Origin of the sequence: Bradyrhizobium sp. 141, from assembly GCF_023074055.1 — a bacterium.
In the GTDB taxonomy this organism is placed as follows: Bacteria; Pseudomonadota; Alphaproteobacteria; order Rhizobiales; family Xanthobacteraceae; genus Bradyrhizobium.
Genome location: NZ_JADPKR010000026.1, coordinates 1 through 54,835 on the forward strand (window position 1 = coordinate 1; position 54,835 = coordinate 54,835).

The window sequence follows — 54,835 nt, forward strand, 5'->3', positions numbered from 1 at the left end:
ACATCCCTGCCTCCATCGACCTTTGAAAGCAGAGAATCATTCGGCTCACCGTTCGGCAAACGGAAACGCGCCAAATCACATAGATTCACAGCCTCTGAGGTGCGCGCCCTCGCGCGCCTCGAAGGATGGGCCGCAAGCGCCCGTAGCCCGTCCTTCGAGGCTCCCCTCGCAATGCTGACGCATTGCAAGGCTCGCACCTCAGGATGACGGCGGATTGTGTGGCAAGGCTCTGTAGCCCGGATGAACGCAGCGATATCCGGGACCGCGCTCCCGCATATCGCCGCGCTCATGCGGGCTACGAGACTGCCCGCTTGGCACGCGCGCGCATCTCACATACGTTTCGCCTTACGCCCGCACCATCGATCATAACAGACGGGCACTGGGGAAACAGCCATGCAACAGATCCGCGTCTGCACCCACGCAGGGCCGGGCTCGGAGCCCGTCATCCGCACCGTGCCGTGGCCGAAGGTCGGCCGCAAGGCCGCGTTGATCAAGGTCGGCGCCTGCGGCGTCTGCGGCACCGATTTGCATATCCTGAAGGGTCATTGGCCGAAGCCGCTGCCCTGGCCGTTCACGCTCGGCCACGAGCTCGGCGGCGTCATCGTCGAATGCGGCGAGGAGTTCACCGAGGACTTCATGAGCAAACCGCTGAAGGTCGGCTCGAAGGTGATGATCCCGCCGCTGATGCCGTGCGGGCGCTGCTATTACTGCATCCATTATCCTCAGACCGCCAACAAGTGCCTGACGCCGGTCTATTACGGCCGCTATCTCGGCTTCGACAAGGCGCCGCACATGTGGGGCGGCTGGGCTGAATATGTCTATGTCGATCTCGACATGCTGCCGGGCACCAAGATCTACAAGCTGCCCGACGACATGTCGCTGCGGCTGGGCGCGCTGTCCGAGCCGCTGACCTCCTGCATCCGCGCCTTCAACCGCGCCAGCCGCGCCGGTGGTTTCAGTTGGGGCGATACGGTGGTGATCCAGGGCTCGGGTCCGATCGGCATTTTGGCGGTCGCCGCCGCAAGGGAGATGGGGGCAGGGCGCGTGATCTGCGTCGGTGCGCCGGAGAAACCGCGGCTCAAGCTCGCCCGTGAGTTCGGCGCGGAGGCGACCGTCAACATCGAGCAGATCAAGTTGCCGCAGGAGCGCATCGCCCGCGTGCGCGAGATCGTGGGCGGTTTCGGCGCCGATCTCGTGATGGACTGCTCGGGCCATCCCACGGCAGGCCCCGAGGGCATCGAGATGCTGCGCGACGGCGGCACTTATGTCGAGATGGGCCAGTTCACCGACGCCGGCTCGATCGACACCTCCTGGCACCGCATCTGCACCAAGGACCTCAACGTACTGGGATCCTGGGGCTTCACCGGCAACGACCTGCCGCTCGGCGTCGACATGCTGTATCGCACCGCGGGCAAATATCCCTGGCTGAAGATGCAGACGATCTATCCTTTCACGGAAGAAGGCGTCGCGCAGGCGGTGAGGGATGCGATGGCGATGAAGACGGTGAAGTCGACCATCGTGCCGTGGCCGGAGCTGGTGGAGTAGCCGATGCCATCGATCCCGCACGATCTCGCGGCGTGATTGCGCGCCGCTTTATGAGCTGAGCTATGGTGGTGGGCTGCTGCGTTAGTCTCCAGTCTTGTAGCCCGGATGAGCGAAGCGAAATCCGGGGTGCTTGTGGGGAAAGCAATTCCGCATGTCGCTCCGCTCATGCGGGCTACGTCCGGGCTTTTGAATAAAGGACACGATGACGAACGAACAGACAACCGAACCAACCCCGCGCGCCCGCTGGCCCTTCCACGCCATCCGCGCGATCGACTACACCGTCATCTTCGTGCGTGACATGGCGGCAATGCGCCGCTTCTACGAGGATGTCCTCGCCTTGTCCCTGCTGCGTGAGCTTTCGCCGAACTGGATCGAGTACGGCATCGGCCCCAACACGCTCGCGCTCGCACGACCGAGCCGGACCGCGGCCGACGCACCGATGCCGGCGGGCAGTGCCTCGTTGCAACTGGCGTTCAAGGTGTCGGCCGCCCAGGTCGACCAATGCGCCGACGAACTCGTTCGGCAGGGCGTTGCGCTGCTATCCCCGCCGACGAACCAGTCCTTCGGCCACCGCACCCTGTTCTTCCGCGACCCCGACGGCAATCTGCTGGAGGTCTATGCGGAGATCTGACCGGCGATGCCCAAAAAGTTCCATCTGATTTCCCCGAACTATTCACGCGGAGGTGAAACTTAGGCCCAAGTTCCGGCTTTCACTTCGCGGGAGAAGTGCCGTGAAGCGAATCCTGAAACCACTCACTTACATCCTGGCTGCGATCTACTTCCTGGTGGATGCGGTTTTCATGGCCGTAGCGAAGCCGATCTCGCGCTGGATCGAGCGGCATTTCGTATTCGAGCGACTACGAACCTGGATCAGATCGCTGCCGCCTTATGGGTCGCTCGCGCTGTTTTCCGTGCCCGTGATCATTCTGGAGCCGGTCAAGCCGGTGGCGGCCTATCTCGCCGCGACCGGTCAGGTCCTGAGCGGTGCCATGACTTTCATCGTCGGCGAACTGCTCAAGCTGGTGCTGGTCGAGCGCCTGTTCCATCTCACGCGTGACAAGCTGATGAGGATTCCGGCTTTCGCCTGGGCGTACGGGAAGTTCGCCGAGGTGAGGGCGTGGATACAAGCAACCGAAGCCTGGCGGGTCGTCCGCGCCTTGAGCCGCGCTGCGCGAGACCGTGTGGCGCAGGTACGAGCAACGCTGATCGAGGCCTTTAGCAAGCCGGCGACCTCCAGGGACTAGACTTGAGGCACTAGACTTGGCGAATTGACCGCTACACGAGCTTGCGCGCCGCAGCAGTCGCCTTGTCGCCCGTGTTCGGCGTGCCGGTCGGTTCGATCAGCATGAGGTGAACTTCCTCGCGTGCCACCGGGCGATGCTCGACCCCTTTGGGCACGACGTAGAGCTCGCCCGGACCGAGCGTCACGGTGCGGTCTCGCAACTCGATGTCCAGATGGCCTTTCAGGACGAGAAAGAAATCGTCGGTGTCGTCGTGTTTGTGCCAGGTGAATTCGCCCATCACCTTCACCACCATCACGTCGCAATCATTGAAGGTCGTGACCGTGCGCGGGGACCAATGGTCGTGAAAAGTCGCGAGCTTGTCGGCGAGCGATATGCTGTCGGCCATGTGTCCCCCTTTGCTATCTCGTGAGGCACAATCTGGGAAGGGATGGTCGAGGCGACAAGTCCGTATCCGTTAACCTGTCGAAGTGGTCCAAAAACCCGCTGCAACCTTCAGGCGCGGCTCTTTTTGCGAAGCCATGCATCATAGGCATGGTGATTTCCGAGCGCTTGGCGTAAAGAGCGCCCAGATCAAATCAGCGTGCGGCCGGGCCGTTTGCCCCCCACGCCAGCTCAGGCCCACCGGTTCACCGTTTGCGCGCCTGAATTAACCAAGGTTTCCATCCCGTGTCTTTTCCGGCCCTGACCCCGCCGCTCGCCCAAGCTTTGGCCGAGCGGAACTATGATTCACCGACCCCCGTTCAGCTCGCCGTACTCGCGGACGATGCCAGCGATCGCGACCTCCTGGTTTCGGCGCAGACCGGCTCTGGCAAGACCCTCGCTTATGGCCTTGCCATGGCCAGGGATCTGCTCGGCGATGCCGAGCGGTTCGAGCAGGCAGCCGCACCGCTCGCCCTCATCGTGGCACCGACCCGTGAGCTCGCGATGCAGGTCCACCGCGAACTCGCATGGCTCTATGGGCATGCGGGCGGGCGCGTGGTCTCCTGCGTCGGCGGCATGGATCCGCGCCGCGAGCAGCGCGAGCTGACGGTCGGCGCCCACATCGTGGTCGGCACGCCCGGCCGGCTCTGCGACCATTTGCGGCGCGGCCGTCTCGACGTCTCGGAATTGAAAGCGGTCGTCCTCGACGAGGCCGACGAGATGCTCAATCTCGGCTTTCGCGAGGACATGGAATTCATCCTCGAGACCACGCCGGAGACGCGCCGCACGTTGATGTTCTCGGCGACGTTCCCGCGCGGCATCGTCGCGCTGGCCAAGCAATATCAGCAGCAGGCGTTCCGGATCGAGGTTGCCGGCGACGAGGGCGGTCACGCTGATATCGAGTATCGCGCCATCCGGATTGCGCCCGCCGATGCCGAGCACGCGGTCGTCAACGTGCTGCGCTTCTACGAGGCGCCGAGCGCTCTCGTGTTCTGCAGCACACGCGATCACGTCAGGCATTTGCAGGCGGCGCTGCTGGAGCGCGGCTTCTCCGTGGTCGCGCTCTCAGGCGAATTAACGCAGAACGAGCGCACCATGGCGCTGCAGTCGCTCCGCGACGGACGCGCCCGCGTCTGCGTCGCGACCGACGTTGCCGCCCGCGGCATCGACCTGCCGAGCCTCGACCTCGTCATTCATGCGGACCTGCCCAACGACGCCGAGGTGATGCAGCATCGCTCGGGCCGCACCGGGCGCGCGGGGCGAAAGGGGACCAGCGTCCTCCTGGTGCCGCCCGCCCGCCGGCGGCGCGCGGAGCTGCTGCTCAATCTCTCAGGCATCGATGCGGTCTGGGGAACGGTGCCGCAGGCGGACGAAATCCGCAAGCTCGATCACGATCGCATGAAGGACGTGTTGTTCACCGAGGAGACGACGGCCGACGATCTGGCGCTGGCCCAGGCGCTCCTGGCCGAGCGATCGGCTCAGGATATCGCCGCGGCACTGGCGCGGCTTTACCGTGCGCGGCTGCCGTCGCCCGAAGACATCATCGATCCCGGCGAGCGCAGCGGCAAGCCGCGCGAGGATCGCGGTCGCGACAGATTTCAAGGCGAAGGCGGCGATGATCGCGCCGCGAGGCCTCGATCGAAATCCGGCAAGGCGTCCTCGAAGCACGGCATGTCGGAGACCAGCGTCTGGTTCCGCGCCGCGATCGGACGACGCAAGAATGCGGAGGCACGCTGGCTGCTGCCGATGATCTGCCGCCGCGGCGGCATCGACAAGGGCGACATCGGCGCCATCAAGATCATGGATACCACGACCGAGTTCGAGATTTCCGAGCGGGTCGCGGAGTCGTTCGCCGCAAAGGTCAAGCGTCCGGACAAGGAGGACAGCATCCGGATCGAGCTGATGGCGGACGCGCCGCAGCGACAGGAACGTTCGGAAGAGCGGTCCCATGCGCCCCGGCGCGAGGCCGGCGAGCATCGTGAACGGCGCGACGAACGTCCGCGCGAGGCACGTGAATTCAAACCACGCGGCAAGCCACCCGGCGAGCGCGGACCAAGATTCGACGAGGCTCCTTCCTTTGGAACAAAAAAGAAGCATCGCGACAAGCAGGCCCGCGCGGAGCCCTCGGTCACCCCGTGGCCGGTGAAGGGCGCGCCGGGAAAGAAGACGAAGAAGAAAAAGCATCGCGGCTGAGCGACCGCCGTTCAGGACGGCAATGATGCCGCCGGATTGCACCGGCGGCATCATCTGAAAGGTCAGGTGTGAGTTCAGCGGCCGCCACCGCCGCCGCCTCCACCACCTCCTCCTCCGCCGCCACCACCGCCGGCATCGCGCATGGACGAGCTGTAGCGGGGATCGGTCTGCTTCATGTAGGTCGGCGAGGTATCGTTGGCGAGGCGAGCGACGGGGCGGCGTGCGCGGCCCGGGGTCGACGACTCGGCGACGATGCCACAGCTTTCGAAGAAGGCGAATTGGCAGCCATCGGTTCGGTGTTGCGCCGCATTGGCGCTGGTCGCGACGAACGCGCTTGTCGCGACGCATGCAATCAAAGCAACTTTCGACAATGTGAGCTTCATGGATATTCTCCAGCCTCAGTTGGCGAGACCGGAACGGCTCGCACACACCTTCGACGGAGCCTGACCTGACCCGGTTCGAGAGCGCCGCTTCACGCCCGCGTGAGCCGGCCGGGGAGGAACGTTACGCCGCGGTAAGGTCGCGCAGCATGTATGTCGCGCCTTCGCCATAGGAGGCGAGCTTCGCGCGCAGGTCCGCCTCCGTCGTGACGGGCCGAAAGCCGAGGCGCTGCCACAGCGGCCGCGTCGCGTAGACCGAGACCAGCGCGAGCGTTGCGATGCCTGACGCACGCGCCAGCTGCTCGATATCTGCGATATAGGCGCGCAGAACGCCGCCGCGAAAATCCGGCAAGACGGCGACGTCGTGGACGTAGAGGCAATCCGCATCGTCAGGCAATTGTGCGATGAAAGCGTCGAGCGGCGGAATCCGGTGCTGCTTCCAGGGATGCGAAAACCCGTAGCCGGCGATCGCATCGTCGGTGACAAGCACGCGGCAGCCATCGGGATAGAGCCGCATCTTCTCGGCGAACACCTCGGGCCTTTCAGGAAGACCAGGATGTATCCGCGCCGCGATGGCGCTGATCGCGGGCAGGTCGAATGCGTGCGCGGGACGCCAATGCGGCTTGCTCATGTCTTTCCGTCGTTCCGTCTCGGTCGGTGCAGTTTATTCCGCTGCGCCAGCGCGCGCAGCGAAAAATATCTTGCCGCCGTCTCAGGAATACCAGGCCGCGCGCGGCGTCCTACCCATGCAAGCCAATTGCATGACAGGAGATATCATGACGTCCTCGATCCGCCTCGCGCTCACGCTCGCAATGTCGCTCGCGATCGTTCCCGCCGCCTTCGCCGCGCCGCCGACCAAGACGGGCAAGACCGACAAGGGCAACGTGCTCACCGATGCCAAGGGCATGACGCTCTACACCTTCGACAAGGATACGGACGGCAAGTCGGCCTGCAACGGTCCATGTGCGACCAACTGGCCGGTGCTGAAGGCCGAGGCGAGCGATGCCGGCAGCGACGGCTACACCATCATCGCGCGCGACGACGGCTCGAAGCAGTGGGCCTACAAGGGCAAGCCGCTCTATACCTTCGCCAAGGACCAGAAGCCCGGCGACGTCACCGGCGACGGCTTCTTGAACGGCGCCTGGCATCTGGCGATGCCGTAACGGCGCTCTGTCTTTATCTCGGATATTCGAGCTGCATCGCGACGAAGTCGGCGGTGCGCGATCCGTAGCGCGCATCGATGGCATGCAGCGTCTGGTCCAGCGCACGCGCCGGCGGCAGGTCGACGGCGGCCGGTGGCGTCTGCTTTGCCGGCCAATCGGCCGCGACCTTGTCCGGCAGGATGCGAAGACCGCTGCGGCTTGTCTGCGCCTCTGCCGTGGCTGCGAAGGTGATGGCACGCGAGCGATAGGTGCGCGACCACGCATCGGCGACAAGCGCAAGCGACACCTCGTCGATGCCGGGCGTCAGCGCGATTCCGAGTTGCTCGCGGTTCCAGAATGCGAGCGTGTTGGCGATCGCCGTCAGTGCGAAGGGGCGTGTGAACTGGAACGCCTCACTGCGATGGCGCGCATCCCACTCCGCAAGACCGATCTCGCGGGCAACCGCCTCCGCCTTGGCGCGGCCGGCGATGGCCTCGACCAGGGTCAGGGCCATCGGCATGGATGCGGTGATGCCGGTCGTTGTCGCAACGCCGCGGTCGACCACCAGCCTGCGGTCCGCGACGTAGCGGATCGCGGAATGCTTTTGCAGATCGCGTACGGAATACCAGTGCGTGGTGGCCTGCCGGCCGTCGAGCAGCCCGGTGTTGGCAACGACCTTGGCGCCGACGCAGACGCCGATGACGATCGCGCCCTTGCCGGCCTGGCTTCTGATCCACTGCAAGGCCAGTTCATCGTCCTCGCGGCTCATCGCGGGCACGATGACGTAATCGGCGCCTTGAGGATGTAAAGCATCGAACTCGGCGATGGTCGCGTGCGGCTGCACTTTTAGCGCGGGATAGAGAGCGACAGGTCCAGGCTGCGTCGCCAATGTGAGGACGTCGGCGACATCGGCGCGCGCGAGGATGCCGTATGGCATCAGATAGTCGGTCGTCTCGCTCATGTCGTTGATGCCGACGATGGCGATCAGGGGACGTTTGCGTTTTGGCGGCTTCAGCGCCGCAAGGCTCGCCTCGGTCTCGTCTTTGGCTATCGCAGGCGCGGTTCCCCGAGCCGGCGATCCCGGCAGCAGGAACAGCCAGGTTCCGCCGATCGCCGCTAGCAATGCCACGCAGCCGACGCCGCATAACGCCAGAATGCGCCATACCATGATGATGTCACCCGATCCTCGTTGCTTCACGCGAGGCGGAAGCTAACCGCTGACAACGACATCAGGAATGACGCAGATCCGGCAAAAACGGCCATCCGCATGCGCGTTGATGTCTCGCGCGGCGGGTCCTCTCGCGCACGATGCCGCGCGTCGGGCGGCGGAGATTATCTCAGCCCCTCATACACCATCAGCCCGCGTGCGATCTGCAATTTGCGGATCGCGCGCGGCAAGAGCTTCTCCGGCTGGTGCAGATAGCGCCAGGAGGTGAGGGTGAAGGCTGACAGCGCGCCGCATTCGTCGTCGAACGGTGCGAGCACGCCCGTCACGCTCACCGGCGTATGCGGGCGCGCGTTGAACGGCAGCAGCAACAGCTCGAGATAGGCCTTGCTGCCGTCCTCGCGCGCGGCCGTGACGCCGGCGATCGCACCTAACGCTTCGTCGGCGACGATGGTCGTGATCTCCTCGATCTCGCTGCGGCTCGCATCATCGAACAGCGCCGCAAAGCTCTGGTCCTTGAGGTCACACCCCGCCAGCGCGCAGACCCGCGTGCCGGCGACGCGGAACGGGAAGCCGAGGTTCGGCTCGCAGGACAGCACGAAGATGTCGCCGAGCAGGCCGCGGACCGCGGCCGGATCGATGTCGGCCCTGTCAGGGGCCCGTGCAGCGCCGCGCTTCTTGTCCCAATACGCGAAGAACGCGCGGCTCGACGGATGTTTCATGTCTGAACGCTTACCCCGGGGTGCAACCTTCGAAGGGACAGACCTGTCCCGCTTCAGTGCACCCGCGATCCCTTGTGTTGTTGTGCAGGAGGGGATTTGCAGCGTCCATGCCGCAGGCGCGTTTTTACCTCCCTTAAGGCCGCCTTTGCGTTGTTAACGTTAAATTAACTATGCGCTTTGCACCTCGCGCCCCGCTGCTATGGTGGCCGCAGTCGCAAGCCTCGCCGCTTTCATCCAGGTTCTCGGCGGGGCCTGTACACAGGGCGTCAAACAGTTTGGCCACGGGCCGGGGAGGGGTGGGGATACACCTTCATTCCTCCGGCACCGGAAGGTCGACACGGACAGGCAGGGCTTTCCCAGGGCCCTGCCTTTTCCTTTTGTGCACTTGCGCAAGGCCGGCAAAGGCGACTATCTGCAAGCGTGTTGCCCTGGTCGCGGTGAAAGCGAAGCTGCCTTGGATTCCTCTCAAGATTCTCCGCCGCAAGGCCCTCAGCAAAATCCCCAAGCGGAGGTGCCGGCGGTCATCGAGGAGGCTCCGCGCGAGCCGGTCCTGACGCTGCCCGCGGCGCTGACCGCCTATATCATCCTGCTGGCGGTGATCCATTTGCGGGTGCTGCTGCCGCCGGAGATCGAGAACTGGACCATCGACGTCTTCGGCTTCATCCCGAAGCGCTACGATTCCTCCCTGCTCAATCTGGAGATTCCCGGCGGCACCGGCGCCAAGGTCTGGACCTTCGTCACCTATTCGCTGCTGCACGCCAATCTGACCCATCTCGGCTTCAACGTGCTGTGGCTGCTGCCGTTCGGCAGCGCATTGGCGCGGCGGTTTGGCGCGGTCAGGTTCTACCTGTTTCTCGCGGTGACGGCGGCCGCCGGCGCGCTCGCCCATCTCGTCACCCATGAGCACGCGGTGGCGCCGATGATCGGCGCCTCGGCCTCGGTGTCCGGCGCGATGGCGGCCGCAATCCGCTTCGCTTTCGTCCGCGGCAGCTTCCTGTCGTTCAACCGGTCGGATGCCGATACCGCTGCGAGGGTTCCGGCATTGCCGCTGTCGCGCGCGCTGCGCGACGGGCGGGTGGTCGGCTTCCTGGCGGTGTGGTTCGGCGTCAACATCATCTTCGGCGTCGGTGCGATCGGCGTCGATTCCGAAACCACGAGCGTCGCCTGGCAGGCGCATATCGGCGGCTTCTTCGCCGGCCTGTTGCTGTTCACCCTGTTCGATCCCGTGCCGCGCGTGCGAAGCGATGCTGCGGATGCGTCATCACAGGACGTTTCAGACCGTATTTGAAGCGGCGCTTGCGGCACGGCCCGAATTCATCCATCATTCCCGTGAAGAATGTTCCGAAGCTGCAAGCTGCTAGCGGCGATGCTTCGCAAAGCGCACGAGCGTGAAACCGGCGCTGAAACTGTTAGTTGAAGACTCGAAGAACAAGTCCGGACCGCCCACAGGCGGACGGGTCCGATTCAGGGAGGCAACAATGACGGTACGTTCCATTCTCAACACCAAGGGCCACCAGATCATGAGCGTCGAGCCCGACGCGAAGCTGGCTGCCGCGATCAAGCTGCTCGCCGACAAGAAGATCGGCGCGGTGCTGGTGATGAACCAGAGCCGGCTCGAAGGCATCCTGTCGGAGCGCGACATCGTCCGCGTGCTCGGCGAGCGCGGCGCCGGCGTGCTGGAGGAGCCGGTCGCTCAGGTCATGACCCGCAAGGTCGTGACCTGCAAGGAGACCGACACGGTCGCCGAGCTCATGGAGATGATGACATCAGGCAAGTTCCGCCATCTGCCCGTGATCGACAACGGCAAGGTGGTCGGCCTCATCTCGATCGGCGACATCGTCAAGCGCCGGGTCCAGGAATACGAGTCCGAGCAGGAAGCCCTGCGCGACTACATCAAGACGGCCTGACGGGCCATCCGCCTCACTCGCCCGCTTTCGGCGCGTGACCCGCGGGCGCCGGCGCGAGCACCTCGATCGCCTCCTGGATCGACTCCAGCGCGCGCTCGGTGGCGCGTGTGCCGTGGGCGATCAGGTCCTCGTAACGGTGGAAGTCGAACCAGCCGAACTGGCCGACCCGCGGCGTGATCAGGAGGTCCGGCGGGTCGCCGGCGAGCCGAGCGCGCGTGATGCGGTCCTGCATGATGTTGAAGGCGTCGACCATCACCGAGGAGATGCCGGGCCGGCCGGCGCCGCCGAAGAATTCGCGCTTCATGGTCTTTTCGGGCGAGAACAGGCGCGGGAAACGCCGCTTGGCCGTCGGCTCCGCTGCGTCCGGCGCGACCGCGGCGGGCACGGCGCCATGCGCATGGATGGTCGTGGAATGGGTGAAGATGTCGCTGGAAAGATTTGCGGCGATGACGATTTCGGCGCCGAGCGCGCGGGCGGCGGAGACCGGCACGGGATTCACCAGCGCGCCGTCGACCAGCCAGCGGTCACCGATCAGCACCGGCGCGAAAATGCCGGGCAGCGCGTAGGACGCGCGCATCGCGTCGACCACACGGCCGCGCGTCAGCCAGATCTCGTGGCCGGTGCGGACCTCGGTCGCGACGCTCGCAAACTTGATCGGAAGATCCTCGATCCGGACTTGTCCGATCGCCTCCTCGAGCCGGGTTGCAAGCTTCTCGCCGCCGAGCAGGCCGGAGCCGTTGAGGCGGATGTCGAGATAGCCGAGGATGTTGCGCATGCCTTGCAGGCTGCGCCCCCAATCTTCGAACGTATCGAGCCGGCCGGCCGCATGGAGGCCGCCGGCGACGGCGCCAATGGAGGTGCCGACCACGACGTCGGGCACAATGCCGTTGGCAAGCAGTGTCCTGAGAATCCCGATATGGGCAAAGCCGCGCGCCGCGCCGCCACCAAGGGCAAGGCCGATCACCGGCCGGCGGATGCTGCCCAAGCCGACTTTTTCGCCGACCTTTTCACCGGCTTTTTCGCCATTGGAGCCGTTCGCGCCCCGACCCTTCAAAATATCCAGCACCGAAAACTCTCCCACCCGGGCCAGCCCTCACACCAGAGTAGGCGCCGTATTTCTGCTCCGCCATAACCAGGGTGAAGCATGGTTTATACCGTTCGGGACGCAGGGGGCAGCAGTGTGGCGAGGGCTGGTCGTCGTCAGCCCAATCACGCAGGCGTCAACCGGGTTCCAAAGAACCGTCCTGGGGCCGTATTTCCCGGGGGTTCCGAGGCTTGAATTTGCCGCGTTTTCGGTGAAAAGCAGGAGGCATGAAACGCGGGGGTGACGGCATCATCGGATGGCGGCGCAGCGGCAGGCTGCTGCCGGCGCTGATCCTTGCCGTGTCCCTCGTTACCTCAGGCCAAAACGCTGCGCAGGCGCAGCTTTTCTCCGATCGTCCGCCGCCGGTGCCGCCGGCTTCGGTGCCCGACCCCGGCGGGGCCATCAATCTGGCGCCGCCCTCCGGGCCAGGCGCCGGTCCCCCGAGCCTGCCGCCGACCCTGATGCAGCCGGCGACCCCAAGCATGCCGCCGCCTGCCGTCACGACCGTGCCGCCGGCCGCCCCGCTCAACGCGGCCGCGCCCGGACAGGGCGTGCTGTCGCTGACCGCGAAATACGGCAAGGACTCAGCCGCCATTACCAGCGGCCTGGTCTGGCGCGTGTTTGCCGACCGTCCCGATGAGAACGGCACCTTCAAGCTGATCCGCGAGGACCGCAACGCCACGCCCAACATCGTGCTATCGCCCGGCAATTACGTCGTGCACGTCGCCTTCGGCCTCGTCAGCGCGGTACGCACCGTCAGCCTGAAGGCCGAGACCGACCGCGAATCCTTCGTGCTGCCGGCCGGCGGCCTGCGCATCGAAGGCCGGGTCGGCACCAGCCGCATTCCGCAGAACCAGATCTCGTTCGCGATCTACAAGGGCAGCCAGTTCGAATCCGGCGAGCGCGCCTCGCTGGTGCCGAACGTCGCCGCCGGCGACGTCGTGCTGCTGCCGGAGGGCACCTACTACATCATCTCCAACTATGGCGATGCCAATTCGGTGGTGCGCTCCGACATCCGCGTCCAGGTCGGCAAGCTCACCGACGTCACCATCACCCACCGCGCCGCCGTGATCACGCTCAAGCTGGTCAGCGACAGGGGCGGCGAGGCGCTCGCCAACACAGCCTGGTCGGTGCTGACCCCGGGCGGCGACGTCATCAAGGAATCGATCGGCGCCTTCCCGCGCGTGGTGCTCTCCGAAGGCGAATACCGCGCGATCGCCAAGAACGAGGGCAAGGTCTACGAGCGCGGCTTCAACGTCGTCAACGGCGTCGACGGCGAAGTCGAAGTCGTCGCGCGTTAGGATACGGGGCATCAGCGTCGGCTGCGGTGAGACGCCAGACTTTGCGCTTGGCACAACAATTCTCATCTGGCGCACGAACGTGCATCCCGCCAATACCGCTGCCGCCGCCATGCGTGCGGGTGCGGCAGCCGTTCTCCGCCTTCCCCCGTTTGCTCGGCTTTGAAGTCTTTGTCAGCGCTACCAAACGGTCTCTTGGGGCGGGAGAAAACACCGCTGGCGAGGGCTTATTCCAGGCAATCGGGACTTGGCCACAAGCCGGTGCAAGATGCCTATTTCCGATCATCAATTTTGTTCTCTTTCCATCCTGCTGCGTTATATGTCGGGCATCCATCTAACGGCAGAGGCCGGAGCAGGCTTGTGCGCCTGTGAGACCGGCAAGGGGCAGGGGACCAAGCTCGGCGGCATGTTCGAAGTGATCCTCACCAGGCGCAAGCGGTTTGGCTGGCGATGGCAGGTGTGCGACCAGTCCGGCAAGATATTTGCCGATGGCTTCGAGCGCACCCGGCCGTCCGCCAAATATCATGGCGAGCGCGCGTTGTTCTTCCTGTTGTCGCAGGCTTACTTGCGCAACCGCTCAGCGGCGTCCAGCGAGGACTAGCGGCGAGCCCAGCTCCGTAGCCCGGATGGAGCGAAGCGCAATCCGGGTGTCTCGTTCCGCATGGATGGAATCCCGGATTACGCTTCGCTCCATCCGGGCTACAAGATATCGCGCTGCCCGACGGGCAAAACATGCGAGCTCTGGGTCAACGCGCGCCGCAGAAAATATTCCACTTTACCGAAATTCGGAAACGGCGTATGTGTCGCCGCAACCCGGCCCAAGGAAGAGGGGCGTATCGCGATCGTCACGAACGCGGGCCGGGCGGCGGTGGACGCAGGTGACATCGGCGCGAAGAGCTTCGCAGGGCGGGCAACCGTGAGCGAGACGTGTCGCGCGCACGACCGGTGTGATCGGCGTACGGCAAAATCTTGTGGTCCTGACGCCCGGGGTCTGTGCGTCAAGTCTTGCGGTGATGTGGCGGCCCGACCGGGCACGCGCATCGATCATCCGCAAGGCGACGGGGGCAATAGTGCATCGCTCCCCGGGGAGAGCACGACATAAGCCGTCAAACCACTGCGCAGGGAAGGCCGGTCGTTTGGTTTCACCTGTATGCCGCTGTGCAGATTTCGCTACCGCCTTTCGCACAGTGGACCGCGGGTGCCAGCCGGCGCCCGGTCTTCCCTGCGCCCTCTTTCAATTGAGGGCGAAGCGATGAAGCAAAGCTCGGGCGAAACCAGCCGCGAGGATGAGAAGGTGTGTCAATTGTTCAACGATGGTTTCGTGCCCGGACGCAGCGCAGCGTCTCTTCGACGGTGCGCTGCAGAGCCGGGGCCCATGTTGCAGCGACGCTGTGGCCTCCTGGGTCCCGGCTCTGCGCCGCAACGCGAAGGGCGTTGCAGCGCGTCCGGGACACGAGATTCAAACGTTGCCACTACCACACACTCCGTCATTGCGAGGAGCCCTTGCGACGAAGCAATCCAGACTGCTCCGCGGAGAGATTCCTGGATTGCTTCCGCCTTCGCTAAAGCTTCGGCGGACAAGTCGCTGCGCTCGCAACGACGATGTTGAGACAGTTGCGCGCCGAACATCACTCTCGTGCCCCGGACGCAGCGCAGCGTCTCTTCGACGGTGCGCTGCAGAGCCGGGGCCCATGTTGCAGCGAGTGCGTGGCCTCTTGGGTCCCGGCTCTGCGCAGCAACGCCAAGAGCGTTGCAGCGCGTCCGGGAGACGAGAGTATCGCCTTCGCACGACCGTCATAGTCTCTAACGCGCACTAACCAACACCCGACTTAAAACTGTCATAATCGCCGAATGGAACCCACGCCCGCGACCTTTTTACAAGCCGTTAAGCGCACCTGCATTGGATGCGCGGGGAAAGTGCGTTGGGGACTGCCATGAATGCCGCGAAGAAGATGCCGGGAAAACCGGCCGCCGAAATGTTTGACGACATCCCGGTGCTTCAGCGCAAATGGCGTGCCGCGCTGAAGCCGGGCGATCGGCTGCCGCGCTACGAGGATGTGATGCTCGGCAGCCTGGGACGGCTCGCCGATCACATCGCGCTGCTGAGGAACGACGGCACGCTCGAACTGTCGCGCAGCGGACGCTACGTGCAGAAGTGGCTCGGCGAGGAGCGCTGGGATATACCCGTCGCCGAATTGTCGCCCGATTGCGCCACCGCGCTGTCGGAAGCCGCGACGATCGCGCTTGCCAACGGACAACCGCACCAGGCCAGCGCGCATTGCGTGCGCGACGGCATGGTGCGGACCTACGATGTGCTGGCGCTGCCGACCGCCTCGCGCTGGGGCGCCACGCTGGTCGGCGCCTATATCAACGAGCGCGGCACGCAGTACAATTTACTGGACGCGATCTTCGCCTCGACCGACGACGCGGTGGTCTCGCTGGCGACGCTGCGCGATGCCGGCGGCAAGCCGTTCGATCTCCAAATCGTGCATCACAACAACAGCGCGGACGCACTGCTGAAGATTGCGAACGGAAGCCTGTTGTGGCGGCGAATTGGCGAGGGGACCACACTGCTGGCCTTGCCCGAGATCATGGACTTCCTGCTCAAGGCCGTCGCGGGCGGCCGCGGCGAGCAGCTCGAGATCGAGAGCGAGGGCCGGCACCTCCGCCTCAGCGCCACGGCCTTCGCCGACGTGGTCTCGCTGACGATCTCCGATGTCACCGCGTTGAAGCGGCGCGACGCCTCGTTCCGCCTGCTGTTCGACAGCAACCCGATGCCGATGTGGGTGTTCGACGCGCAGACCAAGGAGTTTCTTGGCGTCAACGACGCCGCGGTCCAGCATTACGGCTACAGCCGCGCCACCTTCCTGCGCATGAAGCTGCCTGAGATCTGGCCGGAGGACGAGTGGGACAGCCACGCCGAGGCGCTCGAATGTGTCGGCGAAGCCTATCACTCCGCGCGCAACTGGCGGCATCTGCGCGCCGACGGCAGCGAGATCGAGGTGCTCACCTTCGGTCGCCGCGTCGCCTTCGAGGATCGCGACGGCTATCTGGTCGCGGTGGTCGACATCACCGAACGGCGCAAGGCCGAGGCGCGCATCGCGCATATGGCCCACCATGACGGGCTCACCGACCTGCCGAACCGCGAATATTTCCAGGAGCGCCTGAAGCAGGCGCTCGAGCAGGCGGCGGGAAAACGGGTCGGCGTGCTCTATCTCGATCTCGACCTGTTCAAGAACATCAACGATTCCTTCGGTCATCCCGTGGGCGACCGCCTGCTCAAGCAAGTCGCCGAACGCCTGACCAATGCGGTCCGCGGCGGCAATCTGGCGGCCCGGCTCGGCGGCGACGAATTCGCGGTGATCCTTGCTGCCGACGTCTCGCCGAACGAGGCCAGCGCCTGCGCAGGCCTGCTGATCGACATGCTGAAGGCGCCCTACGATCTCGACGGTCAGGAGATGGTGATCGGCGCCAGCATTGGCATCGCGCTGTCGCCCGGTGACGGCACGACGCCGGAAGAGTTGATGCGCAACGCCGACATGGCGCTGTACCGGGCGAAGTCCGACGGCGGTGGCGTGCACCATTTCTTCGAGCGCGAGATGGACCTCCAGGCGCAGAAGCGCCGCGACATGGAGCTCGATCTGCGGCGTGCATTCGCCAATGGCGAGTTCGAGCTGCACTACCAGCCGTTGGTGTCGATCGCCTCCGACCGCATCTCCGGCTTCGAATCGCTGCTGCGCTGGCGTCATCCGGACAAGGGCATGATCTCGCCGGCGGAGTTCATCCCGGTCGCCGAGGACATCGGCCTCATCACCCAGCTAGGGGAGTGGGTGCTGCGCGAAGCCTGCGCCGAGGCGGTCAAATGGCCTGCCGACGTCAAGGTCGCGGTCAATTTGTCGCCGGCGCAATTCCGCAGCCGCAACCTGGTTCAGGTCGTGATCTCGGCGCTGGCGCAGTCCGGCCTGTCGCCGAGGCGGCTCGAGCTCGAGATCACCGAGTCGATCTTCCTGGCCGAGACCGATGCCAATCTCGCCATCCTGCACCAGCTCCGCGAGCTCGGCGTCAGCATTTCCATGGACGATTTCGGCACCGGCTATTCCAGCCTCAGCTACTTGCGCAGCTTCCCGTTCGACAAGATCAAGATCGACCGCTCCTTCGTCAAGGATCTGGCGCAGCGGCCCGATTGCGGCGCGATCGTGCGCGCGATCTCGGGGCTCGGCCGCAGCCTCAACATCACCACGACCGCGGAAGGCGTCGAGACCGAGGATCAGCTCGACTGGCTCCGCGCCGAAGGTTGCAACGAGGTGCAAGGCTTCCTGTTCAGCGCGGCGCGGCCCGCCGCCGAGGTCGCAAAGCTGCTCGCCGATTTCGGCCAGCGCGCCTCACGGGCGGCGTAGCCCTTCAGGGTAACAGTCGTAGACCAGCGCCTTGAAGGCGGGCGTGATGCGGCCGCGCTCGCTCTGGGTCTGTTGCATCATCACGTAGACCATGTCGAGCTTGGGATCGACGCCGAACAGAGTGCCGCTGCCACTGTCCCATTTCAGCTCGCCGAGCGAGCCCGGCGGCGGCGGTTTCGCGTTGCCGGGATCGGTGCGAACCGCAAGGCCGTAGCCATAGCCGAAGCCGTCGCCCGGGAAATAGAAATAGTCGCGTCCGACGCCGGAGCCCGGCCCGATATGATCCGTCGTCATGGCCTTGAACGCGGCGGGGCCCAGATAGCGCTTGCCCTCGAACTCGCCGCCGCTCAGCAGCATCTGCGAAAAGCGCTGATAGTCGGTGATGGTCGAGAGCAGGCCGCCACCGCCGGACTGCCATTCAGGATGGTCGAGACGCTCGCGCTCGGCCGCGAGCAGGATGAAATCGTTCGGCAATGGACGCGCCATCCGCGCCAGCTCGTCCTCCGTCGCCAGCGCGAATTTGGTGCTGCTCATGCCGAGCGGATCGAAGATGCGCTGCTTCAGGAACTGATACAGCGTCTGGCCCGAGATGATCTCGATGACGCTGCCGAGGACGTCAGTGGAATGACCGTACCGCCACAGCGTTCCCGGCTGCCGCGCCAGCGGCAGCTTGGCGACGCGATCGGCGAATTCCCTGTTGTTGAATTGGCCTTCGAAAATGTTGGCGGCCTTGTAGGCCTGCTCGACCCATTTGCCGCCGATATAGTCGTAGCTGATGCCCGAGGTATGGCGCAGCAGATCCTCGATGTTGACGGGACGGATGGGCGGCACGAGGTCGAGCTCGAGCTTGCCGTCGGGCAGGGTGACCTCGAGACCGACCTTGGTGTCGGCAAACAGGGGGACGTATTTCGACACGGGGTCGGTGAGCGCGAGCTTGCCCTCGTCGATCAGCATCATCGCGCCAAGGCACGTGATCGGCTTGGTCATGGAGTGGATGGCGAAGATCGTATCGGTCGTCATGGCAAGGCCCGTCCGGGTGTCGCGCACGCCGAAGGTCTTCAGGTAGACCGGCTTGCCGTGCTGCTGCACCAGGATCACGGCGCCCGGCAGACGGCCGCTCCCCACCTCGCTGTCGAAGAAGGCCGTGATGCGGTCGAGCCCCTCGGACGAAGGGGCGGGGATGTCGGCGGCCCGGCTTCGCGCCATCGAGCCGGCGAGCAGCGCGGCTCCGACCAGAAAATCACGACGCTTCATCCGGCCTTCCTCCCTCGGCGGGATCAAAGCCGCAAGACGTCGCAGGCGTCAACACAACATCGATTAAAAACGCGTCACGATTTCCGAAAGGAACGGTCGCGGACGGTCCTCGCTGGGCTTGGTCGGCGTGCCGATATGGACGAAGCCGGCGAGCTTTTCGTCCGGCTTGAGGCCGAGGCCGTCGAGCACGTCGCGATCGAAGGAGAACCAGCCGGTCAGCCAGCAGGCGCCGTAGCCGAGCGCGGTCGCGGCGGTGACGATGTTCATGGCGCTGGCGCCCGCCGACAATTCCTGCTCGAACGCCGGCACCTTCGGATGCGGCCTGGTGAAGCTGACGATGCCGATCACCAGCGGCGCGTCGGTGAGGCGCTTGCGCTCGATCTCGACGTCGGCCGCGGGCGCGCCGGGATTCTTCCGGGCAAAGACCTTCGCGATTACCTCGCCGGCGCGCTGGCGGGCATCGCCCTCGAAGACGATGAAGCGCCAAGGCGCGAGCTTGCCGTGATCAGGCACGCGTGCGCCGATGGTGAGGATGGTCTCGAGCTCGGCCGTGGAGGGGCCAGGGCCGGTCATCTCGCGCGGCTTGACCGAGCGGCGGGTCTTCAGGAGTTCGATGGCGTCGGGCACTGCAATATCCTCGTCAGCTGGTCGTCGGGCGTGCCATGCCGAGATAAGCATGCGCGCCCGCAACCGGAAGCGAATTTAGATCGATTTCAGGGATCAGACCGCTTCCCGCATCCGCCGGACGTCCGGCGGCGTCGCCTCGTCGACGAGGGCGGCGATCGCCTCGGCTGTCGTCATCACCTTCTGGCCGTCGCTGCCGAGACGGCGGACCGAGACCGAATGCGTCTCGGCCTCTTTCTTGCCGACCACGAGCAGTGCGGGGATCTTGGCCAGCGAATGCTCGCGGACCTTGTAGTTGATCTTTTCGTTGCGCAGGTCGATCTCGACCCGCAGTCCCGCGCGCCGCGCCTGTTCCATCACCACCTTGGCGTATTCGTCGCCTTCCGAGGTGATGGTCGTGACCACCGCCTGCACCGGCGACAGCCAGAGCGGGAAGTTGCCGGCATAATGCTCGATCAGGATGCCGATATAGCGCTCCATCGAGCCGCAGATCGCCCGGTGCACCATCACCGGCGGTTTCTTGCCGCCGTCATGGTCGATGTAGAACGCGCCGAACCGCTCCGGCAGGTTGAAGTCGACCTGCGTGGTGCCGCACTGCCAATCGCGGCCGATGGCGTCGCGCAGCACATACTCGAACTTCGGCCCGTAGAAGGCGCCTTCGCCCGGGTTGATCTCGGTCTTGATGTGATTGTTCTGCGACTGGATCTCGCGCAAAACGGTCGCCATCACGCGCTCGGCGTGATCCCACATCGCGTCCGTGCCGACGCGCTTCTCCGGCCGGGTCGAGAGTTTTACGGTGAGATCGCCGGTGAAGCCAAAATCAGCGTAGGTCGACAGGATCAGGTCGTTGATCTTCAGGCATTCCGCGGCGAGCTGATCCTCGGTGCAGAAGATGTGCGCGTCGTCCTGGGTGAAGCCGCGCACGCGCATCAAGCCGTGCATGGCGCCGGAAGGCTCATAGCGATGGACCACGCCGAACTCGGCGAGGCGCAGCGGCAGGTCGCGGTAGCTCTTCAGGCCGTGCTTGAAGATCTGCACGTGACCCGGGCAGTTCATCGGCTTGAGCGCAAACCAGCGCTTGTCCTCGGCCTCGTCGCCGGCCGACTGCGCGGCGAACATGTTTTCGCGATACCAGCCCCAATGGCCCGAGGTCTCCCACAGCGCCTTGTCGAGGATCTGCGGCGCGTTGACCTCGCTGTAATCGCCGGTCAGGCGCCGGCGCATATAAGCGATCAGCTGCTGGAAGATGGTCCAGCCCTTCGGGTGCCAGAACACGACGCCCGGACCTTCCTCCTGGAAGTGGAAGAGGTCGAGCTCGCGCCCGAGCTTGCGATGATCGCGCTTTTCGGCTTCCTCGATCTGCTTGAGGTAAGCGTCGAGGTCCTCCTGCTTGGCGAAGGCCGTGCCGTAGATACGGGTCAGCATCGGGTTGTTGCTGTCGCCACGCCAATAGGCGCCGGCCACCTTCATCAGCTTGAAGGCATTGCCGACCTTGCCGGTCGAGGTCATGTGCGGGCCACGGCAGAGATCGAACCAGTCGCCCTGGTAATAGATCTTGATCGGCTCGGTGCCGGGAATGGCGTCGACCAGCTCGACCTTGAACGCCTCGCCCTTGTCGCGGAACACCTGCTTGGTCTTTTCGCGATCCCAAACCTCTTTCGTGAAAGGTTTGTCGCGCGCGATGAGCTCGCGCATCTTCTTCTCGATCGCGGCAAAGTCTTCCGGCGTGAACGGCTCGTTGCGGAAGAAGTCGTAGTAGAAGCCGTTCTCGATCACCGGACCGATGGTGACTTGCGTGCCCGGCCACAGCGTCTGCACGGCTTCGGCCAGCACGTGCGCGCAGTCGTGGCGGATCAATTCGAGCGCGCGCGGATCGTCGCGGTTGACGAACTCGAGCTTGGCGTCGGCTTCGATCGGGTCGTTGAGGTCGGTGAGCACGCCGTCGAGCGTCATCGCGACCGTGCGCTTGGCCAGCGACGGCGAGATGCCCTTGGCGATGTCGAGGCCGGTAATGCTCTGGTCGTATTGACGCTGGGCGCCGTCCGGGAAGGTGAGGGTAACTTTGGCGGCAGGGGTCACGGGCTTCAGATTGCTGAGGGAATATTGGAAGCCGGATTCGGACTTCGGCTGGTCCTTGGGCTGGTCGGTCATTGCTTTTCTCCTGAGGCTCACTCCTGCGAACGAGCGCAGGTAAGCGGGAACGAGCGATATATCAGGCGATTCGGCCTGCGCAATCCGGCATTTCCAAGAAAGTCGGCGCAGAAAGCGGCGCGCACACGAACTATTTCCCGCGGGCCCTTTAACCGGCCGGACGGTTGTTCTACATGCATCTGCATGGAAAATGCACGCGCCCGGCGTTTCGCGCCAACCGCCCTGATGCTCGGCAATCTCGTCACCGGTTGCTCCGTGCTGGCCCCGGCGGGCATGCTGCCGGAGTTGGCGAGGGGCCTCGACGTCAGCATTCACGCGGCCGGGCTGCTGATCACCTTCGGCGCGGTGACGCTGTGCATCGGCTCGCCGCTGACGGCCTGGCTGACCAGTCGCATCGATCGGCGGACGTTGCTCGCGACGACGCTGGCGGTGCTTGCGCTCGGCAATCTCGCCTCGGCCTTTGCGCCCGACTACACCAGCCTCCTCGTGATCCGTCTCGTCATGCTCGCGGTCGGTGCGCTCTATACGCCGCAGGCCGCCGGCACGGCGGCCTTGATTGTGCCGGCCGAGCGGCGGGGCAGCGCCATCGCCTATATCTTTCTCGGCTGGTCGCTGGCTGCCGCCGTCGGCCTTCCGCTGATCACCTTTATCGCCAGCCGCTATGGCTGGCGGGCGGCCTATGCTGAGATCGGCGCGCTCGGTTGTCTCAGTTTCCTGCTGTTGTTGATGCGGCTGCCGGCGGGCCTGAAAGGCGCGCCGGTGGATTTGAAGACCTGGCGCGAGGTCGGCGGCAACAGGACGATTCTGCTGCTGCTTGCGATCACCATGCTGCAAATGTCGGGGCAGTTCGTGGTGTTCACCTTCATGGGCCCGCTGCTCAACAAGCTCACCGGCGCCGGCCCCGATGCGGTCGGCATGGTGTTCGCGCTCTACGGCGTTTGCGGCTTCCTCGGCGTCGTCTTCGCCACCCGCATCGTCGACACCTCGGGACCCTACCGCACCTCGCTGCTGTTCACCTGCCTGCTGCTTGCGGGGATCACGGGCTGGGCGCTCGGCGCGGGCACGCTTGCTTTCATGACGTGCGGGGTCGCGATCTGGGGCCTCGGCTTTGCCTCGACCAATTCGATGCAGCAGGTGCGGCTGGTCGCGGCGGCGCCGCCGCTGGCATCGGCGACCGTCGCGCTCAACACCTCCGTCCTCTATATCGGCCAGGCGGTCGGCTCCGCCATCGGCGGACTGCTGTTCGCCCGCGATCTCCTGCATACGCTCGGCTTCGTCGCGGTCGGTTTCGTCATGCTGGCGCTGATCCTGGTGGTCCTGACCCGACCCCGGCCCGCTGCCGCAACGGCCTGAATCCCGCGTTTTCGTGTGCGCAAGGTGCTTGGCAAACCGCGCGCGGGAGCGCTAGAAGGCGAGGCATGGGGACCAAAGAGAGTTGACTGAGATGAGGATGATTCTGGCGGTTGCCGCGGTGCTCTATTCAGCCTCCGCGTTTGCGCAAGCCGACAAGCCACCGATGGTCGGGGACAAGCCGCTGGTGCAGGTCAAGCCCAAGGGGACTAAGGCGGGGACCACGGAGGCGGCGGCGAAGCCGGCCGCGGCGCCCAAGGGCAAGCCGCAATCGATCGCGGCGCGGCTCCAGGCCTGCCTCGAGCTCGATGACGGCACCAAGGACAGGCTCAACTGCTACGACGCCGTGATGCCGCCGGCCCCGAAGCCGAAACCGGCGAAGGCCAAGGGCTACGCCGATTGCCGTTTCTTCAAGGAAGAGGACGAGCGACTGGCCTGCTTCAACGGCTTTGCCGAGAGCATTCCGAAGCTGCCCAAGACCTAGTTCTCGCCAGCCTCAGTCGCTGATCCGGCTCAGCACGGCCCGGAAGGCAACGCCCGGCGCCTGCAGCGCGTTGCCCTCGAATTCCGCGGTCTCGCCGTCCTCCCGGCCGGCGAGCGCCAGCGTGATCCGGTCGGCGCCGAACAGCGCCTTGAACGACGGGTCGTCGTTGTAGCGCTGGGTCGATATCTTGACCTTGATGCCGTCGCCTTCGCCCGTATAGGTGCCGATGAAGGCGAAAGCGGAATTGCCCCCGCGCATCTTGCCATCCATCACATAGACGACGCCGCAGCCCGTTCCGTGAACGGTGTGGAAGTCGACCTTGTACAATCCCTGACGCACTGCCCTGTCCCCGCGGAATTCCAATCACAAACCGGCCGGCAAAGTATGAGCCTTGCAGGCGGAAGCAATCCGGTGGCTTCCGGGGATGTCAGCCATCAACATCACATTTTGATCAAGGCCTGAGAAAATTGCAGGCAGCGCAGCCAAATACCGGCTGACGAATATCGCGAGCCTAGCGGCTCGAGGCGGGTGGATTGGTGGAGGCGACGCGCGTGAGCGCCAGCGACGGCGTCGCCGACATCTTCACCAGCACGTCCTTGAGCGGATCCCGCGTCCAGGCGCGGGTGACATAGTCGCGATGGGTGATGCCGTCGCCGGTCTCGACGAACACCACGCTGCCGGGACGGAGCGGCCCATCCATATCCTCGGCGACGCTGATGCCCTTCTGGCGGAGCACGCTCATCAGCTCGCGGTCGCGCCGCGCGGTGTAACGGGTGTAGGCGCTGACGAAGAAACCGGAACGGTGGCTCTCGATCCAGGATGCGAACTTGTCCATTTCGCCATAGACGGCGTCGAGCAGCACGACGCCGCGGACGCGGTCGCTGATGCCGCCGACCTCCAGGCTCCAGGCCGTCGGCAGGAAGCCGCCGCTATAGCCGACGATCACGATCGGCATGGTGGCGAAGGCGCGCGCGCTGTTGGGATCGCCGGTGACGCGGGCGAGGTGGTCGGCCGATTCCGCCATGAAGCGCTTGAAGCCGCCCGGTTGCCAGAACTTGCCGGCGCTGGAATCGGCGGCATCGACCGCCATCTGCGGGGCAAGCAGCACGGCGTTGGCGCCGGAATCGGTGATCTGCTTGGGCACGAGCTGGCGATCACGCACGTCGCGCTCGAGCGTTGCGCCATTGCCGTGGAAGAACACCACGATCACGCCCGGCTTGCGCACGTCGAAATGCTCGGGCACGTGCATCAGCACGCGGCTGTCATTGTAGGTCTCGTCCTGCCAGAACACGCGACCGGAATAGCTGCGGTGGCCACGGCGATCGCCCCTGGAGATGTTGAGGAAGGGTGCGTCGGAGGCGGGGTTGTTGCCGAAATAGGGAAAGGCCGACGACTTCATGCTGACGAGGGTCGTCAGGTCGTCGCGTGCCGGACGCTTGTAAGGGACCTGCGGCTCGAGCGAAGCGACCTTGTAGGGGGCCTGCTCCGGCACCTGTTGCTGCACGGCGCGCTTGGGCGAGAAGTCCGACATCTGCCGTTGCAGGAGACTTTCGCTCGCCGAGGGAAAGCGCTCCCTAAATTGCGGGGCAGGGAAGCGATCCTCGAACGTGTCGCCGCTTGCGACTTGCTGATTGGTTTTCGCGACGACCTGATTGACCACTTGGACATTGGCCTGCGAATCCGCCGCGAGCGCCGCCGGGTTCGGCGCCTTGCCGCATTGAACCAGTGTCAGCGACAGCGGCACCAAGGCGGAGATCAGGCCGATCCTCAGCGCACGACCGCGCCGACCGGACGGCGTCCGGTCCGCACGGCTGTCAGCTCTCATTTTCGGAACGGCCCCGACCATCCACCCATGACCCCAAAGTCACGTCCATCGGCAATCTCTCGACAATTGAGCCGACTGGCGTTTAGGCGACGTTAAGTGTCCGGAGAAACTTCCCCACATCCGGAACGCTCAAAAGGACCATGCAATCGTGTCCTGATTGTGGGGGAGAGGAACGGGACTTCCCGGGGCATACGCAGCCTTTTCGCCTGGGAGCGGGAATATGCGGTGCCCAAATACCCGTTTCTGCCGCCTCATTTAACCCTTGTTAACCCTGCTTGAATTGACTGAGCCAAACTGCACGATGCGCTCGCAAGGCATTGACGCCTGAGGTTAAGGACCCCGATGACGGCATCAGATGCGGGCACCGCACCCTGGACTCGCCGGCTGACCGGAAACGGGACCGGGGTCTCGGCGCTTGTCGCAACCGCCATCGTCGTGGCCGACATGATCGGGGTCGGTGTCTTCACCAGCCTCGGCTTCCAGGTCAAGGATATCCCGTCCGGCTTCTCGATCCTGCTGCTGTGGACCGTCGGCGGCATCGTCGCGCTGTGCGGGGTGTTCGCCTACAGCGAGCTCGGGGCGATGTTTCCGCGCTCGAGCGGCGAGTACAATTTCCTCGGCCGCGCCTATCACCCGGCCTTCGGCTTTCTCGCCGGCTGGGTCTCGGCGACGGTGGGTTTTGCGGCGCCGGTCGCGCTCGCGGCGATGGCGTTCGGCGAATACGCCAAATCGGTCGTGCCCGATCTGCCGCCGATCCCGCTCGCCATCGCCGTGGTGTGGCTGGTCTCGCTCGTGCAACTGACCGGCGTCAGGCACTCCTCGACCTTCCAGTTGATCTCGACGATCATCAAGGTCGTGCTGATCGTGGCCTTCCTGGTCGCCGGCTTCGTCATCGCTGCCCCGCAACCGATCACATTCACGCCGCAGCCGGGCGATCTCGCCCACATCGTCAGCGCGCCCTTCGCGATCGGGCTCGTCTTCGTGATGTACTCGTTCTCGGGCTGGAATGCCGCGACCTACATCATCGGTGAGATGAACACGCCGCAGCGGAGCCTGCCGCGCGCACTGCTGGTGGGCACGCTGATCGTGCTCGTGCTGTATGTCGCGCTGAACGCGGTGTTTCTCTACTCCACGCCGGTCGGTGCGCTCGCCGGCCAGCTTGACGTCGCCAGTGTCGCCGGCAGCGCCATCTTCGGCAGCCTCGGCGGCCGGATCGTCGGCGCGATGATTTGCGTCGGCCTGATCTCCTCGATCTCTGCGATGATGTGGATCGGCCCGCGCGTGATGATGACGATGGGGGAGGACATTCCCGCCTTACGCGTCTTCTCGAAGCGATCGGCGAGTGGCGCGCCGGCCTATGCCATCCTGTTTCAGCTCGTCGTCGCCAATTTGCTGCTGTTCACGCGCAGCTTCGAGGCGGTGCTCGACTTTATCCAGTTCGCGCTCTTGTTTTGCTCGTTCTTCACGGTGGCCGGCGTCATCAAGCTGCGCATCACCGATCCCGATTTGCCGAGGCCCTATCGCGCCTGGGGATACCCGCTCACGCCGCTCGTTTTCCTGCTCGTGACCGCGTTCATGATGTACTACCTGTTGACCGAGCGGCCGGTGCAGTCGCTCTCGGGGATGCTCGTCATGCTCTCGGGCCTGTTGATTTATGCTGTTTTCCGCAGGCGGCCGGTCGCCGCTGGCAATTCACACAATCGCGAATAGACATGCTTCGATCCCTCAGAATTGCGGCCGCAGCTCTTGCCCTGCTGGCTGCGGCCGTCTCGTCCGCACACGCCGCCGACGTGACCTTCGATGACACCGCGCGCTTCCTTGCGGGCATGCAGCCCTCGGCGGACTCGCCGCTGGTGCCGCTCACCAAGGATCCGGGCTGGCAGCGCCATGCAAAGTTCTTCGACGGCGCCTTCGCCCAGCTCGAACAGCGCCAGCTCTCGAAGATCCGCAATTGGGCCGACGTCAATCTCGCCGCGCCCCGACCGACCATGTTCTACCTGTTCAGCGGCCCCGATTTCCTCTACGCCAACGCTTTCTATTCCAAGGCCAGCACCTACGTGCTTGGCGCGCTGGAGCCGGTCGGCGCCGCGCCCGATTTGACGCGACTGCCGCGCGGTTCGGTCGGCGCCGCGCTCTACAATGTCGAGCGTTCGCTCGGCTCGATCCTGAGCTTCTCCTTCTTCATCACCAAACAGATGAAGGTCGACCTGCACGCCAACCAGGTCAACGGCACCTTGCCGATCCTCTATGTCTTCCTCGCCCGTTCCGGCAAGACCATCCGCAACGTCGAGATGGTCGCGCTCGACGACAAGGGCGGGGTGCATGTCGGCGACGACAATCCGGGACGGAACGCGACGCGCGGCGTCCGCATCATCTTTGCAGGCCCCGACGGCGAGGCGCGCACGCTGTATTATTTCTCGACCGATCTCTCCAATTCCGGCGCGCGCGCCACCGGTTTCCTGAAATTCTGCGAGACGCTTGGGCCCGGCAACAGCCTGCTCAAGAGCGCGTCCTATCTGCTGCATTCCGGCAATTTCACCGTCGTACGGGACTGGCTGCTTGCCAACAGTGCCACCATGATCCAGGACGATTCCGGCATTCCGCTTGCGAACTACAGCGCGCGGCAATGGCGGTTCTTCCCGTTCGGCCGCTATCTCGGGCCGATCGACGAATTCCCCGGCCGCCACCAGGCGCGCTACGCCGAGTTGTTCACACGCGCCCAGCCGATCGATTTTGGCGTCGGCTATCGCTGGCGGATGCACGAGTCGAATCTGCTGCTGGCGGTGAGGGTGCCGGGCACCGAAACGGCGCCGGGCGGGGAGGCGACCTCGTCGGCCGAGCCGGCGCCAAAGCCGCCGCGTCCGAAGCGACTGCGTCCACCCGAGCCGATCCCGCCACCGCCCGGGCGCTTCTACTGGCTCCGCTGATTACCAATGCACGCTCTGGCTCGGCACGATGAACGCCGTCGTGCTCGGCGGCGTCGCAATGCTCGATGCCAGATACCAGCCCGAGCCGAGCACGAGCGCCAGCAAGGCGACGATCGCGAGCAGATCCATGGTTCTGGGGTCGTGATGCCGCCTGGAGCCGGGGGTGGGCCCAAGTCTGAAGTGAAGATAAGGGCTGATTTTCCAGCGCATTGTTGTTTCCTCCCGGGGGGAGCATCAAAACAACGCGGGAAGGAAGTCCAAGGTTCCGCTCAGGCCATCGATGCGCAAGGCATCGCAGCAATCTCACGATGCATTGACGCCGCGCCAGCGGCCATAGCGCCATGGCAGATACCAGCGCGCGCCCTGCGGTGCGGTGAGCGGCACGTTGTCGATGCCCGACGTGCCAAACGGATTGCAGCGGAGCAGCCGCGCGAGCGTCATCCAGCCGCCCGCCCAGAGCCCGAACCGTTCGATCGCCTCGTCGCCATAGACGGAGCAGGTCGGCAGATGCCGGCAATTGTAGCCGACCAGAGGCGACAGCGTATGCCGATAGAGCCAGATCAACGCGCGGCCGAATCTGCGGGGGAGCCGAATCGCCCCTTCGACCGGACTGGAACAATGCCCGCAGGCTGAATGCTTCATGTGCGCTGTGCTGCCACGTTAGGCGAGGTGTTGCGCGGTTCCGGCGCAGGGAACTGTAAGCTGTTGTTTGCACGCCACATTTTGCATGCTTTTTGGGAGCAGTGCAGCAAGTACCTGTGGACGATCTGTATTCCCCCGGATACCATTTTTGCGACGTCCATGTGAAGAAAACATACGCCTGTATGATGGACTCAGTGGACGCTACCGGGGATTGTTTAGGGACCTTTGGGGCTTGGGGAAGGAACCAGATTGAGACTTCTGAACTCCCTTGATCTTCGCGGCTGGTTGTTGGTGGGAACCGCCGTATGTGGAGTCGTGCTGGCTGGCGCCGTCGCGACACTCGGGTCGTCGGCCCGCGCCGGTGCTGCTCTCGAAGAGCGCAAGCTGCCGATGAAGTTCAACTGGGTCGCCTGCGAGCCGAACTGCCGCGGCTGGGTCAGCGCTGTGGGCATCATCACCGCCGATACGCCGAAGGATTTCGAAGAGTTTTCCCGTGGACGCCAGCTCGGCGGTGCCACCGTGGTGCTCGATTCCAGCGGCGGTTCCGTCAATGACGCGATCACGCTTGGCCGACGCTTCCGCAATCTCGGACTGCTGACCACGGTCGGCATAAGCCTCCGCGGCGGGCAGTCGGCTCGTCCAGCCGTCGCGCCGGAGGCCTACTGCGAATCCATGTGCGCGTTCCTGCTGCTGGCGGGCAAGAAGCGCTACGTGCCGGCCGCTGCCCACGTCCGCGTCCACCAGATCTGGATGGGCGACCGCGCCGATGATGCCAAGGCGGCGAGCTATAGCGCGCAGGATCTGATGATCGTGGAGCGCGACATCGGCCGGCTTGCCAAATATACGTTCGACATGGGCGGAGCGGGCGACCTGCTGTCGCTCGCGCTCAGCGTTCCGCCCTGGGAAGATCTGCATGAGCTGGACGCCGGCGAGCTCAAGCTCACCAATCTCGTGACGACAGATCTCGTTGCCGACGTGCTGCCGCACGTGGACATCTCCGCGCCGGCGATGGCGGAGCTTGCCCCGAAGACGCAGGCCCGGTTCGGCGTGGAACCGGAGCAGCCTGCCAAGTCGACCAAGACGGCGGAAGCCATGGTGCCGACCGGCGGTGTGGCCGCGCCAGCTGCGGCAACGCCGAAGTAAGCTCTTCAATCTTGGCAGTCAGGCGCGGGTAGCGCGAACTATGGTGCGCAATTGCGCACCTGAGAATCTCGACCGCGATTCCAGGTTCGATTGCGCATCGGCCCGGAATGACGGGAGAGGTCAGCCCTGCGCCACAGCCGGCTGCTTGGCTTTGGCTTCGATCTGGCCGATGGCGTCAACCACGGCATCGAAGGTCAGAAGCGTCGAGGCATGGCGCGCCTTGTAATCGCGGACCGGCTCGAGGAACTTGATCTCCTCCCATTTGCCTTCAGGAGGCGCACCGTTCTCCTTCAGCATCTTGCGAACAGTTTCGCGTAACTCACGGAGTTCGCTCGCAGTCGAGCCGATGATCCGACTTGCCATGATGGATGAGGAGGCTTGGCCCAGGGCGCAAGCCTTCACGTCATGAGCGAAGTCGGTGACGGTGTCTCCGGTCATCTTGAGATCGATCTTGACGGTCGAGCCGCACAGCTTGGAGTGGGCGGTGGCGGAGGCGTCGGGGTCCGATAGCCGCCCGAGGCGCGGAATATTCCCGGCCAGCTCGATGATCCGTTTGTTGTAGATGTCGTTCAGCATGTGATGGAGTCCAGCACTTCCGCACCCGATCGGCCTTGGCGGGCGGCGTCCACGGTCCTATATAAGGTCGGAACTGGCGGAAAAACAGTCCAGCGGCGCGCCGGCGGCGATTTCCAACTGTGCGGCCGGCATTGCAGCCCTGCGGACCCTTTGCGCCAAAACTGTTCTCTTCAGGCGTCCGGCGGCTTGGCCGCCCCGTCTGCCGGTGACACTCCGGCCGCGAGGCCGTCGAACGGAGTCGACATGGACGCTACAATTAAATCCATCCGCCCGGGCAAGCCCTCTGACCGGCAGCCCGAGAGCCGCCCGGCCGAGCTTGATCCTGCCGAATTCCTCGCGGCCGCCGTCCGTGCCGACCAGCCACGCCCGGCGCGTGCCGAGGCGGAAGCGGCGGTCAAGACGCTGCTCGCCTATATCGGCGAGAACACCGAGCGCGAGGGCCTGCTCGACACGCCGCGCCGCGTGGTCGAGGCCTTCGACGAGCTCTATCAGGGCTATCATCAGTGCCCGGCCGAGGTGCTCGACCGCACCTTTGGCGAGACCGCGGGCTATGACGATTTTGTGCTGGTACGCGACATCGAGTTCACCTCGCAGTGCGAGCATCACATGATGCCGTTCTACGGCAAGGCTCACATCGCCTATACGCCGGTGGAACGCGTCGTCGGCCTGTCCAAGCTGGCCCGTCTCACCGACATCTTCGCCCGCCGGCTCCAGACCCAGGAGCATCTGACGGCGCAGATCGCGGCTGCGATCGACGAGGTCCTCAAGCCGCGCGGCGTTGCGGTGCTGATCGAGGCCGAGCATACCTGCATGTCGGTGCGCGGCGTCGCCAAGCATGGCGCCTCTACCTTCACCAGCCGCTTCACCGGCATGTTCCGCGACAATCCGGCGGAACAGGCCCGTTTCCTGTCCCTGGTGCGAGGCACGCGCTGACCTCGCGACGGTTTATTGTTTGAGCACGACCTTGTCGGAAAACCGCTGCGCACTTTTCCGGGTCATTCTCTAGCGAGGGTTGCTGTGTCCGCTCATTCCCATGAGATCGAGGAAGGCTTGTCCTTCCAGCCGCGGTTCGACGCGGCAGGGCTCGTGACCTGCGTCGCGACCGACATTGCCACCGGCGATGTGCTCATGGTCGCGCACATGAACGAGGAGGCACTGCGCAAGACGATCGCGACCGGTGAGGCCTGGTACTTCAGCCGCTCGCGCAACGCCTTGTGGCGAAAAGGTGAGACCTCAGGTCAAACCCAGCGCGTGGTCGAGATGCGCACCGATTGCGACCAGGACGCGGTCTGGATCCGCGTCGAGCAGGTCGGCGCGGCCTGCCATACCGGGCGGCGGTCCTGCTTCTACCGGAAGGTCGAGGCCGAGGGTGGGGGAGCCAAGCTGGTGTTGAACGATGCCGAGCGGTTGTTTGATCCGGACGCGGTTTACAAGAAATAGCAAGCTGCCATTCCGGGGCGCGCGCAGCGCGAGCCCGGAATCCATCGCAAGGCATCGTGCGTCGCTCAATGGATTCCGGGCTCGCCCTACGGTGCGCCCCGGAATGACAGCGAGGGCCCGAGTTAACCCCGCATTAACCATACTTGTCCCACGGTGAGACGACGGGCGCCGAATTGCCGGCGCCATCCAACGCCGCGCGGGGCGGGCACCTCATCATGTCGGTCGACAATTTTAGTGCCACGCAGACGGCCGGTCTCGACCCGTCGCGGGCGCGCGTCGCCGGTGCGATCAAGCAGGCCTCGAACGTCACCGGCGTCAGCTTCCAGTACATGCTGACGACCGCCAAGATGGAATCGGATTTCGATCCGACGGCCGGGGCCACGACGTCGTCCGCGCACGGGCTCTACCAGTTCATCGACCAGACCTGGCTCGGCACTGTGAAGGAGGCCGGCACCCAGCTCGGGTACGGCAACTATTCCGACGCCATCACCAGGACGTCGTCAGGCACCTACACCGTCGACGATCCCTTCATGAAGCGGTCGATCATGAAGCTGCGCGACGATCCGGAGGCGGCGTCCAGCATGGCGGGCGCACTGACGCAATCGAACAGCTTCAAGCTCACCGGTCTGCTCGGCCGCAGGCCGAGCGACAGCGAACTCTACATGGCGCATTTCATGGGCGTCGGCGGAGCCGCAAAACTGATCGCCAATGCCGAGGACAATCCGCAAGCGGTCGGTGCGCGGCTGTTTCCGAACGCGGCGTCCGCCAATCGTTCGATCTTCTACGCCAGGGACGGCCGCGCGCGCAGCGTCTCCGAAGTCTATTCGGTGCTGGACGCGCGCTATGCCAGCGCGGCCAATTCGAAAACGACCCGCAGCGCGATGGCGATGTATGGCGGCACGCCGTCGACCACCGAGGTCGCGAGCGCAAGCGGCGTGCAACCCACCGCGCACGTCATCGACAACGCCGCCTATCTCCAGACCTTCCCGAACACACGCGCGGTGACGCCCGTCAGTGCATCGGCGCCAACGACGCTCGCGGACAATGCGCCGACCGCGCCGGCATTCCGCTCGATCTATCAGCCCGGTGATGCCACGCAGCCGGTCTCGACCACGGTGCAGAAATTATGGGGCAACAATGCCTCGCTCACCTCGGTCTCGTCAGCGACCTCGGTCGCACCCGCGACCTCTGTCGTGGCGGCGACGCCGGATGTGCGGCCGCCGCAGCCACTCGATCTCTTCAGCGATCGCAGCGGCACGTTCTCGAGCTAATCTGCACTCTCGTGTCCCGGACGCGCTGCAACGCGTAGCGTTGCCGCGCAGAGCCGGGACCCATGCCGCAGGCACCGCTCTCGGAAATTCTGGGCCCCGGCTCTGCAGCGCACCGCTAAGAGGCGTTGCGCTGCGTCCGGGGGCACATGCGGCAAGCACTTTGTTCCCTTAACAAAACGTCAATTAAACCAGCCAGTTATGGTGAACGCTTTGTTAAGCGTCGTGGTTTATTTTGTGTTGCAGGTGACGAGCCGTCACCATTTTCGTTTGTTGTGTGTAAGCCGGAAGCAGCATGATTGTTCGGCAGTTCATCAATTGGATCAGGACGGCGCCGGCCGGCGAGCGGGCCGAGGCAACACGGGCGTTGGCCCGAGCCTGGCTGATTTCAGACCTTTCGACAGACGACCGCATCGCCGCCGAAGGCGCGCTTTTGATGCTGCTCGACGATCCCTCGCCGCTGGTGCGGCAGGCGATGGCCGAGGCTTTTGCGCGCAGCACGGATGCGCCGGCGTCGATCGTGCGGGCGCTGTCGGCGGATCAGCCGACCGTCGCGCTGCCCGTGCTCGAACATTCCCCGCTGCTGATCGACGCCGATCTCGTCGACATCGTTGCGACCGGCAATGACGAGGTGCAATGCGCGGTCGCCCGCCGCATCGCGCTGCCGGTCTCGGTCTGCGCCGCCATTGCCGAAGTCGGCTGCGCGGCTGCCGCGCTGGAGCTGATCGAAAATCCCCACGCCGAGCTTGCGCCGTTCTCCTGGGATCGCATCGTCGAGCGCCACGGCCATCTCGCCGCGATCCGCGAGGCGATGCTGGTGCTGGATGATCTGCCGTCCGCAACCCGGGCCGCGCTGGTGGCGAAACTCTCCGAGACGCTGGCGCAATTCGTCGTGGCGCGGAACTGGCTGAGCGCCGATCGTGCCGATCGCATCACGATCGAGGCGCGCGACCGCTCCACCATCAACATCGCGGCGCGCTCGCGCGGCGAGGACATGCATGGTCTGGTGCATCATTTGCGCGTCACGGGCCAGCTCACAGCCGGCCTGATCCTGCGCGCGCTGCTGTCCAGCAATCTCGACCTGTTCGACGCCGCGCTGGCCGAGCTCGCCGATCTGCCGCTGGCGCGCGTCACCGCGCTGCTGCACGACCGCGGCGGCAACAGCCTGCACGCGCTGCTCCGCCGCGCCGGGCTGCCCGAGGCGACGTTCGCGGCGTTCCAGGTCGCGCTCGATGCCTGCCACGAGCAGGGCTTTGTCGACAGTGACGACGGCGCGGCGCGGCTGCGCCGGCGCATGGTCGAGCGCGTGCTCACCCATTGCGAGACCGACCGCGGTGCCGCCGAGCCGCTGATGGTCCTGCTGCGCCGCTTCGCCACGGAGTCGGCGCGGGAGGAGGCAAGGCTGTTCTGCGACGAGATCGTCACGGACGAGGCGATCGATCCGGTGTACGACGATCTGATCGCGGCGTAACGAGATTGTAGGGTGGGCAAAGGCGCATCGCGCCGTGCCCACCATCTCTCTGCACAGTTCACGTAGATCGGTGGGCACGCTTCGCTTTGCCCACCCTACGATTCTCATCGTGTCGACAGGGCGCGCTCGACATCCCAACCACCGTCATTGCGAGCGTAGCGAAGCAATCCAGAGTCTTTCCGCGGAAAGACTCTGGATTGCTTCGTCGCAAGAGCTCCTCGCAATGACGGGGAGAGAGCTGGCCTTACTCCACCGGCACGATGCTCGGCGCCAGGATCACCTCGAGATGCTCGGGGCGGTCGCGGTTGACATGGGCGAGATAGTCGTCGGCGACCTTGCGCAGGCGGCGGCTGAGCTCGGCGGAGACGCTGATGCGGTCGAGCCTGGTGTTCTCGTGCACGATGGCGAGGATCGCGTTGATATGGTGCGTGAACAGCTCGCTCGGCACCTTTTCGAGATCGGGCGCGTGCTCGATGACGCGGCACAGGCTCTCGGCTACCCCCGCCGCGGCCGGATAGCCGAAGGTTGCGGCGTCGCCCTTGATGTCGTGGGCGGCGTGAAACAGCTCGTCGCGCCTTTCCTTGGTGAAGCCGTCGTTGCGGATGGCGACATAGGCGGCCGACAGCCGGTTGACCTCACTTGTCATCCAGTCCTTGAACTCGCCGGCGAGGCCCGCGAGCGCCTGCTCGGCGCGGCCGACCGGATCGTCCAGGTCCTTCTCCTCGACGCGGCGCAGAACCTTGCGCAGCGGGTTGGGCTGCGTGATGATTTGATGCGTGGCGAAGGCCTTGACCTCGATGTCCTTTGCGCTGTTCTTCGCCATGATGCCTGCCTCGTCTGAAGACGTTGCGCTAGATGGAGGAACGGGCTTTGTCGAGCAGCGAGGGCTGCTGCAGCACCTCGTGCTTTTCGCCGACGCGGCGCTCGGGACCCATATAGGCGGAATTGGTGTTGCGGCGCCGGTCCGGCCCGAAATAGGTCTTGGTCTTGATGAAGGGGCGGGGATTGGCGACCACGTTGAGGATGCGCTGATAGAGCCCCTTGGCCGAGATCGGCTTGGCCAGGAATTCGGTGACGCCGGCATCGCGCGCGACGGTGACGCGGCGCTTCTCGGAATGACCGGTCAGCATGATGATCGGCGCGTAGGGGTTGCCCTTGGAGTCCGGCTGCCGGATCATCTGCGCGAGCTCGAGCCCGTCGAAGATCGGCATGGCCCAGTCGGTGATGACGATGTCGGGTACGTAATGGCTGTACATCTCGAGCGCGGTGGCGCCGTCCTCGGCCTCGTAGACTTCGCGCGCGCCAAAGGAATGCAGCAGCGTCCGCAGGATGCGGCGCATGTGCGGATTGTCGTCGCAGACGAGGAAGCGCAGCTTGTTGAAGTCGATACGGAACATGACGCCCGGGCCAAAACGGTCAACCTTCGTTAACCATATCGTGGGGGCGGTTAACGAAGGGTTGCGGACGCAGTGCCGGCGGCGGGCAGGGCGACGGTTTTAGTAGCCGAACTGCTCGCGCAGGATGCGCTCTTCCAGGCTGTGGCCCGGGTCGAACAGCATCCGCATCGAGATGCTCTTGTCGGACAGGACCTCGACGCGCCGGACCCTGCGTACCTCCTCATGGTCGGCGACGGCCGCGACCGGACGCTTGTCGTCCTCCAGCACCTCGATCACGACATAGGCGGTGTTGGGCAGCAGGGCGCCGCGCCAGCGCCGCGGCCGGAAAGCGCTGATCGGGGTGAGCGCCAGAAGGGCGGCGTTGATCGGCAGGATCGGTCCCTGCGCCGACAGATTGTAGGCGGTCGAGCCGGCCGGCGTCGCCACGATGATCCCGTCGGCGATCAGCTCGGGCATGCGCTCGCGCTCGTCGATCAGGATCCGCAGGCGCGCCGCCTGGGAGGTCTGCCGGAACAGATACACCTCGTTGATGGCGTGGTGCAGGTGAACACGGTCGTTGACGTCGGTCGCGCGCATCAGGAGCGGATTGATCTCGGATTCATGCGCCGTCTCGAGCCGCGCGCGCAGATCGTGCGGCGAATACTCGTTCATCAGGAAGCCGACGGTGCCGCGGTGCATGCCGTAGATCGGCTTTCCCGTGTGCATGTTCTGGTGCAGCGTCTGCAGCATCAGCCCGTCGCCGCCGAGCGCGACGACGACATCGGCTTCCTTCGGGGCGCAATTGCCATAGTCCCTGGTGAGCTGGCTGAAGGCGGCCTGCGCCTCGCTGCTCGGGCTGGCGACAAAGGCGATGCGGTCGTATCGCTGGGGCTTGGTCATGGCTTGTCGGGCAGGCCGCTGGCTGGAGGAAGTTCCGCCGGGCTCGTCTATACGAGGTGGGCCTCCATTGTCGAGGATGACCGGCGCTCAAGGCAAACGGCCGATTGTCGATCCCGAGAACAAAACGGGTTGATCAGGGCTAGCCCGGGCGCCGCACGCGTCAACGGACCGGTGATCCCGCAAACCGTCGCAATTCCCCGCTAGCTTCGGGGCGCCCCGGCTGTTGCAGCCGGGCAGGGAGAACGATCATGCTCACGATCTGGTCGACGCTGCGACAAACTGGGCTGGTGCTGGCCGTGTCCGCGGTCGCGCTCGCAAGCGTCGCGCGCGCGGACGATCCGCCGCAGCCGCGCTCCGAGGCGGCAGCGGCGGCGGGGCAGAAGGGCGGTCGCGCCGGCAGCGCACAAGGCGCGACGCAGGCTTCCCCGTCGTCGGCCGAGCCGCACCGTCTCCCGCCGGATTCCACCACGAAGCAGACGCTGGATCTGCCCGGCCGCACGCTCAACTTCGCCGCGACCGCCGGCTCCATCCGCGTGTTCGATGGCAAGGGCGAGCCGCTGGCCGACATCGCCTATACGTCCTACCAGCTCGACGGGGCCGACCGTGCCACGCGCCCCGTCACGTTCCTGTTCAATGGCGGCCCCGGCGCGTCCTCGGCGTGGCTCCAGTTCGGCGCGGCCGGTCCGTGGCGGCTGCCGCTCGATGGCGATGCGCTGTCGCCGTCGGCCTCGCCCGAGGTGAAGCCGAACGCCGAGACCTGGCTCGACTTCACCGATCTCGTCTTCATCGATCCCGTCAGCACCGGCTACAGTCGCTTCGTTGCGAGCGGGGAGGACGCGCGCAAGTCGTTCTACTCCGTCGACGGCGACGTCAACGCGATCGCGCTCGTGATCCGCCGCTGGCTCGAGAAGCACGACCGACTGACCTCGCCGAAATTCGTCGCCGGCGAGAGCTATGGCGGCATTCGCGGGCCGAAGGTGGTGCGCCAGCTGCAGCTCCAGCACGGCGTCGGCGTCAGGGGCTTGATCCTGGTGTCGCCGCTGCTCGATTTCCGCGAGTTCACCGGCACCAGCCTCCTGCAATATGTTGCGACGCTGCCGAGCTATGTGGCGGTGGCGCGCGAAGTCAAAGGACCGGTCAAGCGCGCCGATCTCGCCGATGTCGAGGCTTACGCGCGCGGCGAATTCCTGGCCGACCTCGTCAAGGGCGGGGCGGACAAGGAGGCAACCAATCGTCTTGCCGACAAGGTCGCCGAGCTCACGGGCATCGATCAGGCGGTGAGCCGCCGCCTCGCCGGTCGCTTCGACGTCGGTGAATTCCGCCGCGAGTTCGACCGCAAGAACGGCAAGGTGACGGGGCGCTACGACGCCTCCGTGCGCGGCTTCGATCCCTATCCGGATTCGAGCAACTCGCGTTTCGGCGATCCCTCGGGCGATGCGCTCCAGGCGCCGCTGACGAGCGCTGCGGTCGACGTGCTCTCCCGCAAGCTCAACTGGCGGCCCGACGGCTCCTATGAAGTCCTGAACGGCACTGTGGAAGGTCACTGGGATTTCGGCCGCGGCATCAACCCGCCGCAATCGGTGTCCGAGCTGCGCCAGATCCTCGCCACCGATGCGAAGCTGAACGTGCTGGTCGCGCACGGCCTGTTCGACCTTGCCACGCCCTATTTCGGATCGAAGCGGGTGCTCGATCAGATGCCGGCCTTCGCGACGCAGCGCGTGAAGTTCGTCGTCTATCCCGGCGGCCACATGTTCTATTCGCAGGGCGGCTCGCGGCAGGCGTTTCGCAGCGAGGTCCAGGCGCTCATTCGGGAGTAGGCCGCCGCTTGCGCGGTGAATACCGGCGTGCGATCTCGCGCGCCACGACTTTTTCCGGCTTCACATTGGCACCCGCAATCCAGATGTCGCTGATCCTCCCGCGCGCATCGCGGACCCGTCGCACCGGCTCGCCATGGCTGGAATAGCCGGCAGCCCAGGCGAGCTTGCCGGTGTCGCGGCCGGTGACCTCGATCTCGGCGGCATCCATGAACGGATTGACGAATTGCGGATTGGCGACCAGCACACGGTTGCCCGCGGGCACGAGATCGGTCGCGCCCCAGATGGTCCACCAGCGGCCGGTCCAGTCGCGCACGCGCCGGTCCGGCGCGCCGCGCGTCTGGAACACGCGCAGGATCTGCATCGCGCCGTCCATCCAGAACGGTGCCGCGCCGTCGATGGAGTTGCTCAGGATGCTGATCGTGAGCTCGCAAGCGGGGATGGAGCAGGTCCGGGAGATGTAGCCCTGAAAGCCGCCGCTATGGCCGAACCAGTCCCAGCCGTCGGTCTTGCCGGCGTTAACACCTAAGCCGTAGTGGGCCTCGAAGCTCTGCGGGATGCGCCAATGGTGGCGCGTCATCTCGCGGCGGCTTGCGACCGACAGCACGCTCCTTTTGGCATTGGGCGCGAGCTGCGCGAAGAAGCGCGCGGTGTCGCCGGCGGTCGCAACGAAGCCTGCGGCCGACGCCATCGCGTGCGCTTGATTGTCACCGGGGATCACGCAGCGCTCGCCGAACGGCACCTTTCGCGTGTGGCCGCGCGCGAACGGCGCGCCCTTGGGAACGGGCGCGTCCGGCTCGGTCTCGCGCAGGCCCGCGGGCTCGATGATCTCGCGCTTGATCCAGACGGAGTAGGGCTGCTTCGTCACGGCCTCGATGACGAGACCGATCAGGCCAAAGCCGTGATTGGAATATTTGAAGCGGGTGCCGGCGTCGATCGCGGTCGGCAGCTTCAATTCCGCGAGCAACTCTTTCGTGTCGAGATAGGAACGGCGGTCGATGAACTGGCCGGAATCGGCGCCGTCGCGCGTCAGCCCCGCGCTGTGCGACAGCACCTGCGCAATCGTCGTTTCGGCGACGCGCGGATGCAGGCCGGCGACATATTGGCCGATCGTGTCGTCGAGCCGGATCTTGCGCTGCTCGCGCAGCTTCATGATGCCGGCCGAAGTGAAGCTCTTGGAATGGGAGGCGATCCGGAAGCGGTGGCGCGGGGTGAGCTTCTCGCCGGTGTCGAGATTGGCGAGGCCGAACGCACGCTCGGCGACGATTTCGCCGCGATGGGCGAATGCGAGGATGACGCCTGGCTGTTGGATTGTCGTCAGCTGGAATTCGATCCAGGAGCCGATGTAGTCGATCGCGGATCGCAGCCACGGGTCCATTGCGCACCAATTTGCGAGGGGAAGGTTGCGCGAGGCTAGCCGAGAAAGCGGAACGGGCACAACCCTGGGGTTGTGCCCGTTCGCTTGGGTGGGAAGAATGCGATCTTCAGTAGACGAGCGTCGCGCCGGTCGGCTTGTCGAGCGCTGTGGCAAGCGAGCGATACTCGGAGCTGTCGGTGCCGGCGAGCGAGGCGATCTTGTTCAGATGATACTGCGCCTGTTCGCGGTTGCCCTGCTCGAGCTGCCAGAGGCCGTAATACTGCCAGGTGCGGACGTGGTTCGGATCGTCCTTCAGCGCCAGCTCGTAATAGACCTTCGACGACTGATAGTCGCCGAGCTTGCGATAGGAGTAGCCGATCAGATTGGCGACGTCGGCGACGTCGTCGCGCTTGAGCGACTTCAACTGATCGATCGCGCCGGTGTAGTCGTGGTTGTCGTAGATCGCAGTGTAGGCGGTGCGATAGGCGGCGAGGAATTTGGGATCGCTGACGGACGAGCTCTTCTTCTTGCCCTTCTTGGTCGAGGAGTCCGACTTCGGCGGCGACGAGGGCTCGTCACTGCCGGCGGCATAGGCGCTGGACAGCACCGGTGCGGCCGCCAGCGACATGGCGACCAGTCCCGGCACGACAAGCATTGAGAGTTTGCGCATCTAAATTCTCCCGTATGGAACGTGGCGATCCTACACGATTGCCCAAAGACCGGAACACCCGTCTGGCTAAAACATTCCCGCTTCGCACGATCTGTTCGCTCAGTCGCAGATGACAAACTTGTCATCGAGATGAACGGAAGCCTGCAGCGAGCTTCAGACCGGGTTCAGCGCCTCGCCCCTAGGCTCCGACCCACGATCGAAGGGTGGGCGAGAGGGCGCCGCCTGGAGATCCTTCCAAGAGGAGACCACCATGCTGAAGACCATTTCCGCAGCCTTGCTCGCAGCTTCCGTGATCGCAGCCCCGGCCTTCGCCGCCGAGGCCGGCAAGACCGCCACGACCGCCCCCGTGATCAAGGCGGACCAGAGCCAGACCAAGGCCTCGACCACCGCCGCCAAACCGGACGCCGGCGTCAAGCCCGAAGCCAAGGCCGACGCCAAGCCCGCCGACGTCAAGGCGGATGCCAAGGTGGATGCCAAGTCCGATGCCAAGTCGAAGGCGATGAACGCGAACGCGGCGGTCACGGCCGACGAGCACAAGACGGTGCGCACGCATCGCCATCACCACAAGCATCTGTCGGCGAAGAAGCTGAAGGCGCAGCCTGACGTGACCAAGCCGATGGGCACCGACAAGCGCAGCTGAGGACTGATCCGGCGCGGCGGCACCCGTGCGTTGCCCGCCGCCGCGTCCGGACTTCCGGCCCGTCCCGGCGCCTGTGCGAAAGCGCAGGCGCCGGCGGCGGTGCGGCGTGTCGTCGGCTAGCCCGCGAGCAGGACTGAATTCCCTTTGCGCGACCTTGGGGCTAGAACGTCCCCTGAGTCTGTTCGAGGTGGAGAGCGGGACCTGTGAGGCGATTGGCGAAACCTGCGGCGAGCTTGGCATCGGCCCTGGTATTGCCGCTGGTGCTGGCGGCATGTTTCGGGAGCGACGGCGATCGTCCGTCCCTGATCGGTGGGCCACAGGCCGGAGGGCCGCAGCCGTTCCCCGACAATTTCCGCAGCGACACGCTGGCTCTGATGCGCACCTATCTGAACAATCCCGTCGGCGTGCGCGAAGCCAGCATGGCCGAGCCGGTCCAGCGCGAGGTCGGCGGCCGGCAATTCTATGTGAGCTGTCTGCATTTCACCCCGCGCGAGAGCGACGGCAGCTACAAGGCTATGCGGGAACGCGCCGTGATCTTCGTCAATGGGCGAGCGGACCGCGTCGTCGACCGGACCAGCGAGCTCTGTGCCGGCGCGGTTTACGCTCCCTTTCCGGAACTCGAAAAGATGGCGCGGTAGCGCAAAGCCCGCCTTCATCGCCTGCTGTTAGAACGACGATTGCCGGAGCCGCTGGATCACATTTCGGCGAGCTTTGAACGGGGTGATTTCGGCTTGCGACAAATCGTTACGGCAGGACTTGCGCAGGCGACAAACAGTCGGCGCAGGACGATGTGACGGAACAAAATCGCGTTGTTGCCACCCCGTCACAGTCGCGAACGATCAACGTTCCGGCATCGCCGCGAAGCAACCCAATTCACGCCACGTTGTTTCCTGAGTGTCGTAAATGAAAGAACGGGGATGATCATGAAATCGATTTTGCTGGGCGCAGTCGCTCTGCTTGCGCTGGCCGGATCGGCCGCCGCAGCCGACATGCAGCCGCGGCCTTATACCAAGGCGCCGGCCTATACGCCGCCGCAGGTGATTTACAATTGGACCGGTTTCTACATCGGCGGCCATGTCGGCGGCGCGTTTGCCGGCGACAGCAGCTTCCAGTCCAGCGACGCCCGCTTCCTGGGCGGCGTGCAGGGTGGCTTCGACTACCAGTTCGCGCCCAACTGGGTGGTGGGTATCGAGGCCCAGTATTCCTGGCTGCCGACCAACAACAACGGTGCCACGTTCCCGCTGGGCACTCAGGTGACCTCCAACACCGACCAGCTGGGGTCGGTGACCGGCCGCATCGGCTACACTTGGGGTCCGACATTGCTCTACGCCAAGGGTGGTTATGCCTGGCGCAATAACGGCCTTGGCGTGAACATCGCCGGCGTGCCGCAGACCTTCACCGCCACCGGCAACAGCAAGGACGGCTACACCGTCGGCGCCGGCCTCGAATACATGTTCGCGCCGAACTGGTCGGCCAAGGCCGAGTACCAGTATTATAATTTCGGCAGCACCACCTTCACCTCCGGTCCGGCCGACATCGTCGGCGTTCGTGGCCGGGAGGACGAGCATACCGTCAAGGCCGGTGTGAACTACCGTTTCGGCTGGGGCGGTCCGGCTGCCTCGCGCTACTGACCGTCACCCGCGAAATCACGCTCTGACAAAGGCCGGCTTTGCCGGCCTTTCGTTTGTCGGCCGGCCCCGCCTTTGCCAGCCCTGTATTATTTGCAATGTGTGAACCATCTGGCGCGTCATTTGCAGGCAAACATTCCGGCGCGCGCCTTCTCACGCCCGTCATGGGATCCGGGTAAAGCAAAAATAATTTTTGCCGCTTACGGAACTCGCGCTCCGGAACGCGTTATATGAGAATTACCGGGCTGGTGGGACGACGGACATGCGTATCTTGGTGTCGGCGGTGGCGCTCTCGTGCTTGGTCTGCCTGCCGTGCTCTGCACAGACAATCCTCAAATCCGAGCCTCTGATGTTGGCACCTTACGAGGTGGCTTTCGTCAAGGATGCGTCCTGTCCGTCTGGCAAGGTGCTGAAGGTCACCGGTGCCATCCGCGGGCTGCATCGCCGCAAGGCCTGTGTGGCGCTGGCCGGTGAGCAGGCTTCGCTGGCAGCCGCAACGCCCTGATCATGTTGCGGCTTCCGCCGCAGAACCTCACGAATTCAGCTCAAGCTCCATCCTGGACTGGCGCTCGGCCTCGGCCTTGTTCTTGGCGGGGTCCTCGCCCTGGGCGACCCGGCAGGGCTTGATCTCGTACTCATTGTCGAGCACCCGGCGCGGCCCTGGACGGTCCTCGTCGGCGCTGACATCTACGACCAGGCCGCTCCGGTGCGCGAGCTTCCAGACGTCGGATTCGCTCGGATAGGCCTTGCTGATCTGGGCGTCGTTGCAAAACAAGGCGTAGGGCATTCTTCCCGCTCCCGGAATGCGCGTTAACGACCTCATCTGCCGACGGGTTCCAGACGGAGGGCGATCACGGGGCCGTGATCGGGGCTGCCGGGCCCTGAGTCCTTAACGAGTCCTGAATCGCGAAAAAAAGAATCCCTGGGACTCGTTTGGCGGAATCAGCGGATGTTTTCCGCCATGACGAGCGACCTGAAGACCTCCTGCGGGCACATGCTCCTGCCGCTGACGCTGGCGCTATTCGGCGCCTGCGCGGCCAATCTTTGGCTGGTGTGGTCCTGGTTATAGGTCCTGGCTGTAGGCCCTCTGCCGGGAGGGCGGCGCTATTTTTTGGCCAGTGGGCCGGAGGCGTCGTGGATGGCGGCGCGCAATTTGGTCAGGGTTTCGGCACAATATTCCTCGCGCTCGCGCTCGAACCGCTCCTGATGCTTGCGGAAATTGGCGATGCGGGCCTGGATCTCGGTGCGGACATCACTGCTCGCCCGCGGCGGCGAAAGCTGGATGGGCTGAGGCTGCGGAGGGGGCTGGGGCGGCTTGATCTCGACCATGGCGGCCTCGATCGCGACGACCTCGACGGTTGCCGCCGGAGAATCCGACGTCGCGCCCGGCAGAAGGACGTCATCCTTCTTGCCGGTCACCGATTGGACGAAAGCCATTGTCTGCGCGATCAGTGCGTCGCGCTCCCTGATCCAATTCATGGTCCACCTCAGCCGGTGCCCCATTCCAGCAAAGCGGCTGCGCCGAATCAAGGTCGTTTGAAAGGGATTGCATATTTTTCCCGATCGCCCGACATTGGACGAATGGATGCCGAAGACGAACGGGTGGACGAAGCGGAGGGCTTGAGGCTTATCCGCGCGTTCCTGTCGCTGCCGCCCGACAAGCGGGCGGAGGTGATCGCGTTCGTGGAGGAATTGGCGCGTGCCCATGGCCGGCCCGAGGAGGGCACGGAGACCTCGCCGAGGTGAGCGCTATCGCTGGCGCGGGTTGACGTTGAGCTCGAACGGCGCGCCGACCACCCGAACCGGTGTCTGAGCGGTAGCGTCGATCGCCACCCTCTCGGCAGCCGGCTTCTCCGGCGCCGGCCCAAGAACAGGTTCAAGCACGGGGTCGAACAGCGTCAACGTGCCGGCCACGGCGCCACAGCACAGCGTGACCGCCGCCAGCAGAAACATGTTTCGGTTTTCTTCCCTGATGCGCATGGGTCGAGAACGGCTGAGGTACGCCTTTGGTTCCGATCCGGCCCTATATTCGGGCCGCCGATGCCGTCTATGGCGCCAGCAGAAATACCATTGCGATGGCAAACAGCACGGCCGTCGTCACGACGGCCGTAACCGCACCGGCGGCGATCCTGTATAGTGCGCCCGCGCCGGAATTCGACTCGCGTCCCGCCCGATGATCACCAACCGTCCACCCGTGCTCGCTCACGAACGTTTCCTCGCCGACCGCGACAATTTCGCGGGCCTCGATCTCGCTGCGCGGTTCGAGCGGATCGAGCGGACGAACCTTTGGGGCGCTGCCAGCTCGGTGTCGGGCCTCGGCTCGGAGGAGACTGCCACGGCCGCGATCCGGGAGGCGCTTCCGGCGTTGCTGCAACGGCTCGGCGCGCGCTCGCTGCTCGATGCGCCCTGCGGCGATGCGGGCTGGATCGGACGCATCAAGCTCGATCTCGACTACATCGGCATCGACATCGTGCCGTCGCTGATCGAGGCCAACAACCGGCGTGTGGCGGGCGGCGAATTGGCCGGCCGATTCCTGGTTGCCGATATCACGCGCGATGCACTGCCGCGTGCCGATCTGATCCTGTGCCGGGACTGCCTGGTGCATCTGAGTTTTCAGAACATCGCCCGCGTCACCGCGCGCTTTCGCGAGAGCGGCGCGCAATTCCTGCTCGTCACGACGTTTCCGCAGTGGGAGGACAACCGCGATTGCGAGGATGGCGACTGGCGCGCGCTCAACATGACGAAGGCGCCGTTCAATTGGCCGGCGCCGCGCGGGTTGATCGACGAGCGCTGCGAGGAGGGCGACGGCGGCTGGCGCGACAAGAGCCTCGGGCTGTGGCGGCTGGACGAATTGCCGGATCGCGCCCGCACAGCCACCGACGTGTGACAGAAGCGGGCGCAAGGTCTATTGCGTCCGCGATCGCCCCGGCGATAGACTTTGGGTTGTGTCGTGATCCCGTATCGCGGTGACCTGCCGGAGCCCACCATGCGAGCACGTGCTGTCTTCGCCGCGATGTTGGCCTGGTGCAGCGCGCCGGCACTGGCCCAGCAGGACGGCGCCGCGCTCTACACCACGCATTGCGCCCAGTGCCACGATGGCGATGCCCAGAGCCGTGTACCGGGCCGCGGCGCCATGCAGGCGATGTCGTTCGATCACGTGCTGACAGCGCTGACCTCGGGCAGCATGGCGGCCATGGCGAAAGACCGCAGCGACGCGGAACGCCGCGCGATAGCTTCCTTCGTCACCGGCAGGATAGCGACGGGCGGAATTGCAGCCGACGCGGACGGCCGCTGCGCGCAGCAGGTGAGCAGCTTTCCGCAAGCCCTCGACGGTCCGCGCTGGAACGGATGGGGCGTTGATGCCGGCAACAGCCGCTTCCAGCCAGCCGACATGGCGGGGCTGACCTCGGAACAGGTGCCGCGCCTGCGGCTGAAATGGGCCTATGCCTTTCCCGGCGCCTCGGTATCCTTTGCGCCGCCGACCATCGTCGGCGGCATGTTGTTCGTCGGCGGCACCGACCGCAAGGTGCGCGCGCTCGACGCGCGAAGCGGCTGCACGCTGTGGACGTTGGCGCTTGATGCGGCGGTGCGCGCCGCGATCAGCTTTGCACAGCTTCCGGGCTCCGATCAGTTCGCAATCTTCTTCGGAGATTTGCGCGCCAACGCCTATGCCGTGAACGCGCTGACCGGCGCGCTGATCTGGAAGACGAAGGTGGAGGAGCATGCGGCCGCGCGCATCACCGGCGCGCCGACGCTGCATTCCGGCGTACTCTACGTGCCAGTATCCTCGATCGAGGAGGCCGCCGGCTCGCAAGCCTCTTACGAATGCTGCACCTTCCGCGGCAGCGTGGTGGCGCTGGACGCCGCCACTGGCAAGACGATCTGGCAGGCGTATACGATTCCGGAAGTGCCGCATCCGACCGGCAAGAATGCCATGGGCACGCAGCTCTTCGGTCCGTCCGGCGCCGCGATCTGGTCGGCGCCGACGATCGATGCGAAGCGCAATGCCGTCTATGTGGCGACGAGCAATTCCTACTCGAACCCGCCGGCCGCGACGGCCGATGCGATCCTCGCTTTCGAGCTTGCGACCGGAAAGCTGCTCTGGAAGCAGCAGGCCACGCCCAAGGACGCCTTTGTCGTTGCCTGCTTCACTGCAGACAAGACCAATTGTCCTGATGACCACGGGCCCGATCACGATTTCGGCCAGTCGCCGATCCTCGTATCCCTGCATGACGGCAGGCGCGTGCTCGCCATCGCGCAGAAATCCGGCGTCGTGCACGCATTCGATCCCGACGATGGCGGCAAGATCCTGTGGCAGACGCGGATCGGGAAGGGCGGTCCGCTCGGCGGCAGCGAGTGGGGCTCGGCCGCCGACGCGGAGCGCATCTATGTCGCCAACTCCGACGTGCGCTTTACGCGCGACGGCACGCGGCAACTCGATTCCACACAAGGTGGCGGACTGTTCGGCCTCGATCTCGCCAGCGGGAAGATTGCGATGGAAGTGCCGCCGGTCGCCTGCGGCGATCGTCCTCAATGCAGCCCCGCGCTCTCGGCGGCGGTGAGCCTGATCCCGGGCGTCGTGTTCACCGGCAGCGTCAGCGGCTTCCTGCGCGCCTACGCCACGGACGGAAAGCTCTTGTGGGAGTTCGACACCGCGCGGGATTTCAAGGCCGTGAACGGCATCCCCGGCCATGGCGGCGCGATCGATGGTCCCGGCCCGGTTATCGCCGGCGGCATGCTCTACACCAATGCCGGCTACGGCCAATGGAGCGGCGTCGCCGGCAACGTGCTGCTGGCGTTCGAAGTGGGAACGGAGTGAGGCCGTGTCCCGGACGCGCTGCAACGCTCATAAGCGCGTTCACGCGCGTCTTCGACCCTATACGTTGCTGCGCTGAGCCGGGACCCAGAAGGCGGTACGGAAGAATGCGGCGCGATGGGCCCCGGCTCTGCAGCGCATTGCCGAAGGGGCGCTGCACTGCGTCCGGGGCACGGGCCGCCTTCTCACTTCGCATTCGCCAACGAGGGGAGAGCAAGTTCGATGATCGATGCCAGATGCAGTTGCGGTGCTCTTGCGCTGTCGCTTCCGGGACCATCGCGGCTCGTCGTCGCCTGTCATTGCCTCGACTGTCAGCGACGAACCGGCGCGCCGTTCGGCGTCGGTGCCTTCTATCCGGTTGAGGCCGTTACGATCTCAGGGACGCCGAAGCAGTACGTTCGAACAGCCGCGAGCGGCGGCAAGGTCCGCAGCTATTTTTGTCCCGACTGCGGCTCGACGGTCTATTGGCAGGCGGACAATCTGCCTGCGATGATCGGCGTTGCCGTTGGCGCGATCGCGACTCCGGACTTTCCGGCGCCGATCAGATCGGTGTTCGAACAGTCGAAGCATGACTGGGTGGAGATATCAGGCGCCGAGCACTTCCAGCAAAGCAGCGCGCCGAAGAAGAATTCGAGCTGAGCGCGTCAGAAGCTGGTGCCGGCTGAGGGGATTGAACCCCCGACCTTCGGTTTACAAAACCGCTGCTCTACCGCTGAGCTAAGCCGGCGACGCCTAGAGACGGGCAGGGCCCGGCAGTGCCGGGGCTGTCTGCCCGTGCGCGCCGCAATACCAGACTTGATCGGAAAGTGCCAGAACCCGGGCTTCCCGCCGCAAGACATGAATCAGGCGGCCCTAAGGCCGCCTGACGTGTCACGGGTTGATGATGCACCTTACTGGCAGATGTGCCGGCGGCCGTCTGCGCCCTTGAACCAGGTGCCGGGCGTACAGACGAACCCGTTACGCTCAGCGTAACTGCGGGTGTCCCAGCCGCGATTGTCCCAACCGCGGTTGTCCCATGAATTGTCGTAGGCGTAGGAATTGTCCCAGGCGCGGAACGGCGCGGAGGCAATCGCGCCGGCGGTGCCGATAGCGGCGCCGGCTACGCCGGCCGCGACGTCGGTCGGCCAGAAGCCGGTGCGGCTCCTGTTCCAGTCGTTATTCCAATCGCCATTGGTCTGGCGATAGGACGCGCGGCGATGGCGATAGCCGCTATCGGTGTATGGGTTTCCTGGGCCGAGGTTCTGGCAGTTGGCGTTGGGGAATTGCGCGGAGCAGCGGCCGGGATTGGTGACGACCGCCTGCGCCATGGCAGAGCCAGCCAGCATGGTCGCCGCAATCGCCGTGGCTCCGAGAAGCTTGATGTTCATGGTTGTTGGCTCCCATTTTGTTGACGGGGGCTAAATGCCGAAGGCGCCCGACGTTCCGGTGAAACCGTTGGATTTTCGCCAGCGAATGGTCAAACGGATGTGAGCGCGCGGCGCGGTTCCTCCGGCGGCGCAATGCGCCGTTAACGCTTTGCTAGCTCGCTTTGCAGCATTTGAGCGGCGCGCAATCCCTACACATTAGGCTTACCGGAAGTTGGTGAGCGGGCCTTAACCCTCTGTGTGCGGCGATCGGTTAGGTTGCCGCCGGATAACCGGGGTCCCCTCATGCGTGCTGTGGCGCTCGCCGCCTTTCTGATCGGACTGCCTGCGACGGCATTTGCCGGCGGCTTCGATGTCGTCGTTCCCGGCCGTCCCGGCGTGCCGATCATCATCAACAACATCGACGCGTCCTATGCCGTCGTCGAGGGTGTCTGGGGCTTGGGCAAGAACCAGCAAGTGCAGCCCACGATCTATGGCGGGCGCTATGTCGCCGAGCGGCAGCCCGAAGACGTCGGCCATTATTATCCGACGCTGGGCCTCCGGCCCGGCTACGGCCGGCTCGAGGTCGAGCCGCCCGCGAACCGCAAATTGCCGAAGCCGGCCGAGAGCTATCACCAGAGCTGGGGCGCGCAATCGGCGCCGCTGCCGCCGCAGATGGATGTGCCAGTCGATCCGCCGCCGGTGATCTTCGCCCCTGAGATCAACAATCGTCCGCGGCCACTGCGACCGCGGCCGCACACAGAGATACCCGGCAGGCCGCCGGGTTAAGAAACGTCAAAATCCAACAAACGGAATTCAACAGGAGAGAGTAATGCGTCAGATGATTTCGGGACTGGTCGCGGCGGCTGCCGTGATGTTCGCCGCGACCGCGCCGGCCGCGGCCTGCGGCTTCAACCCATGCCAGCCGGTTGCGCCGGTCTATTCCGGCTGCAACACCGGTTGCGGCGGCTACGGTTATGGTGCCGGCTATGGCGCCTATGAGCGTCTCGCCGAGCCGACCACGCAGTATTATTACGTCAACCAGGGCCCGACCTACACCGGCCCGGGCGCCTTCGCACCGTATCCGACCTATCGTGAAGACGCGGTCGTCGCGCCCGCCAATTACGGTTATGGCTATCGCGCCGCCGTGGCTCCCTATCACCGCCCGCACTACCGTCCGTACCGCTACGGCTACGGCCCGCGCTACGGCTATCTGCCGCGCGTGAACTACGGCCATGGTCCGCGCTACGGCTACGCCCACCGCCACGCGCCGATGCCGTACTACGGTGGCCACCGCGTGCTGCGCCGCTATTACTGATCTCTGATCGGTTGAGTTACGGGACGCCCGTCCGCGCGATGCGGACGGGCGTTTTGTTTTTGATGTGACGCGAAGCCGCTATCGCTTCATCAGCCCCAGCCGGCTCGCGCCGACATAGAGCGAGAGCACGGCGGCGTTCGACACGTTGAGGCTCTTGATTTCGCCGGGCATGTCGAGCCGCGCCACGACGCTGCAGGTGTCGCGGGTCAATTGCCTCAGGCCCTTGCCTTCGGCGCCGAGCACGAGCGCGAGCGGCTCGCGCAGTGCGACGTCCGAGAGGTCCTCGCTGCCTTCGCTGTCGAGGCCGACGGTCTGGAAGCCGAGGTCGTTCAGCGTGGTCAGCGCGCGAGCGAGGTTTTGCACGGTCACCATCGGCACCAGCTCCAGCGCGCCGGAGGCAGCCTTTGCGAGCACGCCGGTCGCTTCCGGACTATGGCGCGCGGTGGTGACGATCGCCTTGACCGCGAAGGCGGCCGCCGAGCGCAGGATGGCGCCGACATTGTGGGGATCGGTGATCTGGTCGAGCACCAGCACCATGCCTTCCTGGGACAAGGTCTCAATATCAGGCGAGGGCAGGGCATCGGCCTCGGCGAGCAGGCCCTGGTGCACGGCATCGGGCGACAGCAGGCGGTCGATCTCCTGGGGCCGGACGATCTCGGGGGTGACGCGGGTTTCGATATTTTCGTCCGCAAGCCGATTTGCGGCGTTCTCGGTCAGCGTCAGCTTGCGGATCCGTCGCTCCGGATTGGCCAGCGCCATGGTGACGGTGTGCCAGCCATAGAGGATGACCGGTCCGTCGGGGTCCGAATCACGGTCGCGCCAGGCCGGCCGGCCGGCCGATTTCCCGGGCCTGTTGAAGGGCTTAGCCCCGCCGCGGGGACCCCTGGGGGTGAATTTTCGATCCTTCATGGGCTCGCTTGTGTCACGGGTCCCGGAATATGGCAATTTGGGTGGCTTCCGAGGCGATTTTAGCTGTTCGCCTCGGTTGACTTTGCCCCACCGCTTCGCCCATAAACGCGCCCGGTCGCGCCCCCATCCGGGCTGTCGCGGCCTTCACGTTCCATGGCCGTCTTCGGTCGCCGGCAAGGTCCGGCCCGATTGTGCTGCCGTCGAGCGGGGGAGTGTCCCGAGTGGCAAAGGGAGCTGACTGTAAATCAGCCGCCTCATGGCTTCGCAGGTTCGAGTCCTGCCTCCCCCACCAGCCTTCGCTCGCTTCGCGAGCTACGGCTAGGCAAGCCAGCACAAATGCTAGTGGCGCGAAGTGAGCGAAGGCTGTCACGCTGTAGCCCGCAGGGCGTAGGCGGACCGGCTCTAAACGCATCTCACCCCATCATCTCCCTGACCATCGGCACCACCTTCCGCCCATAAAGCTCGATGCTCTTCATCATCTTCTCGTGCGGCAGGGGACCCGCCGAATACTTCAACTGAAACCGCGCAATACCGAGCGCTTTCGCGGTCTTCGCGATCTTGCGTGCGACCGTCTCCGGCGCGCCGACATAGAGCGAACCGTGCTCGGCTTCGCTGACGAATTCGTCGCGCCCCATCGGCGGCCAGCCGCGCTCCTTGCCGATGCGGTCGCGCATCGCCTTGTAGTCGGGCCATAGCTGCTCGCGCGCCTCTTCATCCGTCTCGGCGACATAGCCGGGCGAGTGCACGCCGATCGGCTGCGCAGGTCGGCCGAACTCCCTAGAGGCGCGGTGATAGAGCTCGACGAAGGGCGCAAAGCGCGCGGGATCGCCGCCGATGATCGCGAGCATCAGGGGCAAGTCGTAATGCGCGGCGCGCACCACCGATTGCGGGCTGCCGCCGACGCCGATCCAGGTTTTAAGCCGGCCGTTCTCGACCGGCGGATAGACCAGCTGGTCCCGCAGCGGCGGACGCAGCTTGCCTTCCCAGGTCACCGGCTGCTGCGACAAGAGTGCCGTGAACAGATCGAGCTTCTCCTCGAACAGCTCTTCGTATTTGCGCAGGTCGAAGCCGAACAGCGGAAAGGATTCGGTGAACGAGCCGCGGCCGAGGATCACCTCGGCGCGTCCGTTCGACAGCGCATCCAGCGTGGCAAAGCGCTGGAACACGCGGATCGGATCGTCCGAGCTCAGCACCGTCACGGCCGAGCCGAGATGGATGCGCTTGGTGCGCGATGCGATCGCGGCGAGCACGGTCTCGGGCGAGGAGATCGCGAAATCAGATCGGTGATGCTCGCCGAGGCCGATGAAGTCGAGGCCGAGCTCGTCGGCGAGCACGGCTTCGTCGACGACGTTGCGGATCACCTGCGCGTGGCGAAGCATGGCGCCTGAAGCGTCCTTGGTGACGTCGCCAAAGGTATCCAGTCCGAATTCGAGCGGTGCGGTCATTGATCAGGTCTTCTGGGCGCCGCTGGCGCCTGTCGCTGTGGGAAGGGATCGTTTTGCGGTGGAGCTAGGCCGTGCCGGCCGATGCAACAATGCTGCTTCGAGAAACGCACCGTTTCCTTTTTGGATCGCGTCAGGCTCGCGCCCGCGAGTTTAGTCGGATTGGGCGAACATCTCGACCAGGGTCTCGCGCAGCCAGCGCTGCGCCGGGACGGTGTCGTTGCGCTGGTGCCAGAACAGGCTGACGATGCGCGGCGGCGCGCGAAGCGGAAGCGGCATGGCGTGCAGGAACGGCGCGTGCCGGGATTGCGAGCGCAAATCGCTCGGCAGCACGGCGATCAGGTCGGACTGGCGCACGACTTCGTAAGCGGCGCTGTAGTGATTGACCGTCGCGACCAGGTTGCGCGACAGCCCGCGCGAGGCAAGGAAGAGATCGTAGGACGGCAGGGTCTTGCCGGCGAGGCTCACATCGACATGCCCTGCGCTCAGGAAGCTGCGCGTGCCGAGCCGCTTCTGTGCGGCGAGCGGATGGCCGCGCCGCATGAAGCAGGCGTAGTCGACCGTCCACAGCGAACGCGAGCGGATGGCGGCCGGCTGCTGCGCTTCGTTGACATAGACGCTCAGCACGCAGTCCACCCTGTTGCCCTCGAGCTGATCGGCGATCTCGAGGATCGTGTTGGGGACGGTATGGACGCGCGCCTTGGGCGCGATCTTGCCGAAATGACCCAGCAGATTCGGCATCACCAGCGAGGCGACGTAGTCCGACATCGACAGGCTGAACTCGGTCTGCGCGCGGCGCGGATCGAACACCTGCTCGTCAAGCGCGCCGCGGACGGTTTCGAGCGCCTCGCCGATCGGCTCCCACAACACCACCGCGCGCTGGGTCGGTCGGATGCCGGTGCCGGACCTGACGAACAGGGGATCGCCGAGCGCGTCGCGCAGGCGCGCGAGTGCGTTGCTGACGGCCGGCTGCGTCATGAGCAGCGCGTTCGCGGCGCGCGTGACGCTGCCCTCGGTCATCAGGGCTTCGAAGACCTTGAGCAGGTTGAGGTCGAGCGATCGGAACGACAGAACATTCACCGTGGTGATGTATGGGATCACGATTATAAATTATGACGATAATATCTCTTTGTCTATGGTTCCCCTAGGGACACTGCGGATGCCGGTCCGCCGGACTGAGGGGGACTTTGATGTCGATGATCTCGGCGCGCATAGAGCGCCTGCCATTCGCGCGCTTCCACACGCATCTCCTGTTGATGGGTGGGCTCGGCTACATGTTCGACGCGATGGACGCGGCCGTGCTGGCGTTCATCCTGCCGGTGCTGCGTACGGCCTGGAATCTGACAAGCGTGCAGATCGGCGTGCTTGGCAGCAGCACCTATATCGGCTTCCTGTTCGGCGCGTTGCTGGCGGGTACGCTCGGCGACCTCATCGGCCGCCGCGCGGTGATGATGTCGGCGCTGGCGCTGTATTGTGCCGCATCGATCGTCAGCGCGGCCGTGGACAGCTGGTCGTCGTTCTTCGCCGCCCGCGTCGTCGCCGGCATGGGCACCGGCGCCGAGAGCGCGATCATCGCGCCTTATCTCGCCGAGTTCGTGGCGCGGCGCTTCCGCGGCAGCTTCACCGGCGCGCTGGCCGGCTTCTTCTCTTTCGGCTTCGTCGCGGCGGCCTTGCTCGGCTACTTCATCGTTCCCGCCTATGAGAACGGCTGGCGCATCGTGCTGGTCATCACCGCAGTGCCGGTCGTCATGCTGCTGTGGTGGCGCAGGGCGCTGCCGGAATCGCCGCGTTGGCTGGAAAGCCGCGGCCGGGTGAAGGAAGCCGAAGCGGTATTGGATAAGATCGAAGCCGGCTTCGCACGCCAAGGGCATGTGTTGCCGCAGCCGGTCGTCGATGCGGTCAGCGCGCCCGCCGCCGGGGGGACGCTGCTTGCCAATTTCGCGGCGCTGCTCGCCGGCCGGCAGGCGCGC

The 54,835-nt window shown here is 65.2% G+C and carries 56 protein-coding genes and 2 tRNA genes (1 of these 58 cut by a window edge); 31 read left to right on the forward strand and 27 right to left on the reverse strand.

The window, feature by feature from the left end; translation table 11 throughout:
* The first annotated feature begins 393 nt into the window (after nucleotides 1-393).
* The 3 genes from IVA81_RS08465 (at nucleotide 394) to IVA81_RS08475 (ending at nucleotide 2,789) form a co-directional block, all read left to right on the forward strand.
* Nucleotides 394-1,545 (forward strand): zinc-binding dehydrogenase, encoded by a 1,152-nt coding sequence (locus IVA81_RS08465; RefSeq protein ID WP_247314619.1) that lies wholly within the window; start codon nucleotides 394-396, stop codon nucleotides 1,543-1,545.
* 202 nt (nucleotides 1,546-1,747) lie between these two features.
* Nucleotides 1,748-2,176 carry a VOC family protein gene (locus IVA81_RS08470; protein ID WP_247314622.1) on the forward strand — a complete coding sequence of 143 codons (429 nt, stop codon included), beginning with the start codon at nucleotides 1,748-1,750 and terminating at the stop codon, nucleotides 2,174-2,176.
* A 100-nt stretch (nucleotides 2,177-2,276) separates the two neighbouring features.
* The gene (locus IVA81_RS08475) at nucleotides 2,277-2,789 is read left to right on the forward strand and encodes a hypothetical protein (protein ID WP_247314624.1); all 513 of its coding nucleotides are present in this window, start codon (nucleotides 2,277-2,279) and stop codon (nucleotides 2,787-2,789) included.
* Between the two features lie 31 nt (nucleotides 2,790-2,820).
* Here IVA81_RS08475 and IVA81_RS08480 read toward each other — a convergent pair whose 3' ends face one another.
* On the reverse strand, nucleotides 2,821-3,174 hold the full coding sequence (locus IVA81_RS08480) for a cupin domain-containing protein (protein WP_247314626.1): 354 nt from the start codon (nucleotides 3,172-3,174) through the stop codon (nucleotides 2,821-2,823).
* Nucleotides 3,175-3,455: 281 nt separating this feature from the next.
* Between IVA81_RS08480 and IVA81_RS08485 the strand changes: the two genes are divergently transcribed.
* Nucleotides 3,456-5,402, forward strand: coding sequence for a DEAD/DEAH box helicase (locus IVA81_RS08485; RefSeq protein ID WP_247314628.1), 1,947 nt, complete (start codon nucleotides 3,456-3,458; stop codon nucleotides 5,400-5,402).
* Nucleotides 5,403-5,476: 74 nt separating this feature from the next.
* Here IVA81_RS08485 and IVA81_RS08490 read toward each other — a convergent pair whose 3' ends face one another.
* Nucleotides 5,477-5,785, reverse strand: coding sequence for a hypothetical protein (locus tag IVA81_RS08490; RefSeq protein ID WP_247314631.1), 309 nt, complete (start codon nucleotides 5,783-5,785; stop codon nucleotides 5,477-5,479).
* Nucleotides 5,786-5,906: 121 nt separating this feature from the next.
* Entirely contained in the window at nucleotides 5,907-6,413 is a 507-nt protein-coding gene (locus tag IVA81_RS08495) for a GNAT family N-acetyltransferase (protein ID WP_247314633.1), read from the reverse strand.
* Nucleotides 6,414-6,558: 145 nt separating this feature from the next.
* On the opposite strand from IVA81_RS08495, the gene IVA81_RS08500 reads away from it, so the two are divergent.
* The gene (locus IVA81_RS08500; RefSeq protein ID WP_247314634.1) at nucleotides 6,559-6,945 is read left to right on the forward strand and encodes a hypothetical protein; all 387 of its coding nucleotides are present in this window, start codon (nucleotides 6,559-6,561) and stop codon (nucleotides 6,943-6,945) included.
* A gap of 13 nt (nucleotides 6,946-6,958) precedes the next feature.
* On the opposite strand, the gene IVA81_RS08505 is transcribed toward IVA81_RS08500, so the two are convergent.
* Nucleotides 6,959-8,092 (reverse strand): DJ-1/PfpI family protein, encoded by a 1,134-nt coding sequence (locus IVA81_RS08505; RefSeq protein WP_247314636.1) that lies wholly within the window; start codon nucleotides 8,090-8,092, stop codon nucleotides 6,959-6,961.
* 164 nt (nucleotides 8,093-8,256) lie between these two features.
* On the reverse strand, nucleotides 8,257-8,811 hold the full coding sequence (locus tag IVA81_RS08510) for a PAS domain-containing protein (protein ID WP_247314638.1): 555 nt from the start codon (nucleotides 8,809-8,811) through the stop codon (nucleotides 8,257-8,259).
* Between the two features lie 511 nt (nucleotides 8,812-9,322).
* Here IVA81_RS08510 and IVA81_RS08515 point away from each other — a divergent pair.
* Together IVA81_RS08515 and IVA81_RS08520 are read left to right on the forward strand one after the other, a co-directional pair.
* Nucleotides 9,323-10,099 (forward strand): rhomboid family intramembrane serine protease, encoded by a 777-nt coding sequence (locus IVA81_RS08515; RefSeq protein ID WP_247315429.1) that lies wholly within the window; start codon nucleotides 9,323-9,325, stop codon nucleotides 10,097-10,099.
* Nucleotides 10,100-10,289: 190 nt separating this feature from the next.
* Complete coding sequence (locus IVA81_RS08520; RefSeq protein WP_247314640.1) at nucleotides 10,290-10,718, forward strand: CBS domain-containing protein; 429 nt, start codon at nucleotides 10,290-10,292, stop codon at nucleotides 10,716-10,718.
* Nucleotides 10,719-10,731: 13 nt separating this feature from the next.
* Here IVA81_RS08520 and IVA81_RS08525 read toward each other — a convergent pair whose 3' ends face one another.
* Nucleotides 10,732-11,784: a patatin-like phospholipase family protein gene (locus IVA81_RS08525; protein ID WP_247314642.1), complete on the reverse strand. Its 1,053-nt coding sequence runs from the start codon at nucleotides 11,782-11,784 to the stop codon at nucleotides 10,732-10,734.
* A gap of 245 nt (nucleotides 11,785-12,029) precedes the next feature.
* On the opposite strand from IVA81_RS08525, the gene IVA81_RS08530 reads away from it, so the two are divergent.
* From IVA81_RS08530 to IVA81_RS08540, 3 genes are all read left to right on the forward strand, one after another.
* On the forward strand, nucleotides 12,030-13,103 hold the full coding sequence (locus IVA81_RS08530; RefSeq protein WP_247314644.1) for a hypothetical protein: 1,074 nt from the start codon (nucleotides 12,030-12,032) through the stop codon (nucleotides 13,101-13,103).
* A 355-nt stretch (nucleotides 13,104-13,458) separates the two neighbouring features.
* Nucleotides 13,459-13,701: a hypothetical protein gene (locus IVA81_RS08535; RefSeq protein ID WP_247314646.1), complete on the forward strand. Its 243-nt coding sequence runs from the start codon at nucleotides 13,459-13,461 to the stop codon at nucleotides 13,699-13,701.
* A 1,333-nt stretch (nucleotides 13,702-15,034) separates the two neighbouring features.
* Nucleotides 15,035-17,497, forward strand: a complete 2,463-nt coding sequence (locus IVA81_RS08540) for an EAL domain-containing protein (protein ID WP_247314648.1) — start codon at nucleotides 15,035-15,037, stop codon at nucleotides 17,495-17,497.
* On the opposite strand, the gene IVA81_RS08545 is transcribed toward IVA81_RS08540, so the two are convergent.
* The 3 genes from IVA81_RS08545 to thrS all read right to left on the reverse strand — a co-directional run bounded on the left by IVA81_RS08545 (nucleotide 17,483) and on the right by thrS (nucleotide 21,526).
* Complete coding sequence (locus IVA81_RS08545) at nucleotides 17,483-18,751, reverse strand: beta-lactamase family protein (protein WP_247314650.1); 1,269 nt, start codon at nucleotides 18,749-18,751, stop codon at nucleotides 17,483-17,485. The genes IVA81_RS08540 and IVA81_RS08545 overlap by 15 nt on opposite strands.
* A gap of 63 nt (nucleotides 18,752-18,814) precedes the next feature.
* The gene (locus IVA81_RS08550; protein ID WP_247314652.1) at nucleotides 18,815-19,378 is read right to left on the reverse strand and encodes a nitroreductase; all 564 of its coding nucleotides are present in this window, start codon (nucleotides 19,376-19,378) and stop codon (nucleotides 18,815-18,817) included.
* A 93-nt stretch (nucleotides 19,379-19,471) separates the two neighbouring features.
* Nucleotides 19,472-21,526, reverse strand: a complete 2,055-nt coding sequence (thrS, locus tag IVA81_RS08555; RefSeq protein WP_247314653.1) for a threonine--tRNA ligase — start codon at nucleotides 21,524-21,526, stop codon at nucleotides 19,472-19,474.
* A gap of 183 nt (nucleotides 21,527-21,709) precedes the next feature.
* Here thrS and IVA81_RS08560 point away from each other — a divergent pair, with 183 nt between their 5' ends.
* Nucleotides 21,710-22,879 carry an MFS transporter gene (locus tag IVA81_RS08560; RefSeq protein WP_247314655.1) on the forward strand — a complete coding sequence of 390 codons (1,170 nt, stop codon included), beginning with the start codon at nucleotides 21,710-21,712 and terminating at the stop codon, nucleotides 22,877-22,879.
* 91 nt (nucleotides 22,880-22,970) lie between these two features.
* Nucleotides 22,971-23,360, forward strand: coding sequence for a hypothetical protein (locus IVA81_RS08565; protein ID WP_247314657.1), 390 nt, complete (start codon nucleotides 22,971-22,973; stop codon nucleotides 23,358-23,360).
* Nucleotides 23,361-23,372: 12 nt separating this feature from the next.
* Here IVA81_RS08565 and IVA81_RS08570 read toward each other — a convergent pair whose 3' ends face one another.
* A complete protein-coding gene (locus tag IVA81_RS08570; RefSeq protein ID WP_247314659.1) occupies nucleotides 23,373-23,699 on the reverse strand; it encodes a GrlR family regulatory protein in 327 nt (108 codons plus the stop codon).
* Nucleotides 23,700-23,871: 172 nt separating this feature from the next.
* A complete protein-coding gene (locus IVA81_RS08575) occupies nucleotides 23,872-25,206 on the reverse strand; it encodes an alpha/beta hydrolase (protein ID WP_247314661.1) in 1,335 nt (444 codons plus the stop codon).
* A gap of 321 nt (nucleotides 25,207-25,527) precedes the next feature.
* Here IVA81_RS08575 and IVA81_RS08580 point away from each other — a divergent pair, with 321 nt between their 5' ends.
* Both IVA81_RS08580 and IVA81_RS08585 read left to right on the forward strand, forming a co-directional pair.
* A complete protein-coding gene (locus IVA81_RS08580; protein WP_247314663.1) occupies nucleotides 25,528-26,895 on the forward strand; it encodes an APC family permease in 1,368 nt (455 codons plus the stop codon).
* Nucleotides 26,896-26,897: 2 nt separating this feature from the next.
* Complete coding sequence (locus IVA81_RS08585) at nucleotides 26,898-28,112, forward strand: hypothetical protein (protein WP_247314665.1); 1,215 nt, start codon at nucleotides 26,898-26,900, stop codon at nucleotides 28,110-28,112.
* Here IVA81_RS08585 and IVA81_RS08590 read toward each other — a convergent pair whose 3' ends face one another.
* Entirely contained in the window at nucleotides 28,113-28,322 is a 210-nt protein-coding gene (locus IVA81_RS08590; protein WP_247314667.1) for a hypothetical protein, read from the reverse strand.
* Between the two features lie 93 nt (nucleotides 28,323-28,415).
* Entirely contained in the window at nucleotides 28,416-28,754 is a 339-nt protein-coding gene (gene yidD / locus IVA81_RS08595) for a membrane protein insertion efficiency factor YidD (protein ID WP_256469319.1), read from the reverse strand.
* Nucleotides 28,755-29,003: 249 nt separating this feature from the next.
* Here yidD and IVA81_RS08600 point away from each other — a divergent pair, with 249 nt between their 5' ends.
* Entirely contained in the window at nucleotides 29,004-29,897 is an 894-nt protein-coding gene (locus IVA81_RS08600; RefSeq protein WP_247314670.1) for a hypothetical protein, read from the forward strand.
* Between the two features lie 120 nt (nucleotides 29,898-30,017).
* Here the strand turns inward: IVA81_RS08600 and IVA81_RS08605 are convergent, their stop codons facing one another.
* On the reverse strand, nucleotides 30,018-30,473 hold the full coding sequence (locus IVA81_RS08605) for an iron-sulfur cluster assembly scaffold protein (protein WP_247314671.1): 456 nt from the start codon (nucleotides 30,471-30,473) through the stop codon (nucleotides 30,018-30,020).
* A 243-nt stretch (nucleotides 30,474-30,716) separates the two neighbouring features.
* Between IVA81_RS08605 and folE the strand changes: the two genes are divergently transcribed.
* The 4 genes from folE to IVA81_RS08625 all read left to right on the forward strand — a co-directional run bounded on the left by folE (nucleotide 30,717) and on the right by IVA81_RS08625 (nucleotide 34,652).
* The gene (folE, locus tag IVA81_RS08610) at nucleotides 30,717-31,406 is read left to right on the forward strand and encodes a GTP cyclohydrolase I FolE (RefSeq protein WP_247314673.1); all 690 of its coding nucleotides are present in this window, start codon (nucleotides 30,717-30,719) and stop codon (nucleotides 31,404-31,406) included.
* Between the two features lie 84 nt (nucleotides 31,407-31,490).
* Nucleotides 31,491-31,913 carry a phosphoribosyl-AMP cyclohydrolase gene (hisI, locus tag IVA81_RS08615; protein ID WP_247314675.1) on the forward strand — a complete coding sequence of 141 codons (423 nt, stop codon included), beginning with the start codon at nucleotides 31,491-31,493 and terminating at the stop codon, nucleotides 31,911-31,913.
* A gap of 215 nt (nucleotides 31,914-32,128) precedes the next feature.
* On the forward strand, nucleotides 32,129-33,184 hold the full coding sequence (locus IVA81_RS08620; protein WP_247315448.1) for a lytic transglycosylase domain-containing protein: 1,056 nt from the start codon (nucleotides 32,129-32,131) through the stop codon (nucleotides 33,182-33,184).
* Nucleotides 33,185-33,476: 292 nt separating this feature from the next.
* Nucleotides 33,477-34,652 (forward strand): DUF2336 domain-containing protein, encoded by a 1,176-nt coding sequence (locus IVA81_RS08625; RefSeq protein WP_247314677.1) that lies wholly within the window; start codon nucleotides 33,477-33,479, stop codon nucleotides 34,650-34,652.
* Nucleotides 34,653-34,896: 244 nt separating this feature from the next.
* On the opposite strand, the gene IVA81_RS08630 is transcribed toward IVA81_RS08625, so the two are convergent.
* From IVA81_RS08630 to IVA81_RS08640, 3 genes are all read right to left on the reverse strand, one after another.
* Nucleotides 34,897-35,475, reverse strand: coding sequence for an Hpt domain-containing protein (locus IVA81_RS08630; RefSeq protein WP_247314679.1), 579 nt, complete (start codon nucleotides 35,473-35,475; stop codon nucleotides 34,897-34,899).
* A gap of 28 nt (nucleotides 35,476-35,503) precedes the next feature.
* Nucleotides 35,504-36,049, reverse strand: a complete 546-nt coding sequence (locus IVA81_RS08635) for a response regulator (protein WP_247314681.1) — start codon at nucleotides 36,047-36,049, stop codon at nucleotides 35,504-35,506.
* A 99-nt stretch (nucleotides 36,050-36,148) separates the two neighbouring features.
* Nucleotides 36,149-36,928: an NAD kinase gene (locus IVA81_RS08640; RefSeq protein WP_247314683.1), complete on the reverse strand. Its 780-nt coding sequence runs from the start codon at nucleotides 36,926-36,928 to the stop codon at nucleotides 36,149-36,151.
* A gap of 248 nt (nucleotides 36,929-37,176) precedes the next feature.
* Here IVA81_RS08640 and IVA81_RS08645 point away from each other — a divergent pair, with 248 nt between their 5' ends.
* Nucleotides 37,177-38,745, forward strand: a complete 1,569-nt coding sequence (locus IVA81_RS08645; RefSeq protein ID WP_247314685.1) for a peptidase S10 — start codon at nucleotides 37,177-37,179, stop codon at nucleotides 38,743-38,745.
* Here IVA81_RS08645 and IVA81_RS08650 read toward each other — a convergent pair.
* Entirely contained in the window at nucleotides 38,732-40,120 is a 1,389-nt protein-coding gene (locus IVA81_RS08650; RefSeq protein WP_247314687.1) for a serine hydrolase domain-containing protein, read from the reverse strand. The genes IVA81_RS08645 and IVA81_RS08650 overlap by 14 nt on opposite strands.
* A 106-nt stretch (nucleotides 40,121-40,226) precedes the next feature.
* Nucleotides 40,227-40,769, reverse strand: coding sequence for a tetratricopeptide repeat protein (locus IVA81_RS08655; protein ID WP_247314689.1), 543 nt, complete (start codon nucleotides 40,767-40,769; stop codon nucleotides 40,227-40,229).
* Between the two features lie 250 nt (nucleotides 40,770-41,019).
* On the opposite strand from IVA81_RS08655, the gene IVA81_RS08660 reads away from it, so the two are divergent.
* The 4 genes from IVA81_RS08660 (at nucleotide 41,020) to IVA81_RS40630 (ending at nucleotide 43,542) form a co-directional block, all read left to right on the forward strand.
* Nucleotides 41,020-41,409, forward strand: coding sequence for a hypothetical protein (locus tag IVA81_RS08660; protein ID WP_247314691.1), 390 nt, complete (start codon nucleotides 41,020-41,022; stop codon nucleotides 41,407-41,409).
* Nucleotides 41,410-41,612: 203 nt separating this feature from the next.
* The gene (locus IVA81_RS08665) at nucleotides 41,613-42,047 is read left to right on the forward strand and encodes a hypothetical protein (protein ID WP_247314693.1); all 435 of its coding nucleotides are present in this window, start codon (nucleotides 41,613-41,615) and stop codon (nucleotides 42,045-42,047) included.
* Between the two features lie 285 nt (nucleotides 42,048-42,332).
* Nucleotides 42,333-43,040 carry an outer membrane protein gene (locus tag IVA81_RS08670; RefSeq protein WP_247314695.1) on the forward strand — a complete coding sequence of 236 codons (708 nt, stop codon included), beginning with the start codon at nucleotides 42,333-42,335 and terminating at the stop codon, nucleotides 43,038-43,040.
* A gap of 259 nt (nucleotides 43,041-43,299) precedes the next feature.
* Nucleotides 43,300-43,542 carry a hypothetical protein gene (locus IVA81_RS40630; protein WP_346659377.1) on the forward strand — a complete coding sequence of 81 codons (243 nt, stop codon included), beginning with the start codon at nucleotides 43,300-43,302 and terminating at the stop codon, nucleotides 43,540-43,542.
* Nucleotides 43,543-43,569: 27 nt separating this feature from the next.
* Here the strand turns inward: IVA81_RS40630 and IVA81_RS08680 are convergent, their stop codons facing one another.
* From IVA81_RS08680 to IVA81_RS08690, 3 genes are all read right to left on the reverse strand, one after another.
* On the reverse strand, nucleotides 43,570-43,824 hold the full coding sequence (locus IVA81_RS08680) for a hypothetical protein (protein ID WP_247314699.1): 255 nt from the start codon (nucleotides 43,822-43,824) through the stop codon (nucleotides 43,570-43,572).
* 317 nt (nucleotides 43,825-44,141) lie between these two features.
* Entirely contained in the window at nucleotides 44,142-44,744 is a 603-nt protein-coding gene (locus IVA81_RS40635) for a hypothetical protein (protein ID WP_346659378.1), read from the reverse strand.
* Nucleotides 44,745-44,786: 42 nt separating this feature from the next.
* Nucleotides 44,787-44,990, reverse strand: coding sequence for a hypothetical protein (locus IVA81_RS08690; RefSeq protein WP_247314701.1), 204 nt, complete (start codon nucleotides 44,988-44,990; stop codon nucleotides 44,787-44,789).
* Nucleotides 44,991-45,210: 220 nt separating this feature from the next.
* On the opposite strand from IVA81_RS08690, the gene IVA81_RS08695 reads away from it, so the two are divergent.
* The 3 genes from IVA81_RS08695 (at nucleotide 45,211) to IVA81_RS08705 (ending at nucleotide 48,492) form a co-directional block, all read left to right on the forward strand.
* The gene (locus tag IVA81_RS08695; protein ID WP_247314702.1) at nucleotides 45,211-45,924 is read left to right on the forward strand and encodes a class I SAM-dependent methyltransferase; all 714 of its coding nucleotides are present in this window, start codon (nucleotides 45,211-45,213) and stop codon (nucleotides 45,922-45,924) included.
* A 99-nt stretch (nucleotides 45,925-46,023) separates the two neighbouring features.
* The gene (locus tag IVA81_RS08700) at nucleotides 46,024-47,856 is read left to right on the forward strand and encodes a PQQ-binding-like beta-propeller repeat protein (protein ID WP_247314705.1); all 1,833 of its coding nucleotides are present in this window, start codon (nucleotides 46,024-46,026) and stop codon (nucleotides 47,854-47,856) included.
* 219 nt (nucleotides 47,857-48,075) lie between these two features.
* On the forward strand, nucleotides 48,076-48,492 hold the full coding sequence (locus IVA81_RS08705; RefSeq protein WP_247314707.1) for a GFA family protein: 417 nt from the start codon (nucleotides 48,076-48,078) through the stop codon (nucleotides 48,490-48,492).
* A 13-nt stretch (nucleotides 48,493-48,505) separates the two neighbouring features.
* On the opposite strand, the gene IVA81_RS08710 is transcribed toward IVA81_RS08705, so the two are convergent.
* Both IVA81_RS08710 and IVA81_RS08715 read right to left on the reverse strand, forming a co-directional pair.
* Nucleotides 48,506-48,580, reverse strand: a tRNA-Thr gene (locus IVA81_RS08710).
* Nucleotides 48,581-48,743: 163 nt separating this feature from the next.
* Complete coding sequence (locus IVA81_RS08715; RefSeq protein ID WP_247314709.1) at nucleotides 48,744-49,220, reverse strand: hypothetical protein; 477 nt, start codon at nucleotides 49,218-49,220, stop codon at nucleotides 48,744-48,746.
* Between the two features lie 282 nt (nucleotides 49,221-49,502).
* Between IVA81_RS08715 and IVA81_RS08720 the strand changes: the two genes are divergently transcribed.
* Both IVA81_RS08720 and IVA81_RS08725 read left to right on the forward strand, forming a co-directional pair.
* Entirely contained in the window at nucleotides 49,503-49,985 is a 483-nt protein-coding gene (locus tag IVA81_RS08720) for a hypothetical protein (protein WP_247314711.1), read from the forward strand.
* 43 nt (nucleotides 49,986-50,028) lie between these two features.
* The gene (locus IVA81_RS08725; RefSeq protein ID WP_247314713.1) at nucleotides 50,029-50,514 is read left to right on the forward strand and encodes a hypothetical protein; all 486 of its coding nucleotides are present in this window, start codon (nucleotides 50,029-50,031) and stop codon (nucleotides 50,512-50,514) included.
* Between the two features lie 78 nt (nucleotides 50,515-50,592).
* Here IVA81_RS08725 and rlmB read toward each other — a convergent pair whose 3' ends face one another.
* Complete coding sequence (rlmB, locus tag IVA81_RS08730; protein WP_247314715.1) at nucleotides 50,593-51,423, reverse strand: 23S rRNA (guanosine(2251)-2'-O)-methyltransferase RlmB; 831 nt, start codon at nucleotides 51,421-51,423, stop codon at nucleotides 50,593-50,595.
* Nucleotides 51,424-51,629: 206 nt separating this feature from the next.
* Between rlmB and IVA81_RS08735 the strand changes: the two genes are divergently transcribed.
* Nucleotides 51,630-51,715 (forward strand) — tRNA-Tyr (locus IVA81_RS08735).
* 121 nt (nucleotides 51,716-51,836) lie between these two features.
* On the opposite strand, the gene IVA81_RS08740 is transcribed toward IVA81_RS08735, so the two are convergent.
* Together IVA81_RS08740 and IVA81_RS08745 are read right to left on the reverse strand one after the other, a co-directional pair.
* A complete protein-coding gene (locus IVA81_RS08740) occupies nucleotides 51,837-52,868 on the reverse strand; it encodes an LLM class flavin-dependent oxidoreductase (RefSeq protein ID WP_247314716.1) in 1,032 nt (343 codons plus the stop codon).
* 150 nt (nucleotides 52,869-53,018) lie between these two features.
* Complete coding sequence (locus tag IVA81_RS08745; RefSeq protein WP_346659379.1) at nucleotides 53,019-53,966, reverse strand: LysR substrate-binding domain-containing protein; 948 nt, start codon at nucleotides 53,964-53,966, stop codon at nucleotides 53,019-53,021.
* Between the two features lie 89 nt (nucleotides 53,967-54,055).
* Here IVA81_RS08745 and IVA81_RS08750 point away from each other — a divergent pair, with 89 nt between their 5' ends.
* A protein-coding gene (locus IVA81_RS08750; protein WP_247314718.1) for an MFS transporter crosses the window boundary here: on the forward strand, nucleotides 54,056-54,835 show its 5' portion. 579 nt of this gene lie beyond the right edge of the window; 780 of the gene's 1,359 nt are visible here — the first part of the coding sequence; it begins with the start codon at nucleotides 54,056-54,058; the stop codon falls past the right edge of the window.

Coding starts and splice junctions, on each gene's coding strand:
- IVA81_RS08655 (WP_247314689.1), bottom strand. CDS start 40,769: ATGCGCAAACTCTCAATGCTTGTCGTGCCGGGACTGGTCGCCATGTCG.
- IVA81_RS08660 (WP_247314691.1), top strand. CDS start 41,020: ATGCTGAAGACCATTTCCGCAGCCTTGCTCGCAGCTTCCGTGATCGCA.
- IVA81_RS08740 (WP_247314716.1), bottom strand. CDS start 52,868: ATGACCGCACCGCTCGAATTCGGACTGGATACCTTTGGCGACGTCACC.
- IVA81_RS08700 (WP_247314705.1), top strand. CDS start 46,024: ATGCGAGCACGTGCTGTCTTCGCCGCGATGTTGGCCTGGTGCAGCGCG.
- IVA81_RS08630 (WP_247314679.1), bottom strand. CDS start 35,475: ATGGCGAAGAACAGCGCAAAGGACATCGAGGTCAAGGCCTTCGCCACG.
- IVA81_RS08585 (WP_247314665.1), top strand. CDS start 26,898: ATGCTTCGATCCCTCAGAATTGCGGCCGCAGCTCTTGCCCTGCTGGCT.
- IVA81_RS08620 (WP_247315448.1), top strand. CDS start 32,129: ATGTCGGTCGACAATTTTAGTGCCACGCAGACGGCCGGTCTCGACCCG.
- IVA81_RS40635 (WP_346659378.1), bottom strand. CDS start 44,744: ATGGGCACGCGCCAATTCCTCCACGAACGCGATCACCTCCGCCCGCTT.
- IVA81_RS08695 (WP_247314702.1), top strand. CDS start 45,211: ATGATCACCAACCGTCCACCCGTGCTCGCTCACGAACGTTTCCTCGCC.
- IVA81_RS08520 (WP_247314640.1), top strand. CDS start 10,290: ATGACGGTACGTTCCATTCTCAACACCAAGGGCCACCAGATCATGAGC.
- IVA81_RS08635 (WP_247314681.1), bottom strand. CDS start 36,049: ATGTTCCGTATCGACTTCAACAAGCTGCGCTTCCTCGTCTGCGACGAC.
- IVA81_RS08500 (WP_247314634.1), top strand. CDS start 6,559: ATGACGTCCTCGATCCGCCTCGCGCTCACGCTCGCAATGTCGCTCGCG.
- IVA81_RS08720 (WP_247314711.1), top strand. CDS start 49,503: ATGCGTGCTGTGGCGCTCGCCGCCTTTCTGATCGGACTGCCTGCGACG.
- yidD (WP_256469319.1), bottom strand. CDS start 28,754: ATGAAGCATTCAGCCTGCGGGCATTGTTCCAGTCCGGTCGAAGGGGCG.
- IVA81_RS08625 (WP_247314677.1), top strand. CDS start 33,477: ATGATTGTTCGGCAGTTCATCAATTGGATCAGGACGGCGCCGGCCGGC.
- IVA81_RS08565 (WP_247314657.1), top strand. CDS start 22,971: ATGAGGATGATTCTGGCGGTTGCCGCGGTGCTCTATTCAGCCTCCGCG.
- IVA81_RS08715 (WP_247314709.1), bottom strand. CDS start 49,220: ATGAACATCAAGCTTCTCGGAGCCACGGCGATTGCGGCGACCATGCTG.
- IVA81_RS08645 (WP_247314685.1), top strand. CDS start 37,177: ATGCTCACGATCTGGTCGACGCTGCGACAAACTGGGCTGGTGCTGGCC.
- IVA81_RS08650 (WP_247314687.1), bottom strand. CDS start 40,120: ATGGACCCGTGGCTGCGATCCGCGATCGACTACATCGGCTCCTGGATC.
- IVA81_RS08505 (WP_247314636.1), bottom strand. CDS start 8,092: ATGGTATGGCGCATTCTGGCGTTATGCGGCGTCGGCTGCGTGGCATTG.
- IVA81_RS08690 (WP_247314701.1), bottom strand. CDS start 44,990: ATGTTTCTGCTGGCGGCGGTCACGCTGTGCTGTGGCGCCGTGGCCGGC.
- IVA81_RS08470 (WP_247314622.1), top strand. CDS start 1,748: ATGACGAACGAACAGACAACCGAACCAACCCCGCGCGCCCGCTGGCCC.
- IVA81_RS08560 (WP_247314655.1), top strand. CDS start 21,710: ATGGAAAATGCACGCGCCCGGCGTTTCGCGCCAACCGCCCTGATGCTC.
- IVA81_RS40630 (WP_346659377.1), top strand. CDS start 43,300: ATGCGTATCTTGGTGTCGGCGGTGGCGCTCTCGTGCTTGGTCTGCCTG.
- IVA81_RS08590 (WP_247314667.1), bottom strand. CDS start 28,322: ATGCGCTGGAAAATCAGCCCTTATCTTCACTTCAGACTTGGGCCCACC.
- rlmB (WP_247314715.1), bottom strand. CDS start 51,423: ATGAAGGATCGAAAATTCACCCCCAGGGGTCCCCGCGGCGGGGCTAAG.
- IVA81_RS08725 (WP_247314713.1), top strand. CDS start 50,029: ATGCGTCAGATGATTTCGGGACTGGTCGCGGCGGCTGCCGTGATGTTC.
- IVA81_RS08580 (WP_247314663.1), top strand. CDS start 25,528: ATGACGGCATCAGATGCGGGCACCGCACCCTGGACTCGCCGGCTGACC.
- IVA81_RS08545 (WP_247314650.1), bottom strand. CDS start 18,751: ATGAAGCGTCGTGATTTTCTGGTCGGAGCCGCGCTGCTCGCCGGCTCG.
- IVA81_RS08640 (WP_247314683.1), bottom strand. CDS start 36,928: ATGACCAAGCCCCAGCGATACGACCGCATCGCCTTTGTCGCCAGCCCG.
- IVA81_RS08680 (WP_247314699.1), bottom strand. CDS start 43,824: ATGCCCTACGCCTTGTTTTGCAACGACGCCCAGATCAGCAAGGCCTAT.
- IVA81_RS08510 (WP_247314638.1), bottom strand. CDS start 8,811: ATGAAACATCCGTCGAGCCGCGCGTTCTTCGCGTATTGGGACAAGAAG.
- IVA81_RS08540 (WP_247314648.1), top strand. CDS start 15,035: ATGAATGCCGCGAAGAAGATGCCGGGAAAACCGGCCGCCGAAATGTTT.
- IVA81_RS08575 (WP_247314661.1), bottom strand. CDS start 25,206: ATGGTCGGGGCCGTTCCGAAAATGAGAGCTGACAGCCGTGCGGACCGG.
- IVA81_RS08480 (WP_247314626.1), bottom strand. CDS start 3,174: ATGGCCGACAGCATATCGCTCGCCGACAAGCTCGCGACTTTTCACGAC.
- thrS (WP_247314653.1), bottom strand. CDS start 21,526: ATGACCGACCAGCCCAAGGACCAGCCGAAGTCCGAATCCGGCTTCCAA.
- IVA81_RS08670 (WP_247314695.1), top strand. CDS start 42,333: ATGAAATCGATTTTGCTGGGCGCAGTCGCTCTGCTTGCGCTGGCCGGA.
- IVA81_RS08465 (WP_247314619.1), top strand. CDS start 394: ATGCAACAGATCCGCGTCTGCACCCACGCAGGGCCGGGCTCGGAGCCC.
- folE (WP_247314673.1), top strand. CDS start 30,717: ATGGACGCTACAATTAAATCCATCCGCCCGGGCAAGCCCTCTGACCGG.
- IVA81_RS08605 (WP_247314671.1), bottom strand. CDS start 30,473: ATGCTGAACGACATCTACAACAAACGGATCATCGAGCTGGCCGGGAAT.
- IVA81_RS08490 (WP_247314631.1), bottom strand. CDS start 5,785: ATGAAGCTCACATTGTCGAAAGTTGCTTTGATTGCATGCGTCGCGACA.
- IVA81_RS08530 (WP_247314644.1), top strand. CDS start 12,030: ATGAAACGCGGGGGTGACGGCATCATCGGATGGCGGCGCAGCGGCAGG.
- IVA81_RS08495 (WP_247314633.1), bottom strand. CDS start 6,413: ATGAGCAAGCCGCATTGGCGTCCCGCGCACGCATTCGACCTGCCCGCG.
- IVA81_RS08705 (WP_247314707.1), top strand. CDS start 48,076: ATGATCGATGCCAGATGCAGTTGCGGTGCTCTTGCGCTGTCGCTTCCG.